The following is a 57,671-nucleotide window of genomic DNA, read 5'->3' on the forward strand; positions in this document are numbered from 1 at the left end:
ACAGGCCATTTCCTTGCGAAAAAGCTTACGAATGTTGGATTCACTGAAGTTAAACTCCTTAGCAATGGTCCCAATCAATAGTTTTTTGGATAAATTTTGGTTGATGTAGTGGAGAATGTTTGAGATAAGATAGGAATGGCTATTGAACTGACCGATTTTTTGGGTGAAGAGAATAATAGCCGATTCTCTCAAGAGTAGCACCTCCGAGGCTTTTTGGCAGGCTTCACATTTGTCGATGTAATAGTCACGTGAATGATGGGCATAGTGCTGGTCAACTCCCGTCATAATGGCTAGCTGCGAGAGCTTCTCAAAGAGAATGATAGAATAGTTTTTCTCCGAGCGCAGGTCCTTATGATAGGAGGAGGGGGTCAAATCTTGGCTCAGGAAGAGGCGAACCTTTTGCAGGTCGCCTTTTTTGATACTCTCCAAGAGTTGAGACTCGAAGTCAAAGCCAGACTCTTCTTCGAAGTGGCACTCTTGCAAGAGCTTTTCTGAGAGGCCTTTACGAATATCTAAGAGGATCTGGTTAGTCATTTGAGCCTGCTCAGTCTTTAGAAAATGGATCTCATTTGTAAAGAAATAGTGAATGAGATGGAGCAGGTGACTACTGTCCATGACATGATAACTCCCAAGCTCTATATCGAGATCCAGACATTTCTGACTGACAGGATGAGTCTGAGCCAAAGTTGACAGTTTTGTCAGTTTCTGATCCAATTGAAAGGGACCAAATAAAAAGAAGTAGTCATGAAAAGGGTAAAGGGCTAAGCTGAGGCCAGAAGGACTCGTTAATAAAGTAAAAGGCAACAAGCTTTTACGTTTACGAACCAGAGCTAGCTCAGCTAGCAAGTCAGCAGTGAGTCTGGGCTGACACGGAGCATGAAAAAAAGCCTTAAGCAGCTTTAAGTCTTGATTCAAAATGATAATGGGTAATTTTAAACAAATATGCAAGGATTCTAAGATTGGATGATGCTGCATAAATGAGTCACGTCCTTCAACTAAATGGTTAATTCATAGCAAAAAATAGAAAGCAACTGCCTATGAGTGAGTGATGGCGTTAAGCATTATGTGAGCTTGGGGCCGGAACCTTAGGGAGTAGGATATAAATGAAAAAGATAGGGTCTAAATCGTTGTGAAAACCTGCTATCGGATAAAATATTGAGTGTTCCGACCAATAAAGGATAATAGGGACCCACTCATAGACAAGTGTCTTTCCTAGATACAATTTAACACAGAAAAGAGTAAAATTAAAATCACAAATTAGTAAAATGATATAAAAATGAATAAAAAATGAATAAAAAATGAAAAAGCGAAATATCCTATCTTTTTTACCATTTTATTCAAAAAAAGAGCGAAAAAATCATGTTGCCAAAAGCAAATCATGGCATTATAAATAACGGTTATTAAAAGTTTTTAAATTAATAATGATGTTTTGATTATAACAAAATGTCAAAAATAATTATTAATTGAGAAACTTACCATAACTAACTATTATGATAAACTCTTCTTCCTTTTTAAAGAAGAAGGAGTAGATAAAGGAGAAAATAATCATGACAAACATGACTAAAAACGCAGCTGAAAAGCAACGTTTTGGTAACCGTAAATACCGTTTAGGTGCAGCATCAGTCCTCTTAGCAGCAGTGTGTGCAGTAGGATTATCAAGTACAACAGCAGAGGGACAAGATTTTGATGTATTTCCTATTCATCAGCCATCTCATTATAATGGTTTTGGAAACGAATATGGAAATAGCTACTATCCAGTATTTATCCAGGGCCCTCAAGGAGCACCAGGTTTACAAGGTATTCAAGGGGTTTCAGGACCCGAAGGTCCTGCTGGACCAATGGGACTACAAGGTATCCCAGGTCGCGATGGTGCGGTAGGACCACAAGGCCCAGCAGGCCGTGATGGTCGTCAAGGAGAGCAAGGCCCAGCAGGCCGTGATGGACAGCAAGGTAAACAAGGTGAAAGAGGTCGCGATGGACGAGATGGTTTACAGGGTGAAAGAGGTCGCGATGGACGAGATGGTTTACAGGGTGAAAGAGGTCAAGATGGTCGCGATGGCCGTCGAGGAGAGAAAGGTGAAAGAGGTCGCGATGGTCGTCGAGGAGAAAAAGGAGAAGCAGGTCGTGACGGTCGCGACGGCACTCCAGGACAAAATGGTCGTGATGGCTTAGACGGTAAGGAAGGAAAAGCCGGTAAAAACGGTAAGAACGGAAAAAATGGTGCTCGTGGTGCTGAAGGTCGTGATGGTCAAAATGGTCGCGACGGAAAAGATGGCATGAAAGGCCAAGACGGTAAGAACGGTACCGATGGAACAGCAGGTCGTGACGGTCGAGATGGTGCAAAAGGTCGCGATGGCCAAGCTGGCCGTAATGGTCGTGATGGTGCAAAAGGTCGTGATGGAAAAGATGGTCGTAAAGGTCAAGACGGTCAACACGGAACTGACGGTGCCGATGGTCGTGCAGGTTTAGACGGTCGCCATGGTCGTGATGGTCGCGATGGTCGTAATGGTCTAGACGGTGTAGATGGTCGTGATGGCTTATCTCCGGTTGTTAAAACACAAACTCATTCTGACGGTAGCCACACCATTACCTTCTTAAACCCAGATGGAACACGTTCATCAATCAACCTACGCAACGGTAAAGACGGTGAGCCAGGAAAAGATGGCCGTGATGGAAAAGACGGTAAAGATGGCTTGCCAGGAACACCAGGCCGTGATGGCAAAGATGGTGCAGCAGGAGCACCAGGACGCAATGGTAAAGACGGTCAACCAGGAGCACCAGGACGTGACGGTCAAAATGGTCAAAATGGACAACCAGGTCGCGATGGTATGAACGGTCAAAACGGCCACAATGCGCCAGCAAACAACGGCAAAGGTAATGCAGCTGGTATGCCTGCAGCCCTTAATGCGCCAGTAGCTGTGGCAGCAGCAAATGGCCAAGGTCAAATGGCTGGTGAGCAATTACCTTCAACAGGTGACAGCGTTAACCCATTCTTCACTGCTGCAGCGCTTGCAGTATTGGCTGGTGCTGGTATGTTGGCAACTACTGTTAAAACTAAAAAAGAAGACTAATTCTTCTCCCTTTTATTTCATATAGAGCAAAAAAAGCCTCTAAGGATTATCCTTGGAGGTTTTAGTCGTTTACTGGTCAAAAGCAGCCTTGCTCTTAATGTCAGCATATTCTTCGGCCACTTCCTTAGCTAAGATCTCCTGATAGGGAGAAAGCTCAATCTCAGGGCCATATTTGTTCTTTAAAGCGGTTGTTACCAAGCGGTAGGCTAGGTTAACATTGCGCGAGAGGATAGGCCCGTGAAAGTAGGAGCCAAAGACATTTTTGTAGTGGACACCTTCAGTTTGGTCTTCCTTGTTGTTACCATTACCATAGATGACTTGTCCGAGCGGTTTTTCGTCCGCAGACAAAAAGGTCCGGCCTTGGTGGTTTTCAAAACCGTAATAGGTTTCATTAAATTCCTGATTGTGGATCTTGATGTCTCCGATATAGCGGTTTTTGTCTTGGCCTAGGGTGTAGTGGCCCATGACACCGATGCCGTTGATTAGCTCACCGTTAGCTTGGATATAGTACTGGCCTAACAATTGGAAGCCCCCGCAGATGGCTAAGATGACCTTATCTTGGTCGATAAACTGGGAGATGGCAGCTTTCTTTGCTGGTAAATCCTTAGCGACAATGCTTTGTTCGTAATCTTGACCGCCACCGAAAAAGACGATGTCGTAGTGGTCTTGGTCAAAGGTGTCGCCAATCGAGACGATATCGACGGTGACTTTGGCACCTAGTTTTTCTGCGACATACTTGAGCATGAGGACGTTGCCATTATCACCGTAGGTGTTCAGTAAGTTCCCGTAGAGGTGGGCTAGGTTAAGCTCATAGCGGTAGTCACGGTTAGTGGGAGATTGGAGTGAGGTATAGGTCATTAGTTCATCTCCTTTCTAACGAGGTCTTGTTTGGCTAAAAGCTCACGGAATTCGAGCATGGCGGTATAGGTAGCTAAGATATAAGCATGGTCAGCTTCTTGTTCTTTGATATTGTCTAAGACTTCTTGGAGGTTGGCTGTCTCGGTGATTTGGTTTTCGTCGTAGCCAGAGACCCGTAAGCGCCGCGCGATTTCGGAATGACGAACGCCGCCAGCATTAATCTCCGTGATGTCCATCTGGCTGATAAGTTCAAAATTAGCGTCCCATATCCAGGAAGTATCAATACCGTCTGCATAGTTGGCATTTAGGAGAACGGAGAGGCTAAAAGGATAGTCAGCTAGTTTAATCATCTCTAGCGCTTGGCTAGCACCGACTGGGTTTTTAATCAAGACCAGGGTACAGCTTTTTTGGCCGACGGTGAAGGTTTCTTGGCGACCAAAGACGGCTCGGCTCTTGTCAAAACCAGCTTTAATCTTTTCAGGTGAGACACCAAAATACTCGGCAACAGCCACAGCTGCTAGGGCATTATAGATGTTATAGAGACCACCGACATTAATCTTGTACTCTTGCCCGTCAATGACAAAGCCTGAGCTATGGTTGCTGAGGTCGGTCAGAGCTGTGAGTTGGTAGTCCAGTTGTGGACGTTCGAACTGGCAGTTTAGGCAGATATAATGGCCTAAGTTAGCGTAGGTATTTTCCTTGTAACGTAGGATATGTTCACAACGCGGACAGAGGATTCCTTCGGTGTTGTAGTGGGCCAATTGAGGCTGGTGAGACTGGGTGTTAAAGCCGTAATACCGCACCGGATTGACCACTTCTTTAGAAGCAAAGAGCGGGCTGTCACCATTGGCTAAGATGGTCGCTTCGGGAGCTTTTTTTGCTCCGTCAAGGATCATCTGGTAGGTGGTGTAAATCTCGCCATAGCGGTCCATCTGATCACGGAAAATGTTTGTAAACACAAAGAGGCTAGGGGTGATGTACTGGGTCACCTTTGGTAAGCTAGCTTCGTCAATTTCTAAGATGGCAATTTTTTTTCCACTTTTGGGTCTTTTGGCAGATAAAAAGGTGGAAACAATTCCAGTAATCATGTTAGCCCCACTAGGGTTGGTCAAAACTTGGCCAAAGGCTTCTTGTAAGATTCCAACGGTCAAAGCAGTGGTTAAGGTTTTGCCGTTAGTTCCTGTGACGACAACAATCTCGTAATCTTTAGCTAAGCTATCAAGAATGCTTGGATCACATTTTAAGGCTAGTTTTCCTGGGTAGGTCGATCCTCGACCCATACTTTTAAGAACGGCCTGTGCCGTTTTTCCGGCAGTAATGCCCATCATGGTTTTCATTTTCATGTTTATATTTTAACATAGAATTCACAAATTTAGATAAAGAAAATCTTCAGGAAACGTGATATAATATATATGATATCTATTTCACATAGAAAGCGAGACGTATGAGTAACCTAAGTAATATCGATGCCAAGTTTATCTTAAGTTTGTTTGATGACCCCAGAATGTTGACCATTCATCTCTTGGACATTTTCATTGTTGCCTATGCTATTTACCGTTTTATTAAGGCTCTAGCTGGCACGAAAATCATGTCCTTGGTTCAAGGGGTGCTTTTATTTATTATTGTTCGTTTTATCGCCGAGTGGATTGGCCTAACGACCATTACTTATCTGATGAACCAGGTCATCACCTATGGGGTAATTGCAGGCGTGGTTATCTTTGCGCCGGAGATACGGACTGGGTTAGAAAAGTTTGGTCGTTCGACTCAAGTTTTTCGTCCTAAAGAACTGATGAGTGGTGAAGAGCGCTTAGTAGATGCGATCGTCAAGTCAGTTGCCTACATGAGCCCTCGTAAGATTGGCGCCTTAATTGCTATCGAACAAACACAGACCTTGCAAGAGTATATCTCAACAGGGATTCCTTTGCATGCGGATATTTCTAATCAGTTACTGATTAACATTTTTATCCCTAATACCCCATTACATGACGGGGCGGTTATTATCTCAGGCGAAAAAGTAGTTTCTGCTTGTTCATATCTGCCCCTGTCAGAATCGATGTCCATCTCTAAAGAGTTTGGCACACGCCATCGGGCGGCTATTGGTCTATCTGAAAACTCAGATGCTATTACCATTGTTGTTTCAGAAGAAACAGGAGGCATTTCTGTGACCCGTAAAGGTGAGTTTCTGCATGATTTAAGCAAGTCCGATTTTGAAAAGGTCTTACATTCCTACTTAGTTAAAGAAACAAGTTCGAAAAACATCTGGTATAAGAAATGGTGGGGAGGTAAGTAAATATGAAGAAATTTTTAAATAGTCGTTTATGGCTTGGCTTAGTGTCAATCTTCTTTGCGATTGCGCTTTTTTTGACCGCAGCCTCTAGCAATGTGCGAAACACCAACAGCCAGATTTACAGCCCGATTGAAACCTATACTCACAGCCTGACAGATGTTCCCATTGATCTCAAATATGACAGCGATAAGTATTTCATAAGTGAGTATTCTTATGCGGCCCAAGTCTATCTAACCTCGACTAACCGGATTAAGCTCGACTCTGAGGTCAACAGCGATACCCGTAACTTTAAAATCGTGGCCGACCTTAGTGATAGCAAACCAGGCAAAGTCACCGTTCCATTAAGAGTGACCAACCTTCCATCTGGGGTAGCGGCAAAAGTGACCCCTGATAAGATTTCCGTGACCATCGGTAAAAAGAAAACCAAAACATTCTCAGTCAGTGGCAGTGCCGATCCAAAACAAATAAACCCTGGCTATGAAATTGCTGAAATTTCAACTAGCATCAATAAGGTCGAAGTGACTAGTGATGAGTCTAAGATTGATATGATTGATCACGTGGTGGCTAAACTCCCGGATGATGTGCGACTATCTGCTAACTATAGTGGTGAGGTTACTCTGCAGGCAGTTTCTGCTGATGGCACTGTTTTAGCAAGTTCCATTAGTCCAGCTAAAACTAATCTCAAGGTTGCTATTAAAAAGATAACTAAAGAAGTTCCTATTAGACTATCCATGGTTGGACATTTAGACAGTAGTCTCAGTGCTATTACACCGAAATTATCAAAACAAACAGCAATTATCTCTGGTCCAAGAGAAGTCTTGGATAACATTTATGAAGTCCTAGCTGAAGTCGATATTTCAGATGTCACTAAAGATGGTAATAAAACAATAGCCTTGAAGGCTGATGACGTTTCCATCGAACCCACTTCGGTGACTGTTCAGTTGACAACCAAAAAGAAATAATAGATAATATCAAAGGAAAATTGAAACGGAGGAAGCGTTTAACGCTTAAGGATAAATTATGGGTAAATATTTTGGAACAGATGGTGTCCGCGGAGAAGCTAACCTTGAGTTAACTCCCGAATTAGCCTTCAAACTAGGCCGTTTAGGTGGCTATGTACTTAGTCAACATGAAACAGAGCGTCCTAGAGTATTTGTAGCCAGAGACACACGGATTTCTGGTGAAATGCTTGAATCTGCCCTAATTGCTGGCCTCTTGTCAGTAGGGATTGAAGTTTATAAATTAGGCGTCCTAGCCACTCCCGGCGTTTCATACCTAGTCAGAACGGAAAATGCTAGCGCAGGTGTTATGATTTCAGCTAGTCACAACCCAGCGCATGATAATGGTATTAAGTTCTTTGGTAGTGACGGTTTTAAATTAGCTGATGACCAAGAACTAGAAATCGAAGCCTTGCTTGATGCTCAAGAAGATACCCTTCCTCGTCCAAGCGCGCAAGGATTGGGAACACTGGTTGACTACCCAGAAGGCCTACGCAAATATGAAAAATTCCTAGTATCAACAGGGATTGACCTAGAAGGTATGAAGGTTGCCTTAGACACAGCTAATGGTGCAGCAACGACCACAGCTCGTGATATCTTCCTTGATTTGCAAGCTGATATCATGGTGATTGGAGAAAGCCCAGACGGCCTAAACATCAATGATGGCATCGGCTCAACCCACCCAGAACAATTACAAGCCTTAGTCCTTGAAAATGGGTCAGACATTGGTTTGGCTTTTGATGGGGATAGCGACCGCTTAATAGCTGTTGACGAAAAAGGGGAGATTGTTGACGGTGATAAGATTATGTTTATCATCGGGAAGTATCTATCAGAAAAAGGTCTCCTAGCACAAAACACCATTGTAACAACAGTCATGTCAAATCTTGGTTTCCACAAAGCCTTGGACCAGCATGGTATTAATAAATCAGTCACCGCCGTTGGTGATCGTTACGTGGTTGAAGAAATGCGTCGCTCACACTACAACCTAGGTGGCGAACAATCAGGTCACGTTATCATCATGGACTATAACACAACTGGCGATGGCCAGCTAACAGCTATCCAATTGACCAAGGTCATGAAAGAAACAGGTAAAACACTGTCAGAATTAGCTGCAGAAGTAACCATCTATCCTCAAAAACTGGTCAATATTCGTGTTGAAAACAGCATGAAAAACAAGGCAATGGAAGTCCCAGCTATCGCAGCTATCATTGAACAAATGGAAGCTGAGATGGAAGGTAACGGCCGTATCTTGGTAAGACCAAGTGGAACTGAGCCACTGCTACGGGTCATGGCTGAAGCACCAACTGACGAAGCAGTTGATTATTATGTCGACACCATTGCTGATGTTGTTCGTCGTGAAATTGGAATTGCTTAATCTTAAAGTGTCGTGATTACGACACTTTTTTCATAAGGAAATCACAATAGAAAGGAGAAGTTAAAGTTGCAAGCGCAAATAGAAGAAATCCTCAGATGCTTAGATCCCAAAGCCTCTGCCTATTTTCAAACTATTATTCCCGAGTACCAAAAAGGTTATGTCGATTACATCTATCAGTCAGAAGATTATGAGGTTCAAGGGCGACGCCTTAAGTACATTAGTAAACTTTTCCAAGTTTGGCAGGATAAACCGTGGTATTACCTTATGCCTCTCAGTCAAGAGGCTGCTGAAACTATAGCCAATGATTGGCAGTATCCTAGTCCCTACGATTTTTACAATCTGACTGCTGACCCAGATGATTACGATGAGATAATCAATCCAGATCTCCGCAAGGACACTTATGTACAAGTTATCCGTAATGGGATTCTCTTTGGCTTTGCCTCTTTTGTCGTGCATGGTAAGGAACTGGCGATTGGTCTAGGTATGGCGCCTAAGTGGACTGGGCAATCCTATGGCTCTGACTTTTTAAAAGCTATTGAAGACTACGCTTTGAAAACTTACCAAGTGAAGTGCTTTGTGCTAAATGTGGCAGCTTTTAACAAGCGGGCACAGAGACTTTACAGTAAGTGTGGCTATAAAGAGGAGGGACATTTTGCTCAAAAAACCAATGGGGCTGTCTATGATTTTGTGAGAATGACTAAGTCGGCTACGGATAGTGCGACAACTAAGAAGTAATTTTAGTCTCGTGACCTAGCTGGGAAAAGTGGTATAATAATGCTATGAAGAAAAAACCAAGTTCGGCTTATGTGCATATCCCTTTTTGTACGCAAATCTGTTATTATTGTGACTTTTCTAAAGTCTTTATCAAAAACCAGCCTGTTGATGCCTATCTGCAGGCTCTTATTGCTGAGTTTCGCTCCTATGAGATTAGCCAGCTAAAAACCCTTTATATAGGCGGAGGAACTCCGACAGCTATTAATGCTCAACAACTGGACTATCTCTTGACAGAATTAACTCGTAATCTTGATGTAGCCAGCTTGGAAGAATTCACCATTGAAGCTAACCCAGGGGACCTTGATGCCGAGAAAATTGCCGTCTTGCAGGCATCGGCTGTCAACCGTGTATCCCTAGGTGTTCAGACCTTCAATGATAAGCATCTCAAACAGATTGGCCGAAGCCATAATGAAGCACAGATTTATGAGACTATTAACAGTCTAAAAGCAGCTGGCTTCAGTAATATTTCTATTGACCTGATTTATGCCTTACCTGGGCAAACACTTGAACAAGTCAAAGAAAATGTGGCCAAGGCGATTGCTCTAGATATTCCCCATTTAAGCTTATACAGTTTGATTTTAGAACATCATACCGTTTTTATGAACAAGATGCGACGAGGTAAACTAAACCTACCAACGGAGGACCTCGAGGCTGAAATGTTTGAGTACATTATCCAAGAAATGGAAGCTCATGGTTTTGAACACTATGAAATTTCTAATTTTGGGAAACCAGGTTACTACAGTCAGCATAATCTCATGTACTGGAATAATGACCACTACTATGGTTGTGGGGCCGGAGCCTCTGGTTATCTAGACGGGATTAGATACCGTAATCGAGTACCTATCCAACACTATCTAAAGGCCGTTCAAGAAGGCAATGCCCGTCTGACAGAAGAAGTATTGACCCTTGAGGAGATGATGGAAGAAGAACTCTTTTTAGGCTTACGGAAGAAATTTGGTGTCTCCATTGCTCAATTTGAAGCCAAATTTCCCTATTCTTTTAAAGAAAGGTATGGTCAGATAGTTGAGGAACTGGTAGCACAAGGCTTATTAGTTGATGACCCGCAAAGAGTGCGCATGACCAAACGAGGCCTCTTCTTAGGAGACTCGGTAGCAGAAAAATTTATCTTGAAATAGGAGAATTAACATGGGATTACCCTACAAAGAAAGCTTTACCATGCCCTTTGACTTATGTGATGTTAAACATGATGCCAAACTACCTTTATTACTAGCCTATTGTCTGACGGTTTCAGGCCGCCAATCACAGGCCTTAGGCCGTAGTGATGCTTATCTATTAGAACAGTTTAAGCTAGTTTGGATTATCACTGATTACGAAGTTAAGATTAGGCGCTTACCACTTTTTAATGAAACAATTACCATTCAAACAGAAGCCCTGTCTTATAATAAATTATTCTGTTATCGTCAGTTTGATATCTATGATCAAGAGGGCAACCAACTTGTTGATATTTTGACCTACTTTGCTTTGATGGACCCAGAGACCCGTAAGGTAGCCCCTATTCCTAAAGAAGTCGTTGCTCCTTATCAAACAGATTTTGTCAAGAAAATCAGGCGTGCTTTTAAAGCACAACCTCTAGAAAATCCCCAGTCAAAAGACTACCATGTCCGTTATTTTGATATCGATATGAATGGCCATGTCAATAATAGTAAATATCTGGATTGGATTTATGACAGCTTGGGATATGACTTTCTCAGACATCATAATCCTGTCAGCCTGCGCCTCAAATATATCAGAGAAGTGGCTCCGGGTGGCCAGATTAGGTCACTCTATGTGAAAGAGGATTTAACCACACGACATGAAATCGTCTCAGATGGCCAAGTAAATGCGCAAGCTATTATTGAATGGCAAAAGATTGAAAAATAAGGAAGAAAAAGTGAGCTATAAAGGCTATTTAATCGACTTAGATGGAACTATCTATAAAGGAAAGGAGAGAATTCCAGCTGGGGAAGACTTTATTAAACGTTTGCAGCAAAAAGGGATTCCCTATTTACTAGTCACTAATAATACCACAAGAAGACCAGAAACGGTTCAAGCTATGCTAGCTGAACAGTTTCATGTCGAGACGAGTTTAGAGACGATTTATACAGCTACAATGGCGACTGTCGACTATATGGATGACATGAAGCGTGGCAAGACAGCTTATGTCATTGGCGAGGCGGGTTTGAAAACGGCCATTACAGAGGCTGGTTATCAAGAAGATACAGAAAATCCAGCCTATGTCGTTGTTGGTTTGGATTCACAAGTGACCTATGATATGCTGGCGACGGCGACCTTAGCTATTGCTAAAGGTGCCCTCTTTATTGGAACTAATCCTGATTTGAATATTCCAACCGAAAGAGGACTGATGCCGGGAGCCGGCTCTCTAGTTGCACTGTTAGAAGCAGCAACCCGTGTTAAACCAGTCTTTATCGGGAAACCCAATGCTATTATTATGAACAAGGCCTTAGCTATTTTAGGAGTTGAGCGTTCAGAAGCTCTCATGGTAGGAGATAATTATTTAACAGACATAATGGCTGGTATTCAAAACGATATTGCAACCTTATTAGTGACAACTGGCTTTACAAAGCCTGAAGAAGTGGCAAGTTTGGCTATTCAACCTAATTATGTTGTCGCTAGTTTAGATGAATGGGAAGTTTGATGAAAGAAAAATTTAGTTTAGTAAGTACTTTTATATGGCTATTGTCAGCTTCTGTTCTCGTAACGATTTACCTAGCCTGGTTAGCTTATCCACTAGAAGTGGATTATTTAAAGATTAGTCAAGCAGTCTATATGACAAAAAAGTCAATTCTTTACAACTTTAATGGATTAATGCAATACCTGACCAACCCTTTGGTCAAGGAATTGCATTTTGCTAGCTTCACCGCCTCAAAAGCTGGCCTAGCCCATTTCGCTGATGTCAAAGGACTATTTCAAATAGCACAAGCTCTATTTCTTCTTACTAGTATTCCTGCTTTGCTATTTCTTAGTCAAACCATTAAACATAAAAGCTTAGGGCTCTTTCGTCAGTATCTGCTAATGGCCATTTTGCTTCCCTTTGCTATTGCTATTATGGCAGTCCTTTTTGGTTTTGATCAATTTTTTATTTTCTTCCATAAACTCCTCTTTGCAGGCAAAGATAACTGGGTATTTGACCCCTTAACAGATCCTATTATTTGGATTCTGCCCGAAACCTTTTTTATGCACTGTTTCATCCTCTTTCTTACTACCTATGAAGTATTCCTCCTAGGCCTTTACTGGGTGAGTAGAAGAAGGGTACCTACAAACAGAAAACAAGCATTTTAACGTGCTTGTTTTTTATGTATATCAGGAGAAAACTGTTAAATCGAGGAGCAAGCACAAAAAAAGCACCGAATCGGTGCACACTTTTACAAGTTGTTGACGGATAAACCTTATTTTAACTTGTTGCTATGTTATTTTGAATGATTCCAATACAAGTGTTCTGTTATTACCATCAATGGCGAATTTATTCTTTTTGTATGCAAACCCTTACATTTTTGCTATAATGAGAGAAAATAAGAGGAGACTGTTAATGGAGAAAACATTTTTTATGATAAAACCTGACGGTGTTCAACGTGGACTAGTTGGTCAGATTTTAACACGTATTGAGAGACGTGGCTTTAGACTAGAGCAACTGCAGATGATAAAACCAAGTCGTGAGCTTTTGGATAGTCATTATCAGCATCTAAGGGGTAAAGCTTTTTATCCTTCTTTACTTGACTACATGATGAGTGGTCCTCTTTTAATTGGAATACTTTCAGGCAGTGATGTTATAGCATCATGGCGTGCGATGATGGGAGAAACCAATCCCAAAAATGCCTTACCAGGAACCATTCGTGGAGATTTGGCTCAGACTCCGGAAGCTAATGGTCCTATGATGAATTGTGTTCACGGTTCTGATTCGCAAGATTCTGCTTTGCGGGAGATAGAACTTTGGTTTGGTGGAGTAATTGAAGACAGCAAATAAAACGATAGATGAATGCTATCGTTTTCGCATTTATAAAACTATCTTACTTACTTAGTTTTTTGGTAATAATTTTTCTTCGAAAGCCTTGCGGTCTAGGTAAGCTTCCTCCTTTGTCTGACGTGTTGGTCCATGATAGTGGTTGCCTTTAACACACATACGGGCAAGATAGCCTTTTCCATGTTTGTAGACTCCTTTATAGCCACTAGTATTATTTTTATTGTATCGGTTGTCAAACATGTCCAACTCTACTCCGTCAGTTAGCTGTTTTTTAGCATTTAAGGAGCTTAAATCAGTCATGCGTGTGTCTCGGTGAAGACATCCGCATGATTTTGTTTTTCCTCTTGTTAATAATGAGGTATAGGATTCTATGATTTTCCCACAATCACAACGGCAAAGATAGACAAATTCCTTATTGCCAGCTTTCTTTTCGGTTTTCTTAATAACTTTTAGTCGACCGAACCTCTCTCCACTGAGGTTTAGTTTTTTCATAAATGTAATTATATCAGAATAATTAAGAAATATTTTGCATCTCCTGTAACAGTCAGCTTACAAAGTGATAGCAGTTTGATTAAAAAATTCTTAAAAATCAGAATTTGCAATGTTTATTTCAATTCCTTTGATTCTTCATTCTTATAGCAGTCTTTACACTTTTTTGCTATAATAAGGGATAATGAAAAATGTGTATAGGAATTGAAATAAAAAATGAATAGTCAAGAATTGAAACAGCGACAAGCAAAAATCAGAAATTTTTCGATTATTGCTCATATTGATCACGGGAAGTCGACCTTAGCCGATCGTATCTTAGAAAAGACGGAAACAGTCTCTTCACGGGAAATGCAAGCCCAACTTTTAGATTCTATGGATCTTGAGAGGGAACGTGGGATAACTATTAAGCTTAATGCTATTGAATTAAACTATATTGCTAAAGATGGTGAAACTTATATCTTGCACTTAATTGACACCCCAGGCCATGTAGATTTTACCTATGAAGTATCACGTTCTCTTGCTGCATGTGAAGGGGCAGTTTTGGTCGTTGATGCTGCGCAAGGAATTGAAGCTCAGACCTTAGCTAATGTTTATTTGGCTTTAGATAATGATCTTGAAATTTTACCAGTTATTAATAAGATTGATTTACCAGCTGCTGATCCAGAACGCGTCCGTCAAGAAGTGGAAGATGTGATTGGCTTAGACGCCTCTGAAGCAGTTTTAGCGTCTGCTAAGGCTGGGATAGGAATTGAGGAAATCTTAGAACAAATTGTTGAAAAGGTTCCAGCGCCGACTGGCGATGTGGATGCCCCCTTGCAGGCCTTAATCTTTGATTCAGCTTATGATGCCTACCGTGGGGTTATTCTACAGGTTCGGATTATTAATGGTGTGGTTAAACCAGGTGATAAGATTCAGTTGATGTCGAATGGTAAAACCTTTGATGTTACTGAGGTCGGGATTTTTACCCCAAAAACGGTAGGTCGGCAATTCTTAGCAACAGGAGATGTTGGTTATATTGCGGCCTCCATCAAGACAGTGGCAGATACCCGTGTAGGTGATACGGTAACGCTTGCTAACAATCCTGCTGCTGAACCTCTGCATGGCTATAAACAAATGAACCCAATGGTTTTTGCTGGTCTCTATCCAATTGAGTCCAACAAATACAATGATCTCCGCGAAGCTTTGGAAAAGTTGCAGTTAAATGATGCTAGCTTACAGTTTGAACCAGAAACGTCGCAAGCTTTAGGTTTTGGCTTTCGTTGTGGTTTCTTGGGGCTTCTTCATATGGACGTCATTCAAGAGCGTTTGGAGCGTGAGTTCAATATTGATTTGATTATGACTGCGCCTTCTGTGGTTTACCATATCAATACCACAGATGGCGATATGATTGCAGTTTCAAATCCGTCTGAGTTCCCAGACCCAACCAAGGTTGAAAGTATTGAGGAGCCTTACGTTAAGGCGCAAATCATGGTTCCTCAGGACTTTGTCGGGGCCGTTATGGAATTAGCCCAAAGGAAGCGCGGTGATTTTGTTACCATGGATTATATTGATGATAACCGCGTTAATGTCATTTACCAGATTCCTCTGGCAGAAATTGTTTTTGACTTCTTTGATAAGCTGAAATCATCAACTCGAGGCTATGCCAGCTTTGATTATGAGATTTCCGAATATCGTAAATCACAGTTGGTTAAGATGGATATCTTACTCAATGCTGAAAAAGTTGATGCTTTAAGTTTTATCGTCCATCGAGAATTTGCCTATGAACGCGGGAAACTTATTGTTGAAAAATTAAAAAAGATCATTCCCCGTCAACAATTTGAAGTTCCAATTCAAGCAGCTATTGGCCAAAAAATCGTCGCTCGTTCTGATATCAAGGCTTTACGTAAAAATGTTTTGGCTAAGTGTTATGGTGGCGATGTTTCCCGTAAACGGAAGCTCTTAGAAAAACAAAAAGCTGGTAAAAAACGGATGAAAGCAATCGGATCGGTAGAAGTTCCACAAGAAGCTTTCTTAAGCGTTCTATCAATGGATGACGATAGTAAAAAATAAGAACTCACTGCAAAGTGGGTTTTTATTTTTAATGCTTTTATGAGGTAGCGAGAGTGTGACGAAATAAAAAAGATTTACAGAAAGTTTTTCTTGAAGGCAATAGAAAGAGAATTTGTTACAATAATAAAAAAGTCAATTGTAGTAAGGAGATTAGTTATGGAAGAAAAAGAAGTTTTGCGCAAGCGCATTGGTGATCTGGCCTATCAGGTGACCCAAGAAGCAGTCACAGAGCCAGCTTTTACAGGTAAGTATGATAATTTTTTTGAAAAGGGGATTTACGTTGATGTGGTTAGTGGAGAGGTCCTATTCTCGTCTCTTGATAAATACCAGTCAGGGTGTGGTTGGCCAGCATTTAGCAAGCCAGTGGAGAATAGGCTGGTCACGAATCACGATGATTCTTCCTTTGGCATGCATCGGGTTGAGGTGCGTAGCCGCAAGGCCCAGTCTCATCTGGGACATGTCTTTAATGATGGGCCCAAGGAAAGGGGAGGTTTGCGCTACTGCATCAATTCAGCAGCTCTTCGCTTTATTCCTTATGATCAGATGGAAGCAGAAGGCTACGCCCAATACCTAGATCTCTTTCCAAATGAGGAGCAAGAAAACAGATGAAGGCCAATCAAGAGAGCATTCTTGCCCAAACGGCAGAATGGGTTAAAGCAAAACTTGCTGACGAGACTAGTGGTCATGACTGGTGGCACATTGTACGCGTGGTCAACACTACTAAAACCATGGCTGAGATTGAAGGGGCAGATCTTTTTATTTGTCAAATGGCTGCGCTGTTACATGATATAGCTGATGAGAAGCTCAATGTCGACCCAAAAGCAGCAGACCAAGAAGTTGTAGACTTTTTACAGTCTAAAGCTCTTAGTGCAGATGAGATTGCGGATATTTTATACATTACACGACATATCTCTTTCAAGGCGGGCAAGGGTCAAAAATTGACATCTCTCTCGGCTAGAATTGTCCAAGATGCAGACCGACTGGATGCCATCGGTGCCATAGGTATTGCGCGTTGCATGGCCTATTCTGGTCATAAAGGAAGACTGATACACGATCCAGAAAGACAAGCTCGTACTAACCTAACAGTGGAGCAATACCGCAATGGTCAAGACACGGCTATTATGCACTTTTATGAAAAATTATTACTGCTCAAAGATGATATGAATACGGACTTTGGCCGTCAATTAGCCCAGCAAAGGCATCAGTTTCTAGAGTTATACTTAGAAGAATTTTATGCTGAGTGGGATGGGCTGCGCTAGCCACTTAGAAAGGACAGTAATGATACGTTTAGCAGAAAGAAGAGACTTATCAGGCATTGAGAAACTTTTACGTGAGATTTCACAGGTTCACCATGAGATTCGGCCAGACTTGTTTAAGCCGGCCTCCCAAAAATTTAGTCTGGAAGTTTTGGTAGAGCTTTTAGGAAATCCTCAAAAACCGATTTTTGTTTATGAAGAAGAGGGAAAGGTACTTGGTCATCTCTTTTTAGAATTTAAAGTTTCTGACAATAGTGTACGCTATCCGAGGAAATCACTTTACATTGAAGATTTGTGTCTTGCACAAGAAGTTCGCCATCAAGGGATAGGTCAAAAATTGTTACAGTTTGCAGAAAAATATGGTCGTGAGCATGGTGCTTATAATGTCACCTTGAATGTTTGGCATGCCAATCAGAATGCTTATCATTTTTATGATAAAGCGGGCTTTACACCTCAGCAAATTCAGATGGAAAAAATTCTCTAAAGTAGCAGTTGATTTCCTGTCTTTTGAATAGAATGGACGTTAGGATAGAAAGAAGGTGAAGTATTGCCTATATTGAAGGATTATATTATCAAACAGTCTAAAAGATCATTTAAAAGTTTACCTTTAAATGAGTTGGATATTATTGCCATTAATGAAATTGGTTACCTTTCTTTTGATGATTTGGCAGCAATTAGCATTGATGAGAAGACTGAGGTGAAAATTAAAGACATCAAAAAAGATAGCCCTATCGATTGCCAAAAAACCATTTATAATTATTTGATTACGAAGGAGAGGTTGGAATTGTTTGAGGCAATCCAAGCTTCTCAGCGTTTTCAAGATTTGACCTTATCCCATTACGTTAATGAGGTGGATAGCGAATTTGAAAAACAATTTGCTGCTATGGTTTTCACTATAGCGAGTATTAATCATGTTCAGATTGTTTTTAGAGGAACAGATGATAGCTTGATTGGCTGGAAAGAAGATTTCAAACTGACTTATATGTCGGAGATACCAGCTCAACGCTCAGCCATTTCCTATCTTAGATCCTATATTGAACAACACCCTTCTCAGCAGGTTCTGGTAACGGGTCATTCAAAGGGAGGCAATCTAGCTCTGTATGCTTCTTGTTTTCTCTTACCGCGTTTGCAAGAAAAAATCAAAAAAGTATACGCTTTAGATTCACCAGGCTTAACCGAGGAACTTTTACAGAGGAACTCCTATAAAGCTATACGTGATCGGCTAGTTCTAATAAGGCCCCAAGAGTCCGTAGTTGGGGTTATGCTCTATTGCGATGTCAAACCTAAGGTCGTTAAAAGTTCAGCTTATGGTGTTTTGCAACATAAAACTTGTAATTGGCAGGTCGATTTAGAGGGTAAGTTGCTGACAGTACCAAGGCAAACAGAATTAAGTCTCAGTTTGGAGAAAACTTTTAAAGATTGGACGCAGCAATTGTCAAAACACGATTTAAAATTGGTATGTGATAGTTTTTTTGACACGCTCATTTCTAGTGGCATCACGAGCTTAAATGCTTTTTCCTTTGATGAAAAATCCTTTCTTACTTTCTTTAACGTTATTAGTTCTCTGCAATCTATTGATCAAGCAAAAAAGATTATCATGCTGAGATCCATCCGTCAACTTATCCATGACTATACTGGCTATCGGAAACGAGCAGTGACAGAAAAAATTGAAGCACGTATCAGTCAGTTATTAAAAAAAGGAACAAAAATAAAGCTTTTGTAAGGGGCATACAGGGGCTTTTTTGCTTCTACGCTTTCTGCTTGACCTGCCTCCCAGGGTTAGTGCTATAATAGGGGAAAGAACGGAGGCAATAGGATGATCGAAACTTTTAAAATGAGTGATGGCAATCGTATTCCAAGTGTGGGGGTTGGAACATGGCTGATAAGTGATGAAAAGGCAGAAGTCCTTGTATCGCAAGCTCTGAAACTGGGATATCGTCATATTGATACTGCTCAAGCTTATGGTAATGAAGTTGGTGTCGGGAAGGGGCTCTTTTTATCAGGTCTTCCCCGAGAAGAGATATTTGTTACTTCTAAAGTGGCTGCTGAGCTGAAAAGCTATCAGGCCGTCGCTGCATCTATTGATGACTCCTTGAATAAACTGGGACTTAATGATATTGATTTAATGCTTATCCATAGCCCACAACCTTGGAAGGAGTGGAGGGATAAAGAGAAAAATTTTGATCAGGGTAATCTAGAAGCTTGGCGAGCTTTGGAAGATGCTCAAAAGGCGGGAAAAGTTAAATCCATCGGTCTCTCAAATTTTTTAAGGGCAGATATTGAAAATATTTTGGAAAATAGTCAGGTAAAACCAGCGGTTAACCAGATTTTAAGTCATATCGGGAATGTTCCATTTGATTTAATGGAATATTGTGAAAGCCAAGAGATTCTTTTAGAAGCCTATTCGCCAATCGCTCACGGCCAGGTTTTGAAGGATAAGACCGTCCAAGAATTGGCAGTTAAATATGCTGTCTCGCCAGCTTCTTTATGTCTTAAATATGTTAATCAACTTGGCATGGTTGCCTTACCCAAAACTGAAAATCCGGAGCATCTCTTGAGTAATATGAAACTTGATTTTAATATTTCACGACATGATATGGCTTTACTGAACAAGATTCGATTTACTGATTACGGAAGATATTCAACTTTTCCAGTTTTCAGTGGCAAATAAATAAGAAATGAAGATGAAGGAACTGCACCTCACTATTGCGGTGCTGTTCCGAATTCTTTATTTCTTTTTATTTTTCCCCTTTTTAGAGTTTCATCTAAGGAAGGGAAAAGATGTAACTAATAGGGAAGGAAGATACATAGCAAAAGTAAAATTAGTAAATAGGTAGATCTAGTTTCTATGGTTGTTGCTAAAAGAATTGACTTTGATTACAAAGTTATTGGGAAATTACCATCTCAGATTTCAATTGAAACAAGAGGTAGAGTGCTACAGGCTATCGCCACATATGGACTTTTACAGGAGGAATTTATCATAAGGGGAATGGTAGTAGTCACCAGAAATAGACAAGGTCTGTGGAATTAGGTTTCAGAAATAAAGACTATTTTAAAAAATTCTGAAATATTATTTTAAGTGAGTGTTTTCTCTTGACTTGGAGTTTACTCTAAGGTTTATAATGAAAGAAAGAGAAATGAGGTAATGTAGTATGAAAGCAGCAACGTTTATTGAACCAGGTAAGATGGTTATTACTGAACGTGAGAAACCATGTATTGAAGCAGGTAGTGATGCTATTATTAAAATTGTCAGAGCTTGTGTGTGTGGCTCGGATTTATGGTGGTATCGGGGTATTTCAGCTCGTGAATCTGGGACTTATGCAGGCCATGAGGCTATCGGGATTGTAGAAGAAGTCGGCTCAGAGGTTACAACTGTTGCTATTGGTGATTTTGTCGTTGTTCCGTTCACTCATGGCTGTGGCCGGTGTGCTGCTTGTAAAGCTGGCTTTGATGGCAATTGTACTAATCACGTACCTGGGAAAAATACTGGTTACCAGGCAGAATATCTTCGCTATACGAATGCTGATTGGGCTTTGGTTAAAATTCCTGGCCAGCCCTCAGACTATTCTGAAGAGCAACTCAATTCCTTATTAACTTTATCAGATGTCATGGCTACAGGTTACCATGCAGCAGTAACAGCAGAGGTTAAAAAAGGGGACACTGTGGTCGTTATGGGTGATGGTGCTGTTGGACTCTGTGGTGTTATTGCCACCAAGCTTTTAGGGGCAAAGCAAATCATCGTTATGAGTCGCCATAAAGATCGGCAAGCTTTGGCTTTAGAGTTTGGTGCTACTGATATTATTGCTGAACGTGGTGATGAAGCTGTAGAAAAACTTATGGCACTCACAAATGGTGAAGGTGCAGATGCTATTTTGGAATGTGTTGGCACAGAATTATCAATTGAGACAGCCATAAAACTAGGGCGTCCAGGGGCCATTATTGGTCGTGTCGGCGTTCCACAAAAAGAAGTGATGAATACCAACGAGCTCTTTTGGAAGAATATTGGTTTACGTGGTGGCATAGCTTCTGTAACAACATTTGATAAAGAAATCCTACTACAAGCTGTTTTATCAGGAGAGATTAACCCTGGTAAAGTTTTTACTAAAAGCTTTTCATTAGATGATATTCAAGCTGCCTACGATGCCATGGATAAACGTGAGGCTATTAAGTCACTGCTTATTGTTAATCAGTAAGGGAGGTCACTATGCATATCAAAAAAGTGAGTGAGCTCACAGGTGTTTCAGCTGATACCATTCGATATTATGAACGAATTGGACTTATTCCAATAATAAGGCGTAGTGAGTCTGGCATTCGGAACTTTTCCGAACATGATGTCAATGTCTTAGAGTTTGTTCGATTCTTTCGAGGTGCAGGGGTTTCTGTTGAATGTTTAATTGATTATATTAGTTTGGTAGAGCAAGGTGATGCTACAATTAAAGCACGACTCAGTATTTTACAAGAGGAAAAAGAGGGTTTAGAAGGTCGCATAGACACTTTGCAAAAGGCTTTGAAACGACTTAATCATAAAATTGAAAACTATCATAATAAGGTAGTTCCACGGGAACACGAATTGTTTGATAAGGATGAAAGCGAGGAATAGCGATGTGTGAAGAAGTGAAAAATGGACTCTTTGCTATAGGCGAAGAAAATCCTTTTGGACAGTTTTTATTGGGCAATCTTTTCTCAATACATTGGCAAAATCTCCTGATGGAAAAGTATCAGTAGGGAATGTGACTTTTGAGCCTGGATGCCGTAATAATTGGCATGTTCATCTAGATGGGTTCCAAATTCTACTAGTAACAGCAGGTCAAGGCTGGTATCAAGAAGAAGGTAAGGAAGCACGCGCTTTGAAAGGGGGAGATGTTGTGGTCACTGATAAAGGAATTAAGCACTGGCATGGTGCAAGTAAAGATTCTTGGTTCTCACACATTGCTATTACCTCAGGTGCCAGTGAATTTTATGAAGCAGTAACAGATCAGCAGTACCAGAGTGTTGAACACTAGAAAGGAGGTCTCCAATGGTGGAAAAAGTGACAGCAGGTCGCGAGATTTTGGGCGAATTTGCTCCTACATTTGCAGAATGTAATGATGATATCTTATTTGGCAAAATCTGGTCGCGTGAAGCAGAACTATCAGCTAAAATCCGTTCGATAGTAACAGTATCAGCTCTTATTTCGGGTGGTAACTTGGAACAGTTAGATCATCACTTACAACGTGCCAAAGACAACGGCGTTACCAAAGAAGAAATGTCAGAGATAATAACTCATATTGCTTTTTATGTTGGTTGGCCAAAAGCTTGGTCTGCTTTTAACCGTGCTAAAGTTATTTGGTCAGAAACATAGCATTTAGAGGTCGTTATCACATCTTTTTGAAGGAGGTTTATAGTGGAGTATATTAAATTAGGACAAACAGGTTTAGAAGTATCAAAACTGTGTTTAGGCTGTATGAGTTTTGGAGATGCTAGTAAAGGCTTTCATTCAGGATGGTTATTAGATGAAGAAGCCAGTCGCAAGATTATCAAGAAGGCCTTGGATATGGGCATCAATTTCTTTGATACGGCAAACACTTACGCTGCAGGAACGAGTGAAGAATATTTGGGACGTGCTATTAGAGATTTTGCTGATCGTGAGGAGATTATTATTGCGACAAAACTCTTCTTCGGTGATGGTCAACATGAAGGGCGCAATACCAAGGGTTTGTCTCGTAAAGCCATTTTTAATCAGGTCAATGCTAGTCTCAAACGTTTAGGTACAGATTATATTGATTTACTCTACATCCATCGTTGGGATTATACTACACCTATTGAGGAGACCATGTCGGCCTTGAATGATTTAGTGAGGACTGGGAAAGTTCATTATCTGGGGGCATCGGCTATGTATGCTTGGCAATTCCAAAAAGCCCAAAATATAGCTGAAAAAAATGGCTGGACCAAGTTCTCCGTGATGCAGAATCATTACAATATGCTATATCGTGAAGATGAGCGTGAGATGATACCTTATTGTCAAGATTCAGGTGTAGCCTTGGTTCCTTATAGTCCTCTAGCAGCTGGCCGTGTCGTTCGTGATTGGGATGCGGAGACAGCTAGGAGTAAAACAGATCAGACGGCTATGTCAAAATATGATAAGACACAAGAGCAAGATAAAGAAATCGTGAAGCGGGTTGCCCAAGTGGCTGATGCGCGTGGGGTTAGTCGAGCTCAGGTTGCCTTAGCATGGCTCTGGCAAAAAGGTATTCACTCCCCAATCGTTGGTGTAACGAAAGAAAAATATTTGGATGATTTCATGGGCGCCTTTAACTTAGTATTGACACCAGAGGAAGTAGAGCTTTTGGATGAGAAATACTTACCTCATAAAATTGTCGGCGCCATCTAATAATCACTAGTCTTGCAGATCTGCAAGACTTTTTTTACATTTTACAATCTTTAGTAAAAGTTTTATAATAGTCTGCAGAAAAGGAGGCTCTATGTTATCAATCCAAAAGAAGATTCCAGGTATTCTCATCTGTTTGGCGATTGCTGTTCCGGCTTGGATCTTAGGTCAAGTTCTGCCTATTATTGGTGGTCCTGTTTTTGGGATTTTGTTAGGTATGTTTCTAGCTTTCTTTTACCACAATCGTGAGAAAGGACAAGTTGGGATAGCCTTTACCTCCAAATATATTTTACAAATAGCGGTGGTTCTTTTAGGTTTTGGACTTAATTTGACACAAGTTGTGAAAGTTGGTCTTTCTTCTTTACCTATTATTATTTCAACTATCGTGACAGCATTACTTGTTGCTTTTTTCTTACAAAAAGCTTTAAAGATCGATGTCCATACAGCAACTTTGGTTGGGGTTGGTTCATCTATTTGTGGTGGTTCAGCTATTGCTGCAACAGCACCAGTGATTGGTGCTAAAGATGATGAGATTGCAAAGGCTATCTCTGTTATTTTTCTTTTTAACATCATTGCTGCTTTGCTCTTTCCGAGTTTAGGGCAACTGATAGGCTTGTCCAATCATGGCTTTGCGCTCTTTGCTGGTACAGCTGTTAATGATACATCGTCAGTTACAGCAACTGCAGCTTCATGGGATGCTTTGCACCAGGCTAATACTTTAGATGAAGCAACCATTGTTAAATTAACGCGGACATTAGCTATAATTCCTATCACTCTAGGCTTAGCTTCCTATAATCTTAGAAAAGAGAAACACTCACAGGCTCAGAAGAATTTTAGTTGGAAAAAAGCATTTCCAACCTTTGTTCTCTTCTTTTTAATTGCTTCGTTAATTACAACTCTGGTATCAGCTTTGGGTATTCATCTAGTTTTATTTGAAGGCCTAAAAACACTCTCAAAATTTTTCATTGTCATGGCTATGGTAGCTATTGGTCTCAATACTAATTTGGTTAAATTAGTTAAAAGTGGTGGGAAAGCTATTACCTTGGGGGCTATCTGTTGGATTGCTATTACTATTGTGAGCCTTCTTATGCAGATTTTATTGGGAGTTTGGTAGTTCAAACTAGTCATTGAAAAATGGCTGATTTTTTAGATATACTCTTATTTGGTGAGCTCATGCCAAGACTTGCAGGAGCTATGAACTTTTGATAGTCTATTAATGTATAGAAAGATTTTATATGAAGGAGGTGGGTCTGATGGCTGTCCTTAAGAAGGTAGTCTTTTTTAGTTTAGAAGTCATTGTCTTTACTGTTTTTATCTTTAACGTAGCAACGTTGTTTCCCATTCCTTACCTTGGCTCCATTGCTAACCATTACACGGTCCCTTATGTTCGAGTCTGGCTTCCTCTCTTATTTATCTTATGTTTCATTAGTCTGTATGTTTCACTAACCCATAAGAAGAGTAAGTGGCCCCTTTTTAATGCCATTATTGCTTCCTTGAGTTTAATCATGGGCATTTATATTATCATCATGATTCAGACCCATGTTAATCAGCTGGGTGGTGGCATTTCTTTTTTAAAATCCTATCAGATAGAAGATACTTCAGGTATTTCCGTGGATGTTAAGACTTACAGTAGCTCGGAATTGGGAGATGTTAAACTAAACGTCTACTACAAGGAAAATAATGTAAAAAATAAGCCAGTTCTTGTCTATATCCATGGCGGAGGCTGGATTGCAGGGCACCGTTCTTCTCATTCTTACTATTGGAAAAGTTTTGCCAAAGACAATTACGTAGTGGTCAGTTTAGACTATGATCTTTCTAATAAACATCGGCACCTATCTGATAGTACAGAAAAGCAACTAACTAAAGGCTTTGCTTGGATTGCTAACAATATTGAAAATTATGGTGGTTCCACTGAACGTTTATATACGACGGGAGTTTCAGCTGGTGGTAATTTGGCTCTAGAGCTCTCTTATAAAATTAATAGTGGCGTCTACAAATGGGCAGATGGCACTAGATTGCCTAAGATATCAGCGGTAGCCGTTTCTTATCCTGTGGCTAGTCCAAAAGCTTTTTACGAGAATAGTGACCTGGTTAAGGGAGATATCGCCAAGTATATGGTTGTGTCTTATTTAGGGGGGCGTCCAGACCAGTTGCCAAAAAAATATGCTCAACTGACGCCCAAAAATGCTATTTCGCCTCAAAGTCCACCAACCTTGTTAATGGCAGGACAGCGTGATACCTTGGTTCCTCAGGAACCCACTTACCATTTAGCCGAAGTTTTGACAGAAAAGAAGATTCCAAATAAACTAGTTATCATTCCTTTTACAAATCATGCCTATGATCGGATTGATGGGAACTTGGGGAGTCAGGCTTATTTAAACTTAAGTAAAGATTGGTTTAAAACGTATCCTGAAAAGGCAGGTGACCATAAGCACTAAACTATTTTCTAACAGTCAATTATGTTAAAATGAAACTATAAACAAGGCCACTTATCAGTATCAAAAAGGAGATTTTGTGAGAAAATATTTACAAGAATTTGAAAAAGAAGTTTCAGACTATTTAGAGATGATTTTATCCTTCATCTTGATGCTTGCTATGGTTTTTTTTGCCTTTTCGCTTTTGAAAGATATGACGGGTTTTATGTCAAGTAGCGTAGATGATTTAGAATTATTTGATCTAGTCCTAGCGAGAGCAATGGCCCTAGCAGTTGGTATCGAGTTGATAAAGATGATTTCAAATCCTAGCCCTCAAACGGTGATTGAGGTACTTTTATTTGCCTTGACTCGTCAGATAATTGTTGACCATCCTAGTATGTTGAATTTTCTGTATGGTATCATAGCAGTAGCTGTTTTGTTTGCTATTCGCAGGTATCTTTTTGTCAGAATGGATAATGCAGCACATATGATTGTTCGCGGTAGTTATAAACTGAAGATGATTAATATCTTGGCACGGACTAACATTCCAGGTGAAAAAGAGGATACTCTTTGTAGTTTTATGTCTCGCAAGCTAGAGGCTGATGATAAGACCATTTCCGTCGGTGCTATTGTCTATTTAGACAACCTAGCCTTGAGAGTTGACAAAATGCATGGCAATACCATAAGCCGAGTTGAAATTATTAAATATCATTCATAATAAGAAGTAGCTTAGTTGAACTGGGCTACTTTTTTGTTGGACACTAAAGATATAGAAGTCTTGCTGGTTGAAGCTCTACTTTTTCTGAAAATTAACCAGAAAAATCGTAAATCTTTTAAAAGTTAGGTGAACTAGATATCAAACTATTAATCGTGAGTAATAACATAACTACTTTAGGAGGAGTCGTTTATGAAAGAAAAATTGAATCACTTACAACCCTATACTATTTCGTTGTTAAGGATTGTATCAGGTTATATGATTATGTGTCATGGTGTAGATAACGTTTTTGGACTTTTTGGTGTCAAAGTTCCTCCAGCTTCTTTAATGAGGATTGGTGGATTAATTGAATTAGGTGCAGGTTTATTTTGATTATGATTGGACTTGGAACACGGATAGCTTCCTTTATCTTTTTGTGAGAAAATGGAAGTTGCTTATTTTATGTTTCATGGGCTAGCAGGAAACATTTTCTTCCTTTCTGTCAATAAAGGGGAACTAGCAGTTTTATATGCCTTTGTTTTCACAGGAAGTGGCAGGTTAGCTCTTGATAATTTCTTGTCAAAAAAGATAATAATTAGCAAATAAGAAGAAGAGGCTTTTAAAAAGCCCTTTTTTAATGTGAGATAGTCGAATATAGATTAGAGTTAGCAACTGAAACGCAACTAAATGATGAGGAGATTGATAGAGGCTTATGATAACTCTTACTTACACGGAGAAGGCTAGTATTCTGAGGCTTTCATTGTTTTTTATGTTATAATAGTTGCAATTTCGCTCAATAACCTTTTGAAAGGATTTCTATGACATATCGATTTTTATTATTTGACCTTGATCATACTCTACTAGACTTCGATAAGGCAGAAGATATCGCCTTAACAGCCTTATTGGAAGAATGTAAAGTACTAGATATTCAAAGTTACAAAGAGTACTATAAACCTATGAACAAAGCAATGTGGAAAGGACTAGAGCTTAAATTACTAAGTAAAAAAGAGCTGGTTAATACCCGTTTCACCAAATTATTTGAACATTTTGGTCGAACAGTCGATGGTGTTTATCTAGCCGAAAGATATCAGGCACATCTTCAAAATCAAGGACAAAGCTATCCTGGTGCTAAAGCCTTATTAGAGACCTTGAAAGCAAATGGCTTTGCTATTTATGCGGCGACTAATGGCCTTAGTCAAGTCCAAACTAGTCGTTTGAAAAAATCGGGGCTGGCAGAATATTTTGAAAAAATTTTTGTTTCGGAAGTTTCTGGTAGCCAAAAGCCGGATAAATTTTTTTATGACTGGATAGGAGAACAAATTCCAAACTATAACCCCGCAGAGACTTTAATGATTGGTGATAGTCTAACTGCTGATATTCAAGGTGGGATAAACGCTGGTATTGATACAGTTTGGTATAACCCCAAGCAATTAGAAAACAAAAGTTCTGCTCAGCCGACCTATCAAGTGCGTAATTATCAAGAATTACTAGTCATTCTTCAGGTGGCTGACAAATAGCTTATTAAAAGAATAAAGTTATATTTGAGACAGCTCGCGCTGTCTTTTTTAGACAAGAAGAGGCTCTGTTAGCAATTGTTTTTTGGAACAAATTTAAAATTTTTTAGAAAATATTAGATTTCCATAGCGTTTTTTTGAAATCGGTATCATTTTCTGATAGACTTTAATTAATAACAAAAGGAGGCTTATTATGGCGTATAAAACAATTTACCCTTTTACAAATGAAGTTCTTAAGGAATATGAGAACACTAGCGATGCACAATTAGAAGAGGTGCTTGAGACAGCTCACAAACTTTATAAAAAATGGCGTCAAGAAGACCACTTAGAAGATCGTAAAGAGCAATTACACGAAGTTGCTAGTATTTTACGTCGTGACCGTGATAAATATGCGGAAATCTTGACTAAAGATATGGGGAAACTTTTCACTGAAGCTCAAGGTGAAATTGAACTCTGTGCTGATATTGCCGACTACTACGCTGATAATGCTGATAAGTTCTTAGAAGCAACACCACTTGCTACTGATACAGGTGAAGCATACTATATCAAACAATCTACAGGTGTTGTTCTTGCAGTTGAACCATGGAACTTCCCATATTATCAAATCATGCGAGTGTTTGCGCCAAACTTTATCGTTGGTAATCCAATGGTTTTAAAACATGCTTCGATCTGTCCGTGGTCTGCTCAATCTTTTGAAGAGTTAGTTATTGAAGCGGGAGCTGAAAAAGGAGCTTTTACTAACCTCTTTGTCTCTTATGACCAAGTTTCGACAATTATTGCTGACAAACGTGTTGTCGGTGTCTGCTTAACTGGCTCTGAACGTGGTGGTGCATCCATTGCGGAAGAAGCAGGTAAAAACTTGAAGAAAACCACTCTTGAACTAGGAGGTGATGATGCCTTTATCGTCCTTGATGATGCTGATTGGGATGAATTAGAAAAAGTGCTTTTCTTCTCACGGCTGTATAATGCTGGTCAAGTATGTACCTCTTCAAAACGCTTTATCGTTCTTGAAAAAGACTATGACCGTTTCAAAGAACTATTGACTAAAGTCTTTAAAACGGCTAAATGGGGTGACCCAATGGATCCAGAAACAACTTTGGCACCATTGTCATCAGCTCAAGCTAAAGAAGATGTTCTTGCTCAAATTAAATTAGCTATCGATAAGGGCGCTGAATTAGTTTACGGCGGTGAAGCCATTGACCACCCAGGTAACTTTGTCATGCCGACCATCATTTCTGGTTTGACAAAAGATAACCCAATCTACTATCAAGAAATCTTTGGCCCTGTTGGCGAAATCTACAAAGTGGCTTCAGAAGAAGAAGCTATTGAAGTAGCAAATGATTCTAATTATGGTCTTGGTGGAACAATCTTCAGTAGTAATAAAGAACACGCAGAAGCTGTAGCCGCTAAAATTGAAACTGGGATGTCCTTCATCAATTCAGGTTGGGCTTCACTTCCAGAACTTCCATTTGGAGGCATAAAAAATTCAGGTTACGGCCGTGAGTTGAGTGAACTAGGTTTCACCGCATTTGTCAATGAACATTTAATCTACACACCAAAAAAATAAGATAGTTGGCTAAAATAAAAGAAGGCTTAAAGGGAAACTTTTAAGCCTTCTTTTTAAGAAAGGAGATGCCATGGACATCAAAGTCTTTGCTACTGATATGGATGGAACATTTTTAAATAGTCAACACGATTATGATCGTCAGCGTTTTGCTTATCTTTTTGAAAAAATCGATGCTCAGCAAAAGCATTTTGTAGCGATTAGTGGTAATCAGTATCATCAGATTAGAGAATTTTTCCCTGGCTACGCTGATAAGATGACCATTGTTGGAGAAAATGGGGCCTATATCGTTGATAAAGGACAGCTTCTGAAAACTTTCCCATTGAATAATGATATTGTCAGCACTGTTATTGATTACCTTTATGTTAATAAGCTAGCAAATCGAGCTCTAGTATGCGGGGGAAAATCTGCTTATATCCTAGATTCTGCTAGCGCAGCTGATAAGGAGATGTTTTCACTTTACTATACTGAACTAGTAGTTGTTGAGTCTTTTAAAGCTCTGCCTGCTGACAATATCCTAAAATTTTCTTTCAATAGCTCTATTCCTGAGACGCAAGCAGTTGTTGAGTCATTGAATACGCGTTTAGATGGACAGGTTCTAGCGGTGGAAACGGGTAATGGGAATGTTGATGTTATTGGTAAAGGTGTCAATAAAGGAAGTGCTTTGAGATTTTTACTTGATTATTGGAAGTTATTGCCAAAGAATCTAGTTGCTTTTGGAGATAGTCAGAACGATTTAGAAATGTTGGCTATGACTGACAATTCATATGCGATGATGAATGCGACTGAGAAGTTTAAAGAAGCAGCATCTTTTATCACTTCAAGTAATGACGATTGTGGTGTGATGGCAGTTATGGAAAAACTTATGGGTATTTAAAATAGGATCAGCCTTTTTAGAGTTAAAAGTGTAAAAATTTGGTAAAATAAGGACATGAATGAACTGATTAAATACAAATTAGAATTGCTACCAGATAGTCCTGGTTGCTATTTGCACAAAGATAAAAACGGCACCATTATTTATGTCGGAAAAGCTAAAAATCTCCGAAATCGTGTTCGCTCTTATTTTAGAGGAAGTCATGATACTAAAACCGAGATGTTGGTGTCAGAGATTGCTGATTTTGAATTTATAGTAACAGGGTCAAATACTGAGGCTCTACTTTTGGAAATTAATCTGATCCAAAAGAATATGCCTAAGTATAACATTAAACTCAAAGACGATAAGTCCTATCCTTTTATCAAGATTACAAATGAGATTTTTCCACGTTTATTAATTACGCGCCAAATTAAAAAGAATGATGGTCTTTATTTTGGCCCTTACCCAGATTCCTATACAGCCAATGAAGTTAAAAAGCTTCTTGATCGGATTTTCCCTTTTAAGAAATGTACCAATCCAGTCAATAAAGTTTGTTTTTACTACCATTTAGGCCAATGTAACGCTCATACAATTTGTCATACTGATAAAGCTTACTGGGATGGCTTAGTTGAAGATGTTAAGCTTTTTCTAAATGGTAAGGATGATAAAATTGTTGATAACTTAAAGGAAAAAATGACTGTTGCTGCTGAGAATATGGAATTTGAGCGGGCTGCGGAATTTCGTGATTTAATTTCTGGGATAGCTAAGCTTCGGACCAAGCAACGGATTATGAGTAAGGATTTAAAAGACCGTGATATCTTTGGTTACTATGTGGATAAAGGTTGGATGTGCGTGCAAGTTTTTTTTGTTCGTCAAGGAAAACTTATTCAGCGGGATGTGAATATGTTTCCTTACTATAATAATGCAGAGGATGATTTTTTGACTTATATTGGTCAATTTTATCAGGATAAACGGCACTTTATCCCAAGCGAAATCTTTATCCCTTCAGAGGTGGATCAGGCATTGGTTGAAGCAATTGTTCCTACCAAAATCATCAAACCTCAAAGAGGAGAAAAGAAACAATTGGTTGCTTTAGCAACAAAAAATGCCCGTGTCAGCCTGCAACAAAAATTTGACCTTTTAGAGAAAGACTTGAAGAAGACTCAAGGAGCCATTGAAAGTCTTGGTCAACTCATGGGAATAGCTCGTCCTGAAAGAATTGAAGCTTTTGACAACTCTAACATTCAAGGAACAAGTCCTGTCGCGGCAATGGTGGTTTTTGTTGATGGTAAGGCTAGCAAACAAGATTACCGTAAATATAAAATTAAAACGGTACAAGGTCCAGATGACTATGCCAGTATGCGCGAAGTGATTTATCGACGTTATAGTCGCGTTTTAAATGATGATCTGGTTGCACCTGATTTGATTATCATTGATGGTGGTCCTGGTCAGGTCAATATTGCAAAAGATGTGGTTCATCGTCAACTAGGTCTTTCCATTCCTATTGCTGGTTTGCAAAAAAATGATAAGCATCAGACACAGGAATTGCTGTTTGGTGACCCGCTAGCTGTTATTGATTTGCCGAGAAACTCAGAAGCGTTTTTCTTGCTTCATCGGATTCAAGATGAAGTTCACCGCTTTGCTATTACCTTCCACCGTCAAGTACGAAGTAAGAATTCATTCTCTTCGAAATTGGATGGGATTGAGGGTCTTGGTCCAAAGCGCAAGCAAGCATTGTTGAAACATTTTAAGAGTCTAACAGCCATTAGTCAAGCTAGCTTAGATGATATTACCTCTTTAGGAATTCCTCAAAAAGTGGCACAGTCTTTACTGGCATCCTTTGCCAATAAGGAGGCATAGGAGAAACACTAATTAGTAGTAAATGGTTTTTTAAAAAGTCAAATGACCTAAAATATGGTAGAATAAACTTTGAAAATACTTTAAACAGATTGGAATTTTGTCTATGAAATTTCTCGAATTAAACAAAAAACGACATGCTGTCAAGTCCTTTAATGATAAACCTGTTGACTATAAGGATTTGCGAACAGCAATTGAGATTGCTACTTTAGCCCCTAGCGCCAATAATATTCAACCTTGGAAGTTTGTTGTTGTTGAAGATAAAAAAGCCGAATTAGCTAAAGATATGGTTCTTGGTAATAAAGTACAGATTGAGCAAGCTCAGTACGTCGTGGCACTTTTTTCGGATACTGATTTGATTCAAAGATCTCGGAAGATAGCACGGATTGGAGTTAAATCACTTCCTGATGATTTGATTGGTTATTATATGGAAACTCTACCACCACGTTATGCTAAATTTGATAAGCTTGAGAAAGCGGAATACTTGTCCTTTAATTCTGGTCTAGTTGCAATGAATTTAGTCTTGGCTTTGACTGATCAGCGTATTGCTTCTAACATGATTCTAGGTTTTGACAAAACAAAGACCAACGAGATTTTAGATATTGATAAGCGTTTTCGTCCAGAAATTTTGATTACTGTTGGTTACACTGATGATGTGGTTGAACCAAGCTATCGTTTACCAGTTGATGAATTAATTGAACGTCGTTAAAGGCCGAGAAAATTCTGTTCAAACGTGTTATAATAATAGTATTAAGTGGATATTCAAAGATAAGTAAGTTGTAGATAATACAACTTATTTACCTTTTTAGAGATGAAGGAGAATAATTGATGATTGATTTTAAAGCTGAAGTTGAAAGCCGTAAGGAAGCGATGCTTGAAGACTTAATTCATTTACTTCGAATTAATTCAGAAAGAGATGATTCCCTAGCTGATGACAAACACCCATTTGGGCCAGGTCCTGTCAGAGCCTTAGAGCATTTCCTAGCTATGGCTGAGCGTGATGGCTATAAAACACGTAATATTGATAATTATGCTGGTGATTTCGAATTTGGAGAAGGAGAAGAAGTGCTCGGTATATTCGGTCATCTAGATGTTGTTCCTGCTGGTAGCGGTTGGGATACTGATCCTTATGAACCAGTTATCAAAGACGATAAAATTTATGCGCGTGGTTCTTCAGATGACAAAGGACCGACCTTAGCTTGTTACTATGCTTTGAAAATCATTAAAGAGTTAGGCTTACCAGTTTCTAAAAAGGTTCGTTTTGTTGTTGGTACTGATGAAGAATCTGGGTGGGGGGACATGGATTATTACTTTGCTCATAATGGGTTAAAAGATCCAGACTTCGGTTTCTCACCTGATGCTGAATTCCCAATTATCAATGGTGAAAAAGGAAATATTACTGAATATCTTCATTTTAGTGGGGAAAATAGCGGTGCATTTGTCTTGAACCGTTTTGAAGGTGGTTTACGTGAAAATATGGTTCCAGAATCAGCTACCGCTTTAATAGAATCAGCTCATCCCTTTAATGTTTTGTCAGCAGCATTTGAACAATTTTTAGCTGAACAGCAAGTAGAAGGTGAGCTTAAAGATCATGGTCAAGAAGTAGAAGTGACAATCATTGGTAAGTCAGCTCATGGTTCGACACCTGAGTTAGGTATCAATGGAGCTACGCTCTTGGCTAAATTCTTGAGTCAGTTCTCATTTGAAGGTCCTGCTGAAGCTTTCTTACGCATTGCCGGAATAACACTACATGAAGATTTTGATGCTAAAAAACTTGGATTAGCTTACACAGATGATAAAATGGGTTCTTTAAGTATGAATGCTGGTGTCTTTAAGTTTGATAAGACTTCAGATGATAATACTATTGCCTTAAACTTCCGTTATCCAAAAGGAATTGATGCTCAAGTTCTTAAGGTAGGTCTTGAACAACTTAAAGGAATCAAAGAAGTGACCTTATCTAGCCATGAACATGTGCCACATTATGTACCGATGGATGATGAATTGGTTGCAACCCTCCTTAAGGTGTATGAGAAACAAACAGGACTTGAAGGCTATGAACAAGTGATTGGTGGTGGAACATTTGGACGTCTCCTTAAACGTGGCGTAGCATTTGGAGCGATGTTCCCTGGTGATGAAAACACTATGCACCAAGCGAATGAATATATGCCATTAGAGAATATCTATAGATCAGCTGCTATTTATGCGGAAGCTATCTATGAATTTATTAAATAATAAAAGGAGCCTCAGGGCTCCTTTTAGAACGTAGACAAATTCCTAAAAATAAAAAATTGAATAGACTTGCGTAAAATGACAAAATATTAAACTCTTAGAAATGTTGATTTTCCAATGTTTCTGAGAGTTTTTGATTTTCATAATAAAGAAAAAAGATTGAAGAAAATTGTCCAAAATGGACTTTTTCTTCAATCTGAAAGGTGCCTCAGGGCTCCTTTTGTTATTTAATGGGAAATTTGTTCTTTTTCCCATACAGTATTATTTGCGGGTTGATGTCAAAAGATTATTTTCCTAGACAGAATTGACTAAAAAGCTGAGTGATGAGTTCATCTGGTGCCGCATCACCAGTTATTTCTCCTAGGATTTCCCAAGTCCTAGTGAGATCTACTTGCAGTAGGTCCACTGGCATGCCCATTTCGAGGCCATCATTAACAGCTTGTAAACTTTGAAGAGCTTGTTCAATGAGTGAAATATGGCGAGCATTAGAGAGATAGGTAGCATCTTGCTCTACTAGGCCTGCATTATCAAAGAAGAGTTGATTAATGCGGTCTTCAATCATATCAATGTTTTTATGTTGCAAGACTGAAATAGGGATAAAATCTGAGGGTAGCTGGTCAGTTTCTATTCTTTCTGGCAAATCGGTCTTGTTAAGTAAAATAAGGCGATTGCTTTCTTGACTTAATTCCAGTAACGTCCGGTCTTGGGGGGTCAAGGGTTCTGAAGCATTAAGAACTAAGAGGACTAAGTCTGCTTCCTTTAGAGCCTTTTTAGAACGCTCGACACCAATTTTCTCAACGAGGTCATCTGTATCACGGATTCCGGCAGTATCAATGAGTTTAAGGGGGACTCCTTTGATATTGACATATTCCTCAATCACATCTCGTGTAGTTCCAGCAATATCAGTAACAATTGCTTTATCTTCACGCAGTAAATTGTTTAAGAGACTAGATTTCCCAACGTTAGGACGGCCAATAATAGCGGTAGAAAGACCTTCACGCAATATCTTACCACGTCTTGCTGTGCGCAGTAGATTCTCAAGTAGCGTTTGAAATTTTTGGGTCTCTTCGCGCAATAGTGCTGTTGTCATTTCTTCAACATCATCATATTCAGGATAATCAATATTAACTTCAACTTGAGCTAAGGTATTAAGAATTTCTTGTCGGGTGTTGTTAATGAGCTGTGATAGGGAGCCATCTAGTTGTTTAACAGCAATGTTCATTGCCTTGTCTGTTTTTGCTCGAATAATATCCATAACAGCTTCAGCTTGTGTTAAATCGACACGGCCATTCAAAAAGGCTCTTTTTGTAAATTCTCCAGGTTCGGCCATACGAGCTCCTTGTTTAATCAAGAGCTGTAAAATTTCATTGGTGACAGCAATGCCACCATGGGTATTTATTTCAATCACATCTTCTCTAGTAAAAGTTTTAGGAGCCAACATGACAGTCACCATAACTTCATCAAGGATTTCTTGATTAGCTGGATTAATAATGTGACCATAGTTGATGGTATGAGAAGCTACCTCGTGTAAATTTTTGCCTTTGAAGACTTTATTTGCGATATTAAGGGCATCTGTTCCTGATAAACGAACAATCCCAATTGCTCCTTCCCCTAGTGGGGTTGAAATTGCTGTAATGGTGTCAAATTCTTTAGTTATACTCATTCCTTTATTTTAGAATAAGTCAGTTTAGAAAGCAAGGCTTTGGTTCAAATAGCTATTAGCTGTGCTATTTAAAAATTAGGAAAAAAATGGGAATCTCATTAACAAGTTGGCGCTTTCATGATATAATATAATTCCAACATGCAAAACTATTCAGGAGGAAACATGGAAGCACTTAAGAAAATTGCCGGTGTTACTGCTGCGCAATATGTCACAGACGGTATGACAGTCGGTTTGGGGACTGGTTCGACGGCTTATTACTTTGTCGAAGAAGTGGGGCGTCGGGTTAAGGAGGAGGGTTTGCAGATTGTTGGTGTTACTACTTCTAGTAGGACCACTAAACAGGCGCAAGAGCTAGGCATTCCTTTAAAATCAGTTGATGAGATTGACGTCATAGATGTTACTGTTGACGGTGCTGACGAGGTTGATAAAGCCTTTAATGGCATTAAAGGTGGCGGTGCTGCTCTGTTAATGGAAAAAATCGTTGCTACCCCAACAAAGGACTATATTTGGGTTGTTGATGAGTCAAAAATGGTTGAACATTTGGGAGCTTTTAAAGTTCCTGTTGAGGTAGTTCAATACGGTTCAGAGCGGCTTTGTCGTGTTTTCGAAAAAGCTGGTTACTGTCCTTCCTTTCGTATGAAAGATGGACAAAAACTAGTGACAGATATGCAAAACTACATTATTGATTTAGATATGAAGTGCATCGAGAATCCTTTTGCATTTGCTGAGATACTTGATGCTACTGTAGGTGTTGTGGAGCACGGTTTGTTTAACGGTATGGTTAATAAAGTCATTGTTGCTGGTAAAGATGGTGTCCAAGTTCTTGAAGCACCTACCAAAAATTAAATTCGTTCATCATTTTATAGGTTTTTGGGAGCCAACCGTAACCTCCCATAGAATGGAGACAAAATGTCCAAATTTAATCGTATTCATTTAGTTGTACTTGATTCCGTCGGAGTTGGAGCAGCCCCTGATTCAAACAAGTTCTTTAATGCTGGTGTTGCAGATACCTCATCTGATACTTTAGGCCACATTTCAGAGAAAGTCGGTTTAGATGTGCCCCACATGGCTAAAATTGGGTTAGGAAATATTCCTCGTGAGAATCCTTTAAAAACGGTTGCAAAAGAAGAAAATCCAATTGGTTACGTGACCAAATTGGAAGAAGTATCATTAGGTAAAGATACGATGACAGGCCACTGGGAAATTATGGGCTTGAACATTACAGAGCCTTTTGACACGTTTTGGAATGGCTTCCCTGAGGAAATTTTAACCAAAATAGAAGAATTTTCTGGGCGTAAAGTTATCCGTGAAGCTAATAAACCTTACTCTGGAACGGCAGTTATTGATGATTTTGGACCTCGTCAGATGGAAACTGGGGAATTGATTATCTATACTTCAGCAGACCCTGTTTTACAGATTGCAGCACATGAAGATATTATTCCACTTGAAGAATTATACAAAATCTGTGAGTATGCCCGCTCAATCACTTTAGAACGTCCAGCGCTGTTAGGTCGTATTATTGCTCGTCCTTATATTGGAGAACCAGGTCATTTCACACGAACTTCAAATCGTCATGATTATGCAGTATCACCTTTCCAAGATACAGTTCTTAATAATTTGGCCAATGCTGGTATTTCAACCTATGCAGTAGGTAAAATCAACGACATTTTCAATGGTTCTGGTATTACCAACGATATGGGTCATAATAAATCGAATAGTCATGGTGTAGATACACTTATTAAGACATTGCAATTACCTGAGTTTGAAAAAGGAATGTCTTTCACGAACCTTGTTGACTTTGATGCCATGTATGGACACCGTCGTGATACAGAAGGCTATCGTGATTGTTTACAAGAATTTGATAATCGTCTACCAGAAATCATGGAACATATGAAAGAAGATGATCTTCTATTAATTACAGCAGATCATGGTAATGACCCAACTTATGTAGGAACAGACCATACACGCGAGTATATTCCTTTATTAGCTTACTCTCCATCATTTAAAGGAAATGGAGTAATACCTCAAGGGCACTTTGCGGACATTTCAGCTACAATTGCTGAAAACTTTGGTGTCGACACAGCTATGATTGGTCAATCATTCCTCTCAGACCTAGTCTAATGACTCTAGGATTATGGAAAAAGTAAGAATTTATCACAACCCTAATTGTGGTACCTCACGAAATGTCTTAGCCATGATTAAGCATGCAGGTCTTGATCCAGAAGTAATAGAATATTTAGTTACCCTACCAACTAGAGAAGAATTACAGGGATTAATTAGAGCTATGGGGATTCAAGTGCGGGATTTGGTAAGAACAACTGTTCCCGAGTTTGAGAAGCACCATCTTGCGGATGCTACTAAGTCGGATTCCCAACTACTTGACGCTATGATGGCAGATCCGATTCTGATTAATCGGCCAATTGTGGTTACTTCAAAAGGTGTGAAACTTTGTCGTCCCTCAGAAGTACTACTCGATATTTTACCAGTGAGATTACCGAGCCCCTTTACTAAGGAAGACGGTCAAGTTGTTCAACCAAAATAAAAAGGAGAGACAAACATGTCTATAATGACAAAAATTAATGAAACAAGAGATTTTTTAACCTTCAAAGGTGTTCAAGCCCCAGAATTTGGTCTTATTTTAGGATCTGGTCTGGGAGAATTAGCTAATGAAATCGAAAATGCTATTGTGATTGATTACAATGATATTCCTAACTGGGGAAAATCAACTGTGGTTGGTCATGCAGGCAAACTAGTATATGGTGATTTGTCAGGTCGTAAAGTTATTGCTTTGCAAGGTCGTTTCCATTTTTATGAAGGAAATCCTTTAGAAGTGGTTACCTTCCCAGTTCGTGTTATGAAAGCTCTAGGCTGTGAAGGCGTTATTGTCACCAATGCTGCCGGAGGTATTGGTTATGGCCCAGGAACTTTGATGGCAATTACAGATCATATCAATATGACAGGGAATAACCCGTTAATGGGGGAAAATCTTGAGGAATTTGGACCAAGATTCCCAGATATGTCAGACGCTTACACTGCTGAATACCGTCAAAAAGCAAACAAAGTAGCAGAGTCTCTTGGCATTAAACTTGAAGGTGGTGTTTATCTCGGAGTAACAGGGCCAACCTATGAAACACCTGCGGAAATCCGCGCCTTCAAAATGATGGGAGCAGATGCTGTAGGTATGTCAACTGTTCCTGAGGTTATAGTTGCTACTCATTCAGGTATGAAAGTTTTGGGTATTTCAGCAATTACTAACTTTGCTGCTGGCTTCCAAACTGAGTTAAACCATGAGGAAGTTGTAACGGTTACTGAAAATATTAAGGAAAATTTCAAAGGCTTAGTAAAAGCTATTCTTGCTGAATTATAAAATGCGTTCATCATCAACTGAAATAAAAAAACTATATTTTGTTTAAAAGATAAACTAAAAAAGAAAGGCAAGGGTATTGAGGTCATTGATTTGGCCTCAGGTTAAGGACTGTGTTAAAAAGAGAAGTTACCTAGAAGTAGAGGTTTCAAAATAGCTTCCGATTTTGATTAGGTCCTTTTACGACCCTTAGTGTTATCATATTATGTCTATTCACATTTCTGCGGAGAAGGGTCAAATTGCTGACAAGATTTTATTGCCTGGTGATCCTTTACGTGCTAAATTCATTGCTGAAAATTTTTTAGAAGATGCTGTATGTTTTAATGAAATCCGTGGTATGCTTGGTTACACTGGAACATATAAAGGTCACCGTGTCTCTGTTATGGGGACTGGAATGGGAATGCCCTCAATTTCCATCTATGCGCGTGAATTGATTGTTGATTATGGCGTTAAGACTTTGATTCGCGTTGGAACTGCTGGGGCAATTGATCCAGAAGTGCACGTTCGTGAGTTAGTTCTTGCCCAAGCCGCTGCAACTAATTCTAATATCATTCGTAATGACTTCCCTGAATTTGATTTTCCTCAAATTGCAGACTTTGGTCTTTTAGACAAAGCCTATCACATTGCAAGAGAACTGGGGATGACCACTCATGTTGGTAATGTGCTTTCTTCGGATGTTTTCTATTCTAATATGCCTGAGCGAAATATGGCTCTTGGAAAATTAGGAGTTAAAGCTATTGAAATGGAAGCAGCTGCTCTTTATTACTTGGCTGCTCAACACCATGTAAAAGCCTTGGGCATCATGACGATTTCTGATAATTTAAATGATCCAACAGAGGACACCAGTGCAGAAGAGCGTCAAACTACCTTTACAGATATGATGAAGGTGGGACTAGAAACTCTCATTGCAAATGACTGAACTTAAAAAAACAATAGACATCCTTTTGGATGTCTATGCTTATAATCACGCCTTTACAATTGCGAAAGAAATCTCTGATATTAATCCTGATTCGTTATTCTTGTTAGAGCTTTTAAAAGAGAGACGGGAACTAAATCTGTCTTTTATGATTGCCAATCAAAGTAGATTAAAAGAGTTACAAGCTAAGTATCAGGTCACATTTGTTATGAATGAGGACTTGGAGAAGGAACAAATCGCCAATTATATTTTGGATTTAGAGGTTAAGGTTAAAAATGGTGATATCATTGATTTTGTGAGAGCTGTTTCACCGATTCTTTACCGTCTTTTCTTAACCTTAATCCAAAAAGAAATTCCGTCTTTTGACACTTTTATTAATGACTCTAAAAACGATCAATATGATACTTGGGATTTTCAAAAAATGCAAGACGCAAATCTCCCAATTTTTCAAGCCTATTTATCTCAAAGACAGAGTCGCAACATCACATCTAGGAGTCTGACGGATCTTTTAATCCTATCCAATCTCCCTTATGAGATTAAGGAGACAATTAAAACCTTACGACAATTTGAAAAATCGGTTCGCAACCCCCTAGCTCACCTTATAAAAGCTTTTGACGAAGAAGAATTATACCGTACGACTAGATTCTCTTCCCAAGTTTTTTTAGAAAAAATTATCGAGTTAGCAACCTATTCTGGTGTAACTTATCAGCGTGAGCCTTTTTATTTCGATCAAATCAATTTTTTAATTGAAGAAGGTCTTAATAATGAAAAAGAGCAGTAGTTTTCTACTGTTCTTTTTGCATGTTTGGTTGAGTAAATTTGACTTCGTCTTTTAAATAATCAATGAATTTTTCACCCATTTTAGAAAGATTAGCTTTTTCGTGTTTGATATAGACGATATCAATAATATCTGGCATATCAAGAGGAATGGCGATTATTTGGTTACCATTGAGTTGGCTATTTAAGACCCCACTTGCGACAGTATAGCCATGCAGGCCGATCATCAAGTTAAAGAGTGTAGCTCTATCGCTAACGACAATAGACTTGTCGTGTGGGACATTAGCCATCATTTCTTCAGAGAAGTAGAAGGAATTATGTAAACCCTGATCATAAGAAAGGTAAGGGTAAGCTTCTAAGTCATCATAAGAAAGGCGAGTTCTGTTAGCTAAAGGATGGTCATTGCTAACAAAAATATGGGGGTGTGTTTTAAAAAGAATGTGAGCAGTTAAATGACTCTCCTCAAATAACTTTGACAAAACATCCCGATTATAATCATTAAGGAAAAGGACCCCTATTTCAGATCTAAAATTTTTAACATCGTCAATGATTTCCCAGGTTCTTGTTTCTCTAAGAAAGAGCTCATATTGCGACATATCTGTACTTTTTAATAGGGAAACAAAAGCGTTAACGACAAAGGCATAATGTTGAGAAGAGACACTGAAAAAATCTCTGTTGCTGTTATGATTTTTATAACGGTCTTCTAAGAGTGATGTCTGCTCTACAATTTGCCTGGCGTAGGATAAAAATTCAACTCCATCCTTTGTTAAGGTGATACCTTTGGGAGTTCGGTTAAAAATAGCAATTCCCATTTCGTTTTCTAGATCTTTGACAGCATTAGAGAGGCTGGGCTGAGTAATATATAATTGCTTAGAAGCTTCGTTCATGGAGCCACATTCAACGATTTTTATAATGTAATGTAATTGTTGTAATCTCATAATGACAGTCTATCTTAAATGTTTTAAAGTTTCAAGTAAAGAAAGGGAAGGGCTATGCACGGCTTGATAATAGGCTTGCTGGAATAATTATAAATATCTATATTTTCAATTATCTTTAATCTAGATTAGAGAAAGCGCTAAAAAGATTAAAAATTATAGTAAAATGATGTTTCTAGAAATTGCAATCTATATTTGAAAATGCTATAATTGAGCTATATTTCTGTGTATTTCAAAGAATTCGGAGACAAAATATCATGACAGAATCGTCAAGACGTCAAAAACGTGTAAAACCTAGAGGAAATGGAACCTTTACTGTTATAAATATTGCATTATTTATATTGTATACGTTATTATCGCTTACTGTGGCCTTTATGATGTATACTTATAATTTTTTAGCTTTTCGACATTTAAACATAATCATTGGTGTGGCCTTAAGTGCTCTTTTTTTTCTGACACTATTTCTGATTGTTAGCAAAAAAGCAAAATGGTTAACCATGTTGGGAATGATTGTTGCTAATATTGCTTTAGCACTTATCCTTTTCACTTTTAAGTCAACTATTGATTTAACAGCACAATTAAATAAAACAGCTTCCTTTTCAGAAGTGGAAATGTCTATTGTTGTTCCTAAGAATAGTTCTATCTCTTCAGTAGAGTCCTTAAAAACAGTTGAAGCTCCCCTAAAAATGGATCAGTCAAATATTAAAAAGCTTTTAAGTCATTTGAAGAGTGACAAGAATGTTGATTTGGCAACAAAAGAAGCTAATTCTTATCAAAATGCCTATGAAGACATGCAATCCGGTAGTACAGAAGCAATGGTAATGAACAGTGCCTATATAGCTTTGCTAGAACAAAACGACGCTAACTTTGCAGATAAAGTCAAAACAATCTATTCTTATAAAATCAAAAAAGCTATTCCTAATTCACAAAAACCAGTTAATAAATCTGGAGTTTATAATCTCTATATCAGTGGTATTGACACGTATGGTCCGATTTCAACTGTCTCTCGTTCAGACGTTAATATTATTATGACTGTCAATATGAATACACATAAGGTGCTACTAACCACTACACCACGCGATTCTTACGTTAAGATTCCTGATGGCGGTGGTAACCAATTTGACAAATTGACCCATGCTGGAATCTATGGTGTTGAAACATCAATGAAAACGTTAGAAAATCTTTATGATATTAAAATTGATAACTATGCTCGGATTAATTTTACTACTTTTGCAGACTTGATTGATTTCTTAGGCGGAATTGAAGTTCAAAATGACACAGCCTTTTCAGCTGGTGGTATTGATTTTCCAAAGGGAAGGATTCCTTTAAATTCAAAACAAGCTTTGGTATTTGTTCGTGAACGACATGCCCTTGAAGGTGGAGATAATGACCGGGGTAAAAATCAAGAACGAGTTGTGACTGCTATTATTAATAAACTAAGCAGTATCAAATCACCAAAACAGGCAAGTTCTATCATTACAGGTATTCAAAATTCGGTTCAAACTAACCTAAGCCTTAATCAAATGATGACAATTGCAAATAGTCAATTAGAAGATAATGCTCAGTTTTCTGTTGAATCACAAGATGTTACAGGTACAGGCTCAACAGGAGAATTACCATCTTATGCGATGCCAGGCTCAGCTTTATATATGTACAAGTTAGATGATGCCAGCCTTAACCAAGCAAAAGACGCTATTAGAGCAACAATGGAGGGTAATCAATGATCGATATCCATTCCCACATCGTTTTCGATGTGGACGATGGTCCACTGACGATAGATGAAAGTCTATCCTTAATTGAAGAAAGTTACAAACAGGGGGTGCGAACTATTGTGTCGACATCCCATCGTCGCAAAGGAATGTTTGAAACACCTGAAGACGATATTGCCAATAAGTTTTTACAAGTAAAACGTGAAGCTGAAAAGAAGTTCCCAGATTTAACCTTACTGTATGGTGGTGAACTCTACTATACACATGATATTCTTGAAAAATTAGAAAACAAGTTAGTGCCAACCATGAACGGCACTCGCTTTGCATTAATTGAATTCTCAATGGCGACACCTTGGAAAGAGATTCATTCTGCTCTTTGTCAAGTTATTATGTTAGGAGTTACGCCTATTATTGCTCATATTGAACGCTATGATGCCCTCGCCTTCAATAAAGACCGTGTCAAAGAATTGATTAATATGGGTTGTTACACACAAATTAACAGTGTACATATCCTTAAGGCAAAGCTATTTGGCGATAAATTAAAAGTCTTTAAAAAACGTGCTAGTTACTTTTTAGATGAGAACCTGGTTCATTGTGTCGCATCTGATATGCACAATTTAAAAAAACGTCCCCCTTTTATGAAAGAAGCAAGACGCTTGGTAGAAAAAGAATATGGGATTAAGCGTGCGCGAGCTTTATTTGAAACCAATCCTGAAACTTTGATTAATAATGAATATTTATAGGAGACATTATGAATAACACTGATCAGTCATCAATAGAAATTGATGTACTTAGCCTTTTAAAGAAGCTTTGGAATAAGAAATTTTTGATTCTTTTCATGGGACTCTTTGTTGGGGTACTAGCCCTGATGACTTCGCTTTTCTTGATTAAGCCATCATATACCTCAACGACACGTCTATATGTTATCAATCGTCAACAATCTGACAACCTTACGGCAACGGATTTGCAAGCCGGTGGCTATTTGGTAAATGACTATAAAGAAATCATCACGTCACGTGATGTGATGCAAGATGTTATTGCTAGCGATGGTTTATCGTTAACTCCTGAGCAATTAAGCAAAATGATTGCTGTTACAGTTCCTGCCGACACCCGTGTTATCTCAATTTCTGTGACGAATCACCATCCTCAAGAGGCAAAAGACTTGGCTAATTCTATTCGCGAAGCAGCATCTGAAAAGATTAAAAAAGTAACTAAAGTTCAAGATGTAACACCTTTGGAAAAAGCACAGCTTCCAACCAGTCCCTCATCTCCTAACATCCAACGTAATACCCTTATTGGATTTTTCTTAGGTGCTTTGCTGACAATTGTTGTTATTGTGGTTGGTGAAGTTCTGGATGATCGCATCAAACGTCCGGAGGATATTGAAGAAGTTCTTGGAATGACCCTACTAGGTATTGTTTCGAATACTGATAAATTGTAAGAGGTGAAGAATGGCGCAATTAGTTTTAATTAGATCAAAAAGAGATTTATATTTAGCAGCAGAAGAATATTACAACTCTATCCGGACCAATATCCAATTTAGTGGACGTGACTTAAGAGTAATTGTTCTGACATCTGTACAACCTGGTGAAGGAAAATCAACAAGTTCAATCAATTTAGCAGTTTCATTTGCGAATGCAGGCTTTAAAACCTTATTAATCGATGCAGATATCCGTAATTCCGTTATGTCAGGAACTTTTAAATCAGATGAAAAGTATGAAGGGCTATCAAGCTATTTATCAGGGAATGCTGATTTATCACACGTTATTTCTCATACTAATATTAGCAACTTGATGATTATACCTGCAGGACAAGTGCCTCCAAATCCAACAACCTTACTCCAAAATAGCAATTTTAACTATATGATAGACACCTTAAAAGAGGTTTTCGATTATATTATTATTGATACACCACCAATTGGGTTAGTTATTGATTCAGCTATTGTTGCTCAAAAAGCAGATGCATCAGTACTTGTCACAGAAGCGGGTGCGATCAAGAGACGCTTTGTGCAAAAAGCTAAAGAACAAATGGAACATAGTGGAGCCCAGTTCTTAGGTGTTATCTTAAATAAAGTAGAGCATACAGTTGATTCATATGGAAGCTACGGCTCATATGGTAACTATGGTAAAAAAGAAAAACCAAGAAAACATGTAAGAAAAAGTTCAAGAAAGAGAAAGTAGTAAATGAAGAGAAGTCAAAAAAGGGTGATTTTGTATTTTTTAGATGTGCTGATGATTACTATTTCCCATTTTTCAGCATATCATTTCCTATTAGCTTATAGTCAAAATTTAACAAATAGCGAAGTGGTAATAACTCTTTTGATGACCCTTTTTGTCTATACCACTCTTGGTATTCACTTTCGAATCTTTTCGATCATCAATCGCTTCACAGATTATAAAATTATTTTTAAAATCATTGTCAATTTATTTGTTGCCTCTCTGATGGCTTATTTAGTTGACTTATTCTATTTTGATAGTTTTAGCCGACGCTTTATCTTTTTGGGGTATCTCTTTAGCACATTCTTAGTGATTATCCCAAGAATGACTTGGCGCATGTATCATGATTTTAATCCTAACATGCGAAAAAAGAAAAATGATCCTAAAACACGCTTGCTAGTTGTAGGGGCGGGTGAAGGAGGAAGCGTCTTCATACAAACTGTTTTAAATAAGGGCAAAGATTTTGAAATTGTCGGAATTGTTGATGCTGACATCAATAAACACGGAACTTATCTACATGGTATTAAAGTTCTAGGGAATAAACAAGCAATTCCAAGGATTGTCGCTGATTATGAAGTCAATCAAGTGACCATTGCTATTCCTAGTTTAACAGGGGAAGAGCGAGAAAGTATCCTAGATATTTGTCGTACCGCAAATGTACCCGTAAACAATATGCCAAGTATTGAAAATATTGTTATGGGCAAGGTTTCCTTAAACAAATTTAAAGAAATTGACATCGCAGATTTACTAGGTCGAAAAGAAGTTGTTTTAGACCAATCGTCATTATCAGATTTTTTCAATGGTAAAACGGTTCTCGTCACAGGTGCAGGCGGTTCGATTGGTTCTGAAATCTGTCGTCAGGTTTCAAAATTTAATCCCAAAAGATTGGTATTACTTGGTCACGGTGAGAACTCTATTTATCTGATTAATCGCGAGTTAAGAGATACTTATCAAGACGCTATCGAAATTGTTCCAATCATTGCTGATATCCAAGATCGGGACTTGATTTTTAAGATTATGGCGACCTATAAGCCTGATATGGTTTACCATGCCGCTGCCCACAAACACGTCCCTCTAATGGAATTTAATCCGAGAGAAGCTGTGAAAAACAATATCTTTGGGACAAAAAATGTTGCTGAAGCAACTAAGGCAGCTGGTGTAGCTACTTTCATTATGATATCAACAGACAAGGCAGTTAACCCACCAAATGTTATGGGAGCAACTAAACGCTTTGCAGAAATGATTGTTACTGGCCTGAACGAACCCGGGCAAACACAATTTGCCGCTGTGCGCTTTGGAAATGTTCTAGGCAGTCGTGGAAGTGTCGTGCCATTATTTAAAGAACAAATAAAAAAAGGTGGACCATTAACTGTTACAGACTTCCGAATGACACGCTATTTCATGACTATCCCTGAAGCAAGTCGTTTGGTTATACAAGCGAGTTACTTAGCAAAAGGTGGAGAAGTTTTTGTCCTTGATATGGGAGAACCTGTTAAAATAGTCGATCTAGCCCGTAAAGTGATTAAACTAAGTGGCCACACCGAAGATGACATCAAGATTGTTGAATCAGGCATCCGCCCTGGGGAAAAACTATACGAAGAATTATTATCCACCAAAGAACGCGTCAGCGAACAAATTTACGATAAAATTTTTGTCGGCAAAGTCGCCAAAAAACCAATCTCAGAAGTTGAAAACATTATTAATAAGTTAGAACAATTATCTGAAAAAGAGCTAAAAGAAACCTTAATCCAATATGCAAGACAGGAGTAGAGATGTATCCAATTATCAAGCGTCTATTAGCAATCATCATATCTGGTATAGCAATCATCGTGCTCAGTCCAGTATTATTAGGAATTGCTCTTGCTATTAAAATAGATTCAAAAGGACCTGTATTTTTTAAACAAAAACGCGTTGGAAAAGATAAAAGTCACTTTATGATTTATAAATTTAGAAGCATGTATAGCGACACACCTGCCGATATGCCAACACATCTCTTAAAAGATCCAAGTACTATGATTACACGAGTAGGTGGCTTTTTGCGAAAAACTAGTCTAGATGAACTGCCACAACTCTTTAATATTTTTAAAGGCGAAATGGCCATCATAGGACCACGACCTGCTTTGTGGAACCAATTCGATTTGATTGCTGAACGTGATAAATACCATGCTAATGATGTTTCTCCTGGTCTAACAGGATGGGCACAAATCAATGGCCGTGACGAATTGGAAATTGACGAAAAAGCAAAACTAGATGGTTATTACGTTGATAAAATGAGCTTTTGTTTTGATACGCACTGTTTTGTTGGAACCCTAGTCAGTGTGCTTAAAAGTGAGGGCGTTGTTGAAGGTGGAACAGGAACTAAGGACAAGGAGTAGATATGAAAAAAGTTCTTATTACTGGAGCAAATTCTTATATTGGAACCTCTTTTGAGAAGTGGTTACAACAATCAGAGGGAGAATATAAGGTTGATACTTTAGACATGATTAGCCCAACTTGGCGAGAATTTGATTTTACCCCTTATGACTGTATTTTTCATGTGGCTGCTATTGTTCATAAAAACGAAAAAAAGGTTGATCCGAATCTGTACCAAAAAGTTAATACTGAGTTACCAATAGAATTAGCAAACCTTGCACAGGAAGCAGGTGTAGATCAGTTTATTTTCTTAAGTAGCATGAGTGTTTATGGAAGTAAAGAGTCAATTATTAATCGTGCTACAAAAGAAGAACCCTCAACTTATTATGGGAAAAGTAAATTGACTGCAGAGATTGGGTTGAAAGCATTAGAATCAGACACCTTCAATGTTCTTATTATGCGTCCACCAATGGTCTATGGACCAAAGGCTACAGGAAATTATGCGCGATTATCAAAACTTGCTAAAGTTACCCCTATTTTTCCGAAAATAGGCAACCAACGTAGTATGATTTATATTGATAATTTATTAGAATTTGTCAGACTAGCAATAGAACATAATTTATCCGGACTTCATTTTCCGCAAAATAGCACCTACGTTAATACCAGTGAACTGGTTAAGATGGTTCGGAAGGTTAATGGAAAAAATACAATCCTAATATCTTTATTTAATCCTATTATCTCTAAGATGCATAGGGTTAGTCAAATCAATAAATTATTTGGAAATCTGACTTATGATCAAGCACTGTCGCAAGAAGTGTTTGATTATAATGTCGTGGATTATGAAGAGTCTATCAGAAGGTCGGAAGGTGAGTAATGTCAAATAAAAAAAAAGATCTACTTATAATGTGCCAATACTTCTATCCAGAACAAATTACTTCTGCCCGGCTTCCATTTATGACGGCTAAATATTTAGCTAAAGAGGGACTAACGGTAGAAGTTTTAACAGGCACCCCAAGTAATTATTTAGAACATGCTGATAAACAAGCACCTAAAACTGAAGTTATAGAAGGTGTTAGAATTAGATGTTTAAGTTACCTAACGTTATCAAAAAAGAACATCATATCAAGGTTAGTAAATTATTTTTCAATAGTTATTGCTTTCTTACTGAAACTGAAAGTTATGAAGAATTACAAAGTCATAATGGTATATTCTAATCCCCCGATTTTACCAATTGTAGCGGTGCTTGCAAAGAAGTTTTTTAATACTAAATTAGTATTTGTATCCTATGATGTGTATCCTGAAATTGCAATAAAAACTAAAGTGCTCTCGGAGCGTAGTTTACTAACTGTAGCAATGAAACTTGTCAATAAATGTGTGTTTAGATCTGCTGATAAAGTTGTTGCCCTATCAGGTGAAATGAAAAAATTTTTAGTCGAAAATAGAAATATAGATTCCGATAAAATAGAAATAATTCCAAATTGGTCAACAGAAACTAAGCCAATTTTAAAACCCACTAAAGAGAGTTCTGACGGAATATTTAGAATAGGTTATTTTGGAAATATAGGGATAGCCCAAGATTTTGATACAATTAAAAATGCTATCTTATCTCAAAAAAACAATAGCTCTTTAGAATGGATTTTTGCGGGCCACGGAACTTTCTATGATAGTTTCAAACAATTTATAATTGAGAACAAAATAACAAACGTTCGATTATATGGATATCTTGATGAACAAAAGTTGAATAAAGTTGCTAACAGCTGCGATTCATTTTTACTTTCATTGAAAAAAGAATTGAATGGTTTGGCTGTTCCAAGTAAATATTATACATATTTGAATTATGGTAAGCCAATAATTGCTATAATTTCAAAAGAGAGTGATATAAATAAGGAAATAGTAAAGTATAAGACTGGTAGAGGAATTGGTGAAAGTAACACTGAAGAATTATGTTTAGCTATTGAAAAGGTAGGAAAATATAGGAGCCAATTTAAAGACTATAGTCAAGTTTATAAAAATAATTTTTCCCCTAATATACAGTTGAAGAAATATGTGGCTTTAATAAAAAAAGTTTTAAATAAAGAGAGTATATAAATGAAAATATTTGTACTTAACACAGCTGCTAGAAGTAAAGGAGCTCTTTCAGTATTTGAAGAGTTCTATAATACTGTATTAGAAGATAGTAGTGACATTGAATGGATTTTTTTAGTTTCCGAACAAATTGTAAATTCAAAAAATAATGTAAAAGTTATTGTTGATAAGTCACTAAGGAGTAAGTTTAAACGATTAAAATTTGATTTGTTTACCGGACACCGCTATATAAAAAAGTTTAGTCCAGATGTAATTGTTTCTTTTCAAAATACTCTTCCATTATTCACTACAACTAAAACAGTTTTATATTTACACCAATCATTACCATTCCAAACTGAAAAAGAATATTCTTTTTTTAAAAGGAATGAATTTCCTTATGCTGTAATTCAATACATTATAGGTAGTTTAATTAGACTAAGTGTAAAACGTTCTGATTTGACCATCGTTCAATCAGAATGGTTAAAACAGGCTATTTCTACCATTTCTAAAAATACTAAGGTTATTGCCCCTACAATAAAAGACATACCTAAACTCAATAATCAAGAAATTTCTAATCAAGTTTGTTTTTTTTATCCTACCTCTGATTATCCGTATAAAAATAATGAATTAATTGAAAAAGCAGTAGAGATTGTTGAACAAAATTTTGAAAGTTTTAGTGTTAAAATCACTCTTGAACATAAATTAAAATCTGAAAGAATTGAAAGTTTGGGCATGATAAGTAGAACGGAGGTTATGAGTTTAATGTCACAAGGTGTTTTATTATTTCCATCTTATATAGAATCTTTTGGCTTACCTCTATTAGAAGCAAGAGAATTGAATCGTATTATACTATCTACAGATACTCTATTTGCACGAGAAGTGTTACAAGACTATCCTAATGTATATTATTTTCATAAAAATAATTATGAAGAATTAGCACAATTGATGGAAAGAGTAATACAAGGTAATATAACTATAAAAAAAGAAGTAGTCAAATCAGCAAAAAAAAACAGTTGGGAAGTAGTTAAAAATTCGATAGTAGAGGTTGTGAGATGATTAATAACTATGAGGCGAAAATGAAAGTTTTGTTTTTAATAAATATCCCCTCCCCGTATCGTGTCGAATTTTTTAATAGATTGAGTGATAGAATTGATATTACTGTTTTATATCAAAGAAGGAGTTCATCAGAAAGATCTAAAAAGTGGCGCGCCCCAATTCAAGATTCTTATACAAGTATTTTTTTAAAGGGGATATATACAGGTGTAGATAATGCCTTAAGTTTAGATGTTTTAAATTATATCAATAATTCCTATGATTTGATTGTTATTTGTGGTAATTCATCTCTAACAGAAATATTGGCAATGGAATGGTGTAAGTTTAAAAAAATTCCATATATTGTTGAAGGCGATGGTGCATTTTTAGATACTTCTAAAACCTTTAAAGCCAAGTTGAAAAAACATATTTTAAAAGGAGCTAGTTTATACTTATCTACCTGTAATGAGTTAGATAAGTATTACTTAGCTTATGGGGCAAAAGAGTCACAAATTAAGAGATATCATTTTTCTTCAATAAATAAAAATGATGTCTTAAAAGAACCTCTTTCCAAAAGTGAAAAAATGAAACTTAGAAAAGAATTGGATATCGTTGGAGATAAAATAATTTTAAGTACGGGTCAGTTTATTTATCGGAAAGGTTTTGACATCTTATTAAAGAGTATGAAAAGTTTTGACTGCGGAACTAGTCTTTATATTATTGGTGGGGAACCTAGAAAAGAGTATATGGAAATAATAAAAAATAACGAGTTGAGTAATGTTTACTTTAAAAGTTTTATGACGAAAGAAAAATTAAAAAAGTATTATTTGGCTTCAGATATTTTTGTTTTACCTACTAGAGAAGATATATGGGGATTAGTGGTTAACGAAGCTATGGCTGCTGCTCTACCAGTAGTAACTACTGAAAGATGTAATGCTGGTTTAGAAATGTTGAGTAATGGGAAAAATGGAGTTATTGTTCCCGTAGATGATGTTGAAGCTTTAACTTATGGAATTAAAACTTGTTTGTCTAAAGCAAGTGAGATGAGCTATGAGACACTAAAAGTTATTTCTAAATATACACTTGATCAAATGGTGAATGATCATGTACTAATTTTCAATGAATGGAGAAGTCACAATAGTGAGCGCCTTAATTAGAACTACTATAGATATTGAAAAAATGCTAGCAAAGATATATTTATTTCTCTTGCCATTTAGAATGATTTCACCGTTGTTATTTTTAAACATTGTTTTTAAAGGTGCATCAGTCAATCTTGATTTTATATTTAACATAATTGGTATAATTCTTTGTTTAATTTCAAGTAAAGGTAAAATAAAAATTATTAATGATGAGTCATCGAAACTTTTTAATTCTTTTGTGTTAGTAGTGATTTTTTTGAATGTCTCATCTATAATGATGGCTACATATATTCAGCTAAGATACGGAAATTACGCTGGGGAGAGTGCATATTCTGGTATAGCAGGAATGTTAATTTATTTTGCTCAATACATAGCAATGATTCTTTATAACATCAGAATAATTTCAATACTAAGTGTCAACGAGATAAGACGAGTCTTATCTAAAATAAGTTTGTTTCTTCTTATATTGGGTTACTATCAAGTTTTAACATTATCTTATAAAGGTGTGTTTCTAAGTGCTTTACATAGTATAGATATTTTTAATGTTTTATGGCCCGGAGATTTCATGCCTAAATTAAGTTTGACTGGTTCAGAAGGAGCATCTGCTGGCACAATATTTTCTATACTAATTCTCCCCTTTTTACTTAGCAGCTTTTACTATACAAAAAAATCACGATATATTCTTCAGTTGGTTGTATGGATACCAGTAGTTATATTTATGAAAAGTACAAGTGGATATTTAATGATAATTGCAACACTATTGTTTTTTTTACTTTTATATAATTCTAAAGATAATCTCAGTAAAATAATTCTATTTTTAGCTGCTGTAATAGTCTTATTAATGTTCTTTACATTAGGATTTAATTTTTTCAAAGAAGTATTACCACAAAATCTTAGATATATGGTCTTTGAAAAAATAAGTGATAAAACTAATGGATCGACAATAGCGCGTTTAGTTCCGTTGTATACAAACTGGAAAACATTTTTAGATTTTCCAATTTTTGGAGTAGGCAATGGTTTACAAGGATATTTTTATATTAAAAATTATCCAATTTGGGCTTTAAATGCTCCAGGAGTCACTGCTAAATTATTCTACGAGTCTGCTAAGGTAACGATTGTTAATGGTGGGCTATTCTTTCCATCACTTCTATCGGGATATGGAACTACTGGAATAATATTACTAACTTTATTTTTAAATCAAATTAGAAAAAAATTATTCAAGTATTCGAAACTTAAAAATTTTTATTTGACATATTTTAAGATTGCTATGCCAGCTATTATTATATGTGGATTTCAAAGTGAATTTGTTGGAAATTATTGTATTTGGTTTATAATAAGTTTAATTTTTGTTGATTTTAGTAAGTATGGGAGAGTGAATTGAAAAATTTATACATCGTGTTAGCCTCGCAGGATTTTGAATCAGCTAATCATAGAGGGCTATGGGAAGAATTGTCTTATATAGAAAATACTGAAGTCTTAGTATTGAATATTCCAGCAGATTTTTTTATATCACCCTTCAAAGGTAGATTTGATAGAATAAAAGATACATTTGTAGGCTCTAAACAAGTTTCTAAAAATTTAAAAGTTATTAGGCCTTTATTATTAATTAGACCAGAAGTCTCTATAAGCTTATTAAGAAAGTTAATTTCAAATCAAATTTGGAAAATTATTGATAAAGAATATACTTTAGAAAATATAAAAAGTATTAGGTTTATTGTATATAATGCATTTTGGGCTAAAATCATAAAAGAGTCAAAAAGAAATTTTCTTATGGCTTATTATCTTTTTGATGAAGTGATTTTAAATGCGAATGATAATACGGTTAACAAAATACGATTAAATCATGATACTTATGCATGTGGCGCTTCTGACATTATATTTTTAATGAGTGAAAAGTTAATGGAGAATAGACAATCTTATACAGATAAAATGATATTAATTGGTAATGGTAGCTCACTTATATCTTCTAGACAAATAGACAAGATTGAAAAATCTGTTGGTTTTATTGGTAATTTTAGGAATTGGATAGATAAAGATTTGTTAAGTGGTTTGATAAAGGAGAAATCAGATTATGACTTTTATTTTATTGGTCCAATTGAAAAGGATATGAGAAATTATTTCAACTCTCTTTTAAAGAATAATCCGAATGTTTTTTATGGCGGAGTCAAAGATAAGACGCAGATAGCTAGTGCCTATAAACGTTTTCAGGTAATAATTATACCTTATAAAAATTCAGAGTTTATAAGAGCAACTAGACCTATTAAGATTGTTGAATCAGTAAGTTTAGGCACTCCTGTAGTTACGATACCTATTGATGGATATAAAGAAACTGATTTTATTAAATTTTCGAGAACAATCGGAGAATTTGCTGAATCTATTGAACAATTAACTATTAATGGGATAGATTTTAGCTCTACTATTTATAAAGATTTTGTTCGTGATAATTCTTGGGAAAGAAAAGCTTCAATAATAAACTCTAGCTTCGAGGAGAAATTTGATGAAAATTAAAACATTATTAGTTTCACTGATGCCTTTATATGGTCTTAATACACGCTTTAGGATTTTATTATATTTGAGAGAGTATACTAGAAATCATCATTTGAAATTTTTCAGTTGCTTAATAAAAAATTATATTCTTAGTAAATATAGTTGTGAACTATCTATTCATGCACAAATTTCACCAAAGGCTGAATTTATGCATACAACCGGTGTTGTAATTGGAGAAGGGGCTGTTATCAAAGAAGGCGTAAAGATATATTCTAATGTTGTTTTAGGTAGAAAAGATATTAATAATGAAGATGATTATCCAATTGTTAATGAAAACGTTATATTATCTACGGGGACGGTTGTTCTGGGCAAAGTAAATATTTCTTCAGGTGTTGTTATTGGAGCTAATAGCTTAGTCTTTAAAAGCTTGAAAAAAGGTACTTGGGTAGGAGCCCCTGCAAAACAAATACTATAATTAGAGAATATGGAGAATTCTTTTATAAATGGATAAGAAACGTTTATCAATTAATCTAGTAGCAAATATAGTTTCATTTGGAATTTCAACCTTACTTAGTTTTTTTTTAACTCCCTTTCTAGTTCGTTACCTTGGAAAAGAAATATATGGATTTTACGGAATAGCAAATAATTTTGTTAGTTTCATTACAGTTATTGCTGTTGCACTAAATTCAATGGCAGCAAAATATATTACAGTCGAACTAGTTAGAGGTAATAATATAAAAGCTAATCAATATTATGCGTCAATTTTTATTTCAAATTTAATATTGTGTGTGCTACTTTTACCTGTATTAACTATTACTGTATTTGAGATTGATAAAATTTTAACCATTTCTCCAAAGTACCTTATTGATATACAAATCCTATTTTCGTTAGTTTTTTTAGCGATGATCATAAGGTTTTTAACTTTAATTTTTGGTAGCGCCACTTATTCTTCAAATAGAATGGATATAAGGGCTTATATTGAAATTGCTAAGTCATTTTTGCGATTATTACTATATTTTTCAATATTTTACTTTTTTAAGCCCTCAATTATATACGTTGGTCTGGTACTATTCCTACTAGAAGCATTTAATTCAGGGATTCAAATAAGTATAGCGAAAAAATTATTACCGGGTATGAGCTTAGGACCTAGATGGTATAATCGTACGTTAGTAACAAAGACGTTTAAGGTTGGTATTTGGAACTCTATTAACCAATTAGGTGATTTATTAATTAATAGTACTTCCCTTATTATAAGTAACATATTTTTAGGAGAAATGGCTAGTGGCTCCGTTTCAATTGTAAAAACAATGCCACTTTTATTGAGTGGAGTCATAACAGCAATAAATGGTGTGTTTATGCCAAGAGTGGCTCACATGTATGCAATAAAAGATAAGTCGAAACTTATATTAGAAGTTATCAATTCTCAAAAATTTATAGGTTTCGTTCTTTCGCCTATATCAGTAATTCTAGTTGTTTATGGAAAAGACTTTTTTAATCTTTGGGTTCCAGGAAATAATAGTACCTTGCTTATGCAACTTTCTATTTTTGAAATTTTAAAAATGGTTTTTGTCGGAATATCTTTACCAATACTTAATTTAAATATAGTTATTGATAAAGTTAAAGTACCATCTATATATATGTTAATTTCTGGTTTTATAAATATAATTTTTATGGTGCTGTTGTTAAAATATACTAAGTTACAAATTTTTTCTATATTTCTAGCAACTTTTTTAGTTACATTTTCACTTTATGGGATTATAATTCCTAATTATACTAGTCATTTATTTAAAATATCTCCTAAGGTGTTCTTTAGAGTTATAACTATCACTATTTTTAATATTTCCTTAATATTTTTGGTGACAAAAGTGATTTATTCCTTTAGTAATATTACGAGCTGGGGAGATTTTCTACTATCAACAATCTTCTCAGGTTTTATTGGCTATATGATAAGTGTGCTTACTTTTTTTGGACCTAAAAAAATTAAATATTATGTAAGTAAAGTATTGGAGCAATAATGAAATTATTTTTAAATAAAACGTTACTCATCACTGGTGGTACAGGTTCTTTTGGTAATGCTGTATTAGATAGATTTCTTACATCAGATATTGGGGAGATTAGAATTTTCTCACGTGATGAAAAAAAACAAGATGACATGCGTCATAAGTATCAAGTGAAATATCCAGGATTCGCTGATAAGATTAAATTTTATCTTGGAGACGTGAGAGATATTAATTCTGTGCGTATTGCCATGGTTGGTGTAGACTATGTGTTTCACGCTGCTGCTTTGAAGCAAGTACCATCTTGTGAATTTTTCCCAATTGAGGCCGTAAAAACAAATGTTTTAGGGACAGAAAATGTTTTAAATGCTGCAATTGAGGCAAAAGTGGAG

The 57,671-nt window shown here is 37.4% G+C and carries 57 protein-coding genes and 1 pseudogene (2 of these 58 only partly in view); 52 read left to right on the plus strand and 6 right to left on the minus strand.

Annotated features, from left to right (window positions below; genetic code table 11):
- Nucleotides 1-975: the 5' portion of a YSIRK-targeted surface antigen transcriptional regulator gene (locus tag FGK96_RS03330; RefSeq protein ID WP_138081324.1), read on the minus strand. 192 nt of this gene lie to the left of the window's left edge; 975 of the gene's 1,167 nt are visible here — the first part of the coding sequence; the start codon lies at nt 973-975; its stop codon lies beyond the left edge, outside the window.
- A 572-nt stretch (nt 976-1,547) separates the two neighbouring features.
- On the opposite strand from FGK96_RS03330, the gene FGK96_RS03335 reads away from it, so the two are divergent.
- Complete coding sequence (locus FGK96_RS03335) at nt 1,548-3,071, plus strand: LPXTG cell wall anchor domain-containing protein (protein ID WP_138081327.1); 1,524 nt, start codon at nt 1,548-1,550, stop codon at nt 3,069-3,071.
- A 69-nt stretch (nt 3,072-3,140) separates the two neighbouring features.
- On the opposite strand, the gene gatD is transcribed toward FGK96_RS03335, so the two are convergent.
- Both gatD and murT read right to left on the minus strand, forming a co-directional pair.
- The gene (gatD, locus tag FGK96_RS03340; RefSeq protein ID WP_138081330.1) at nt 3,141-3,929 is read right to left on the minus strand and encodes a lipid II isoglutaminyl synthase subunit GatD; all 789 of its coding nucleotides are present in this window, start codon (nt 3,927-3,929) and stop codon (nt 3,141-3,143) included.
- The gene (murT, locus tag FGK96_RS03345; RefSeq protein ID WP_138081333.1) at nt 3,929-5,272 is read right to left on the minus strand and encodes a lipid II isoglutaminyl synthase subunit MurT; all 1,344 of its coding nucleotides are present in this window, start codon (nt 5,270-5,272) and stop codon (nt 3,929-3,931) included. Before murT ends, gatD begins: the two co-directional genes overlap by 1 nt.
- Nucleotides 5,273-5,373: 101 nt before the next feature.
- On the opposite strand from murT, the gene cdaA reads away from it, so the two are divergent.
- The 9 genes from cdaA to ndk all read left to right on the plus strand — a co-directional run bounded on the left by cdaA (nt 5,374) and on the right by ndk (nt 13,345).
- Nucleotides 5,374-6,219 (plus strand): diadenylate cyclase CdaA, encoded by an 846-nt coding sequence (gene cdaA, locus FGK96_RS03350; protein WP_138081336.1) that lies wholly within the window; start codon nt 5,374-5,376, stop codon nt 6,217-6,219.
- A 2-nt stretch (nt 6,220-6,221) separates the two neighbouring features.
- Nucleotides 6,222-7,178, plus strand: a complete 957-nt coding sequence (locus FGK96_RS03355) for a YbbR-like domain-containing protein (RefSeq protein WP_138081339.1) — start codon at nt 6,222-6,224, stop codon at nt 7,176-7,178.
- A 58-nt stretch (nt 7,179-7,236) separates the two neighbouring features.
- Nucleotides 7,237-8,589, plus strand: a complete 1,353-nt coding sequence (gene glmM / locus FGK96_RS03360; RefSeq protein ID WP_138081342.1) for a phosphoglucosamine mutase — start codon at nt 7,237-7,239, stop codon at nt 8,587-8,589.
- Between the two features lie 66 nt (nt 8,590-8,655).
- A complete protein-coding gene (locus FGK96_RS03365) occupies nt 8,656-9,324 on the plus strand; it encodes a GNAT family N-acetyltransferase (protein WP_138081345.1) in 669 nt (222 codons plus the stop codon).
- Between the two features lie 44 nt (nt 9,325-9,368).
- Nucleotides 9,369-10,499 carry a radical SAM family heme chaperone HemW gene (gene hemW / locus FGK96_RS03370; protein WP_138081348.1) on the plus strand — a complete coding sequence of 377 codons (1,131 nt, stop codon included), beginning with the start codon at nt 9,369-9,371 and terminating at the stop codon, nt 10,497-10,499.
- 10 nt (nt 10,500-10,509) lie between these two features.
- On the plus strand, nt 10,510-11,244 hold the full coding sequence (locus FGK96_RS03375) for an acyl-ACP thioesterase domain-containing protein (protein WP_138081351.1): 735 nt from the start codon (nt 10,510-10,512) through the stop codon (nt 11,242-11,244).
- Between the two features lie 10 nt (nt 11,245-11,254).
- Nucleotides 11,255-12,019, plus strand: coding sequence for a TIGR01457 family HAD-type hydrolase (locus tag FGK96_RS03380; RefSeq protein ID WP_138083490.1), 765 nt, complete (start codon nt 11,255-11,257; stop codon nt 12,017-12,019).
- Nucleotides 12,019-12,663: a TIGR01906 family membrane protein gene (locus FGK96_RS03385; RefSeq protein ID WP_138081353.1), complete on the plus strand. Its 645-nt coding sequence runs from the start codon at nt 12,019-12,021 to the stop codon at nt 12,661-12,663. The genes FGK96_RS03380 and FGK96_RS03385 overlap by 1 nt, the downstream gene beginning before the upstream one ends.
- Before the next feature lie 247 nt (nt 12,664-12,910).
- Entirely contained in the window at nt 12,911-13,345 is a 435-nt protein-coding gene (gene ndk, locus FGK96_RS03390) for a nucleoside-diphosphate kinase (protein WP_138081356.1), read from the plus strand.
- Between the two features lie 51 nt (nt 13,346-13,396).
- Here the strand turns inward: ndk and FGK96_RS10435 are convergent, their stop codons facing one another.
- Nucleotides 13,397-13,834, minus strand: coding sequence for a hypothetical protein (locus FGK96_RS10435; RefSeq protein ID WP_172601587.1), 438 nt, complete (start codon nt 13,832-13,834; stop codon nt 13,397-13,399).
- A gap of 213 nt (nt 13,835-14,047) precedes the next feature.
- Here FGK96_RS10435 and lepA point away from each other — a divergent pair, with 213 nt between their 5' ends.
- The 21 genes and pseudogenes from lepA (at nt 14,048) to pepV (ending at nt 34,631) form a co-directional block, all read left to right on the plus strand.
- Nucleotides 14,048-15,880 carry a translation elongation factor 4 gene (gene lepA, locus FGK96_RS03400; protein WP_138081359.1) on the plus strand — a complete coding sequence of 611 codons (1,833 nt, stop codon included), beginning with the start codon at nt 14,048-14,050 and terminating at the stop codon, nt 15,878-15,880.
- Between the two features lie 156 nt (nt 15,881-16,036).
- Entirely contained in the window at nt 16,037-16,489 is a 453-nt protein-coding gene (gene msrB, locus FGK96_RS03405) for a peptide-methionine (R)-S-oxide reductase MsrB (RefSeq protein WP_138083492.1), read from the plus strand.
- Nucleotides 16,486-17,139 carry an HD domain-containing protein gene (locus tag FGK96_RS03410; RefSeq protein WP_138081362.1) on the plus strand — a complete coding sequence of 218 codons (654 nt, stop codon included), beginning with the start codon at nt 16,486-16,488 and terminating at the stop codon, nt 17,137-17,139. The genes msrB and FGK96_RS03410 overlap by 4 nt, the downstream gene beginning before the upstream one ends.
- A gap of 19 nt (nt 17,140-17,158) precedes the next feature.
- On the plus strand, nt 17,159-17,620 hold the full coding sequence (locus FGK96_RS03415; RefSeq protein ID WP_138081365.1) for a GNAT family N-acetyltransferase: 462 nt from the start codon (nt 17,159-17,161) through the stop codon (nt 17,618-17,620).
- 63 nt (nt 17,621-17,683) lie between these two features.
- On the plus strand, nt 17,684-18,859 hold the full coding sequence (locus FGK96_RS03420; RefSeq protein WP_138081368.1) for an Mbeg1-like protein: 1,176 nt from the start codon (nt 17,684-17,686) through the stop codon (nt 18,857-18,859).
- Between the two features lie 93 nt (nt 18,860-18,952).
- Entirely contained in the window at nt 18,953-19,807 is an 855-nt protein-coding gene (locus tag FGK96_RS03425; RefSeq protein WP_138081370.1) for an aldo/keto reductase, read from the plus strand.
- A gap of 481 nt (nt 19,808-20,288) precedes the next feature.
- A complete protein-coding gene (locus FGK96_RS03430) occupies nt 20,289-21,329 on the plus strand; it encodes a zinc-dependent alcohol dehydrogenase family protein (RefSeq protein WP_138081373.1) in 1,041 nt (346 codons plus the stop codon).
- Nucleotides 21,330-21,340: 11 nt separating this feature from the next.
- Nucleotides 21,341-21,736, plus strand: coding sequence for a stress response transcriptional regulator NmlR (nmlR, locus tag FGK96_RS03435; protein WP_138081375.1), 396 nt, complete (start codon nt 21,341-21,343; stop codon nt 21,734-21,736).
- Nucleotides 21,737-21,738: 2 nt separating this feature from the next.
- Nucleotides 21,739-22,139, plus strand: a pseudogene (locus FGK96_RS03440) (cupin domain-containing protein).
- A 14-nt stretch (nt 22,140-22,153) separates the two neighbouring features.
- The gene (locus FGK96_RS03445; protein ID WP_138081378.1) at nt 22,154-22,477 is read left to right on the plus strand and encodes a carboxymuconolactone decarboxylase family protein; all 324 of its coding nucleotides are present in this window, start codon (nt 22,154-22,156) and stop codon (nt 22,475-22,477) included.
- A 42-nt stretch (nt 22,478-22,519) separates the two neighbouring features.
- The gene (locus FGK96_RS03450) at nt 22,520-23,506 is read left to right on the plus strand and encodes an aldo/keto reductase (protein WP_138081381.1); all 987 of its coding nucleotides are present in this window, start codon (nt 22,520-22,522) and stop codon (nt 23,504-23,506) included.
- Between the two features lie 91 nt (nt 23,507-23,597).
- A complete protein-coding gene (locus FGK96_RS03455) occupies nt 23,598-24,617 on the plus strand; it encodes a YeiH family protein (protein WP_138081384.1) in 1,020 nt (339 codons plus the stop codon).
- 139 nt (nt 24,618-24,756) lie between these two features.
- Complete coding sequence (locus tag FGK96_RS03460; RefSeq protein WP_138081387.1) at nt 24,757-25,941, plus strand: alpha/beta hydrolase; 1,185 nt, start codon at nt 24,757-24,759, stop codon at nt 25,939-25,941.
- Nucleotides 25,942-26,017: 76 nt separating this feature from the next.
- A complete protein-coding gene (locus FGK96_RS03465; protein WP_138081390.1) occupies nt 26,018-26,635 on the plus strand; it encodes a hypothetical protein in 618 nt (205 codons plus the stop codon).
- Nucleotides 26,636-26,824: 189 nt separating this feature from the next.
- Nucleotides 26,825-27,004, plus strand: coding sequence for a hypothetical protein (locus tag FGK96_RS10550; protein WP_232045791.1), 180 nt, complete (start codon nt 26,825-26,827; stop codon nt 27,002-27,004).
- Between the two features lie 425 nt (nt 27,005-27,429).
- Nucleotides 27,430-28,128 carry a YjjG family noncanonical pyrimidine nucleotidase gene (locus tag FGK96_RS03475; RefSeq protein WP_138081393.1) on the plus strand — a complete coding sequence of 233 codons (699 nt, stop codon included), beginning with the start codon at nt 27,430-27,432 and terminating at the stop codon, nt 28,126-28,128.
- A gap of 190 nt (nt 28,129-28,318) precedes the next feature.
- Nucleotides 28,319-29,692 (plus strand): NAD-dependent succinate-semialdehyde dehydrogenase, encoded by a 1,374-nt coding sequence (locus tag FGK96_RS03480; RefSeq protein ID WP_138081395.1) that lies wholly within the window; start codon nt 28,319-28,321, stop codon nt 29,690-29,692.
- 70 nt (nt 29,693-29,762) lie between these two features.
- Entirely contained in the window at nt 29,763-30,566 is an 804-nt protein-coding gene (locus FGK96_RS03485; RefSeq protein ID WP_138081398.1) for a Cof-type HAD-IIB family hydrolase, read from the plus strand.
- A 54-nt stretch (nt 30,567-30,620) separates the two neighbouring features.
- Complete coding sequence (gene uvrC / locus FGK96_RS03490; RefSeq protein WP_138081401.1) at nt 30,621-32,402, plus strand: excinuclease ABC subunit UvrC; 1,782 nt, start codon at nt 30,621-30,623, stop codon at nt 32,400-32,402.
- A gap of 103 nt (nt 32,403-32,505) precedes the next feature.
- Nucleotides 32,506-33,108 carry a nitroreductase family protein gene (locus FGK96_RS03495; protein ID WP_138081404.1) on the plus strand — a complete coding sequence of 201 codons (603 nt, stop codon included), beginning with the start codon at nt 32,506-32,508 and terminating at the stop codon, nt 33,106-33,108.
- 119 nt (nt 33,109-33,227) lie between these two features.
- Nucleotides 33,228-34,631, plus strand: a complete 1,404-nt coding sequence (gene pepV, locus FGK96_RS03500; protein WP_138081407.1) for a dipeptidase PepV — start codon at nt 33,228-33,230, stop codon at nt 34,629-34,631.
- Nucleotides 34,632-34,914: 283 nt separating this feature from the next.
- Here the strand turns inward: pepV and mnmE are convergent, their stop codons facing one another.
- Complete coding sequence (gene mnmE / locus FGK96_RS03505; RefSeq protein ID WP_138081410.1) at nt 34,915-36,291, minus strand: tRNA uridine-5-carboxymethylaminomethyl(34) synthesis GTPase MnmE; 1,377 nt, start codon at nt 36,289-36,291, stop codon at nt 34,915-34,917.
- A gap of 162 nt (nt 36,292-36,453) precedes the next feature.
- Here mnmE and rpiA point away from each other — a divergent pair, with 162 nt between their 5' ends.
- The 6 genes from rpiA to FGK96_RS03535 all read left to right on the plus strand — a co-directional run bounded on the left by rpiA (nt 36,454) and on the right by FGK96_RS03535 (nt 41,352).
- Complete coding sequence (rpiA, locus tag FGK96_RS03510; protein ID WP_138081413.1) at nt 36,454-37,137, plus strand: ribose-5-phosphate isomerase RpiA; 684 nt, start codon at nt 36,454-36,456, stop codon at nt 37,135-37,137.
- A gap of 63 nt (nt 37,138-37,200) precedes the next feature.
- Nucleotides 37,201-38,412, plus strand: coding sequence for a phosphopentomutase (locus FGK96_RS03515; protein WP_138081416.1), 1,212 nt, complete (start codon nt 37,201-37,203; stop codon nt 38,410-38,412).
- Nucleotides 38,413-38,425: 13 nt separating this feature from the next.
- Nucleotides 38,426-38,833 carry an arsenate reductase (glutaredoxin) gene (gene arsC, locus FGK96_RS03520; RefSeq protein WP_138081419.1) on the plus strand — a complete coding sequence of 136 codons (408 nt, stop codon included), beginning with the start codon at nt 38,426-38,428 and terminating at the stop codon, nt 38,831-38,833.
- Between the two features lie 15 nt (nt 38,834-38,848).
- Entirely contained in the window at nt 38,849-39,658 is an 810-nt protein-coding gene (locus tag FGK96_RS03525; RefSeq protein WP_138081422.1) for a purine-nucleoside phosphorylase, read from the plus strand.
- 202 nt (nt 39,659-39,860) lie between these two features.
- A complete protein-coding gene (gene deoD, locus FGK96_RS03530; RefSeq protein ID WP_138081425.1) occupies nt 39,861-40,574 on the plus strand; it encodes a purine-nucleoside phosphorylase in 714 nt (237 codons plus the stop codon).
- Nucleotides 40,567-41,352, plus strand: coding sequence for a LytR family transcriptional regulator (locus FGK96_RS03535; protein WP_138081428.1), 786 nt, complete (start codon nt 40,567-40,569; stop codon nt 41,350-41,352). The genes deoD and FGK96_RS03535 overlap by 8 nt, the downstream gene beginning before the upstream one ends.
- A 4-nt stretch (nt 41,353-41,356) precedes the next feature.
- Here the strand turns inward: FGK96_RS03535 and FGK96_RS03540 are convergent, their stop codons facing one another.
- Complete coding sequence (locus FGK96_RS03540) at nt 41,357-42,286, minus strand: LysR family transcriptional regulator (protein ID WP_138081431.1); 930 nt, start codon at nt 42,284-42,286, stop codon at nt 41,357-41,359.
- Nucleotides 42,287-42,540: 254 nt separating this feature from the next.
- Here FGK96_RS03540 and FGK96_RS03545 point away from each other — a divergent pair, with 254 nt between their 5' ends.
- The 15 genes in view from FGK96_RS03545 to FGK96_RS03615 are tightly spaced (at most 28 nt apart) and all read left to right on the plus strand, a layout consistent with a single transcriptional unit that may run on beyond the window.
- A complete protein-coding gene (locus FGK96_RS03545) occupies nt 42,541-44,007 on the plus strand; it encodes an LCP family protein (protein ID WP_138081434.1) in 1,467 nt (488 codons plus the stop codon).
- On the plus strand, nt 44,004-44,735 hold the full coding sequence (cps4B, locus tag FGK96_RS03550) for a capsular polysaccharide biosynthesis protein Cps4B (RefSeq protein WP_138081437.1): 732 nt from the start codon (nt 44,004-44,006) through the stop codon (nt 44,733-44,735). Before FGK96_RS03545 ends, cps4B begins: the two co-directional genes overlap by 4 nt.
- Nucleotides 44,736-44,743: 8 nt before the next feature.
- Complete coding sequence (locus tag FGK96_RS03555; protein WP_138081440.1) at nt 44,744-45,433, plus strand: Wzz/FepE/Etk N-terminal domain-containing protein; 690 nt, start codon at nt 44,744-44,746, stop codon at nt 45,431-45,433.
- A gap of 10 nt (nt 45,434-45,443) precedes the next feature.
- Nucleotides 45,444-46,172, plus strand: a complete 729-nt coding sequence (locus FGK96_RS03560) for a tyrosine-protein kinase (protein WP_138081443.1) — start codon at nt 45,444-45,446, stop codon at nt 46,170-46,172.
- A 3-nt stretch (nt 46,173-46,175) separates the two neighbouring features.
- The gene (locus FGK96_RS03565; protein ID WP_138081446.1) at nt 46,176-47,978 is read left to right on the plus strand and encodes a polysaccharide biosynthesis protein; all 1,803 of its coding nucleotides are present in this window, start codon (nt 46,176-46,178) and stop codon (nt 47,976-47,978) included.
- Between the two features lie 2 nt (nt 47,979-47,980).
- Nucleotides 47,981-48,583 (plus strand): sugar transferase, encoded by a 603-nt coding sequence (locus FGK96_RS03570; protein WP_138081449.1) that lies wholly within the window; start codon nt 47,981-47,983, stop codon nt 48,581-48,583.
- A gap of 2 nt (nt 48,584-48,585) precedes the next feature.
- Entirely contained in the window at nt 48,586-49,434 is an 849-nt protein-coding gene (locus FGK96_RS03575; protein ID WP_138081452.1) for an NAD-dependent epimerase/dehydratase family protein, read from the plus strand.
- On the plus strand, nt 49,434-50,648 hold the full coding sequence (locus FGK96_RS03580) for a glycosyltransferase family 4 protein (RefSeq protein WP_138081455.1): 1,215 nt from the start codon (nt 49,434-49,436) through the stop codon (nt 50,646-50,648). Before FGK96_RS03575 ends, FGK96_RS03580 begins: the two co-directional genes overlap by 1 nt.
- Nucleotides 50,649-51,680 (plus strand): glycosyltransferase, encoded by a 1,032-nt coding sequence (locus FGK96_RS03585; protein WP_138081458.1) that lies wholly within the window; start codon nt 50,649-50,651, stop codon nt 51,678-51,680.
- Nucleotides 51,677-52,813, plus strand: a complete 1,137-nt coding sequence (locus tag FGK96_RS03590; RefSeq protein WP_138081461.1) for a glycosyltransferase family 4 protein — start codon at nt 51,677-51,679, stop codon at nt 52,811-52,813. Before FGK96_RS03585 ends, FGK96_RS03590 begins: the two co-directional genes overlap by 4 nt.
- Nucleotides 52,797-54,176, plus strand: a complete 1,380-nt coding sequence (locus FGK96_RS03595) for an O-antigen ligase family protein (protein WP_172601588.1) — start codon at nt 52,797-52,799, stop codon at nt 54,174-54,176. Before FGK96_RS03590 ends, FGK96_RS03595 begins: the two co-directional genes overlap by 17 nt.
- Nucleotides 54,173-55,303 (plus strand): glycosyltransferase, encoded by a 1,131-nt coding sequence (locus tag FGK96_RS03600; RefSeq protein WP_138081466.1) that lies wholly within the window; start codon nt 54,173-54,175, stop codon nt 55,301-55,303. The genes FGK96_RS03595 and FGK96_RS03600 overlap by 4 nt, the downstream gene beginning before the upstream one ends.
- The gene (locus FGK96_RS03605) at nt 55,293-55,757 is read left to right on the plus strand and encodes a hypothetical protein (RefSeq protein WP_138081470.1); all 465 of its coding nucleotides are present in this window, start codon (nt 55,293-55,295) and stop codon (nt 55,755-55,757) included. The genes FGK96_RS03600 and FGK96_RS03605 overlap by 11 nt, the downstream gene beginning before the upstream one ends.
- Nucleotides 55,758-55,785: 28 nt before the next feature.
- The gene (locus FGK96_RS03610; RefSeq protein WP_138081473.1) at nt 55,786-57,297 is read left to right on the plus strand and encodes an oligosaccharide flippase family protein; all 1,512 of its coding nucleotides are present in this window, start codon (nt 55,786-55,788) and stop codon (nt 57,295-57,297) included.
- Nucleotides 57,297-57,671 carry the start of a polysaccharide biosynthesis protein gene (locus FGK96_RS03615; protein ID WP_138081476.1) on the plus strand. 660 nt of this gene lie beyond the right edge of the window, so the window shows 375 of its 1,035 coding nt (coding positions 1-375); its start codon is at nt 57,297-57,299; its stop codon lies off the right edge, out of view. Before FGK96_RS03610 ends, FGK96_RS03615 begins: the two co-directional genes overlap by 1 nt.

Source organism: Streptococcus porcinus, from assembly GCF_901542335.1.
GTDB lineage: Bacteria > Bacillota > Bacilli > Lactobacillales > Streptococcaceae > Streptococcus > Streptococcus porcinus_A.

Excerpts from the sequence above, each read along its gene's own strand:
- FGK96_RS03335 (WP_138081327.1), top strand. The coding sequence starts at position 1,548 with ATGACAAACATGACTAAAAACGCAGCTGAAAAGCAACGTTTTGGTAAC.
- gatD (WP_138081330.1), bottom strand. The coding sequence starts at position 3,929 with ATGACCTATACCTCACTCCAATCTCCCACTAACCGTGACTACCGCTAT.
- murT (WP_138081333.1), bottom strand. The coding sequence starts at position 5,272 with ATGAAAATGAAAACCATGATGGGCATTACTGCCGGAAAAACGGCACAG.
- cdaA (WP_138081336.1), top strand. The coding sequence starts at position 5,374 with ATGAGTAACCTAAGTAATATCGATGCCAAGTTTATCTTAAGTTTGTTT.
- FGK96_RS03355 (WP_138081339.1), top strand. The coding sequence starts at position 6,222 with ATGAAGAAATTTTTAAATAGTCGTTTATGGCTTGGCTTAGTGTCAATC.
- glmM (WP_138081342.1), top strand. The coding sequence starts at position 7,237 with ATGGGTAAATATTTTGGAACAGATGGTGTCCGCGGAGAAGCTAACCTT.
- hemW (WP_138081348.1), top strand. The coding sequence starts at position 9,369 with ATGAAGAAAAAACCAAGTTCGGCTTATGTGCATATCCCTTTTTGTACG.
- FGK96_RS03375 (WP_138081351.1), top strand. The coding sequence starts at position 10,510 with ATGGGATTACCCTACAAAGAAAGCTTTACCATGCCCTTTGACTTATGT.
- FGK96_RS03385 (WP_138081353.1), top strand. The coding sequence starts at position 12,019 with ATGAAAGAAAAATTTAGTTTAGTAAGTACTTTTATATGGCTATTGTCA.
- ndk (WP_138081356.1), top strand. The coding sequence starts at position 12,911 with ATGGAGAAAACATTTTTTATGATAAAACCTGACGGTGTTCAACGTGGA.
- FGK96_RS10435 (WP_172601587.1), bottom strand. The coding sequence starts at position 13,834 with ATGAAAAAACTAAACCTCAGTGGAGAGAGGTTCGGTCGACTAAAAGTT.
- lepA (WP_138081359.1), top strand. The coding sequence starts at position 14,048 with ATGAATAGTCAAGAATTGAAACAGCGACAAGCAAAAATCAGAAATTTT.
- msrB (WP_138083492.1), top strand. The coding sequence starts at position 16,037 with ATGGAAGAAAAAGAAGTTTTGCGCAAGCGCATTGGTGATCTGGCCTAT.
- FGK96_RS03410 (WP_138081362.1), top strand. The coding sequence starts at position 16,486 with ATGAAGGCCAATCAAGAGAGCATTCTTGCCCAAACGGCAGAATGGGTT.
- FGK96_RS03415 (WP_138081365.1), top strand. The coding sequence starts at position 17,159 with ATGATACGTTTAGCAGAAAGAAGAGACTTATCAGGCATTGAGAAACTT.
- FGK96_RS03425 (WP_138081370.1), top strand. The coding sequence starts at position 18,953 with ATGATCGAAACTTTTAAAATGAGTGATGGCAATCGTATTCCAAGTGTG.
- FGK96_RS03430 (WP_138081373.1), top strand. The coding sequence starts at position 20,289 with ATGAAAGCAGCAACGTTTATTGAACCAGGTAAGATGGTTATTACTGAA.
- nmlR (WP_138081375.1), top strand. The coding sequence starts at position 21,341 with ATGCATATCAAAAAAGTGAGTGAGCTCACAGGTGTTTCAGCTGATACC.
- FGK96_RS03445 (WP_138081378.1), top strand. The coding sequence starts at position 22,154 with ATGGTGGAAAAAGTGACAGCAGGTCGCGAGATTTTGGGCGAATTTGCT.
- FGK96_RS03455 (WP_138081384.1), top strand. The coding sequence starts at position 23,598 with ATGTTATCAATCCAAAAGAAGATTCCAGGTATTCTCATCTGTTTGGCG.
- FGK96_RS03460 (WP_138081387.1), top strand. The coding sequence starts at position 24,757 with ATGGCTGTCCTTAAGAAGGTAGTCTTTTTTAGTTTAGAAGTCATTGTC.
- FGK96_RS10550 (WP_232045791.1), top strand. The coding sequence starts at position 26,825 with ATGAAAGAAAAATTGAATCACTTACAACCCTATACTATTTCGTTGTTA.
- FGK96_RS03475 (WP_138081393.1), top strand. The coding sequence starts at position 27,430 with ATGACATATCGATTTTTATTATTTGACCTTGATCATACTCTACTAGAC.
- FGK96_RS03480 (WP_138081395.1), top strand. The coding sequence starts at position 28,319 with ATGGCGTATAAAACAATTTACCCTTTTACAAATGAAGTTCTTAAGGAA.
- FGK96_RS03485 (WP_138081398.1), top strand. The coding sequence starts at position 29,763 with ATGGACATCAAAGTCTTTGCTACTGATATGGATGGAACATTTTTAAAT.
- uvrC (WP_138081401.1), top strand. The coding sequence starts at position 30,621 with ATGAATGAACTGATTAAATACAAATTAGAATTGCTACCAGATAGTCCT.
- FGK96_RS03495 (WP_138081404.1), top strand. The coding sequence starts at position 32,506 with ATGAAATTTCTCGAATTAAACAAAAAACGACATGCTGTCAAGTCCTTT.
- pepV (WP_138081407.1), top strand. The coding sequence starts at position 33,228 with ATGATTGATTTTAAAGCTGAAGTTGAAAGCCGTAAGGAAGCGATGCTT.
- mnmE (WP_138081410.1), bottom strand. The coding sequence starts at position 36,291 with ATGAGTATAACTAAAGAATTTGACACCATTACAGCAATTTCAACCCCA.
- rpiA (WP_138081413.1), top strand. The coding sequence starts at position 36,454 with ATGGAAGCACTTAAGAAAATTGCCGGTGTTACTGCTGCGCAATATGTC.
- FGK96_RS03515 (WP_138081416.1), top strand. The coding sequence starts at position 37,201 with ATGTCCAAATTTAATCGTATTCATTTAGTTGTACTTGATTCCGTCGGA.
- arsC (WP_138081419.1), top strand. The coding sequence starts at position 38,426 with ATGGAAAAAGTAAGAATTTATCACAACCCTAATTGTGGTACCTCACGA.
- FGK96_RS03525 (WP_138081422.1), top strand. The coding sequence starts at position 38,849 with ATGTCTATAATGACAAAAATTAATGAAACAAGAGATTTTTTAACCTTC.
- deoD (WP_138081425.1), top strand. The coding sequence starts at position 39,861 with ATGTCTATTCACATTTCTGCGGAGAAGGGTCAAATTGCTGACAAGATT.
- FGK96_RS03535 (WP_138081428.1), top strand. The coding sequence starts at position 40,567 with ATGACTGAACTTAAAAAAACAATAGACATCCTTTTGGATGTCTATGCT.
- FGK96_RS03540 (WP_138081431.1), bottom strand. The coding sequence starts at position 42,286 with ATGAGATTACAACAATTACATTACATTATAAAAATCGTTGAATGTGGC.
- FGK96_RS03545 (WP_138081434.1), top strand. The coding sequence starts at position 42,541 with ATGACAGAATCGTCAAGACGTCAAAAACGTGTAAAACCTAGAGGAAAT.
- cps4B (WP_138081437.1), top strand. The coding sequence starts at position 44,004 with ATGATCGATATCCATTCCCACATCGTTTTCGATGTGGACGATGGTCCA.
- FGK96_RS03555 (WP_138081440.1), top strand. The coding sequence starts at position 44,744 with ATGAATAACACTGATCAGTCATCAATAGAAATTGATGTACTTAGCCTT.
- FGK96_RS03560 (WP_138081443.1), top strand. The coding sequence starts at position 45,444 with ATGGCGCAATTAGTTTTAATTAGATCAAAAAGAGATTTATATTTAGCA.
- FGK96_RS03565 (WP_138081446.1), top strand. The coding sequence starts at position 46,176 with ATGAAGAGAAGTCAAAAAAGGGTGATTTTGTATTTTTTAGATGTGCTG.
- FGK96_RS03570 (WP_138081449.1), top strand. The coding sequence starts at position 47,981 with ATGTATCCAATTATCAAGCGTCTATTAGCAATCATCATATCTGGTATA.
- FGK96_RS03575 (WP_138081452.1), top strand. The coding sequence starts at position 48,586 with ATGAAAAAAGTTCTTATTACTGGAGCAAATTCTTATATTGGAACCTCT.
- FGK96_RS03580 (WP_138081455.1), top strand. The coding sequence starts at position 49,434 with ATGTCAAATAAAAAAAAAGATCTACTTATAATGTGCCAATACTTCTAT.
- FGK96_RS03585 (WP_138081458.1), top strand. The coding sequence starts at position 50,649 with ATGAAAATATTTGTACTTAACACAGCTGCTAGAAGTAAAGGAGCTCTT.
- FGK96_RS03590 (WP_138081461.1), top strand. The coding sequence starts at position 51,677 with ATGATTAATAACTATGAGGCGAAAATGAAAGTTTTGTTTTTAATAAAT.
- FGK96_RS03605 (WP_138081470.1), top strand. The coding sequence starts at position 55,293 with ATGAAAATTAAAACATTATTAGTTTCACTGATGCCTTTATATGGTCTT.
- FGK96_RS03610 (WP_138081473.1), top strand. The coding sequence starts at position 55,786 with ATGGATAAGAAACGTTTATCAATTAATCTAGTAGCAAATATAGTTTCA.